Genomic DNA, 41,941 nt, shown 5'->3' on the forward strand with positions numbered 1-41,941 from the left:
GGAGTGGTAGTTCAGTTGGTTAGAATACCGGCCTGTCACGCCGGGGGTCGCGGGTTCGAGTCCCGTCCACTCCGCCATTTGATATCAGTAACAAAATTAGTAAGTGCATTACCCCATGCACATACCACTGCGGAGTGGTAGTTCAGTTGGTTAGAATACCGGCCTGTCACGCCGGGGGTCGCGGGTTCGAGTCCCGTCCACTCCGCCATTTGATATCAGTAACAAAATTAGTAAGTGCATTACCCCATGCACATACCACTGCGGAGTGGTAGTTCAGTTGGTTAGAATACCGGCCTGTCACGCCGGGGGTCGCGGGTTCGAGTCCCGTCCACTCCGCCACTTGTTATTTCCTCAATAACAAGTTGAATACAATCAAAATCATAAATTACATTTCTTAGCACATAAAAAAGCCCACAAAAATGCAGGCATAAATTAATCAGTGCAAACTTATTCAGCTTTTAAATACTGCTCTAAAAATTTCAAGTAAGCGTTTGATGCCGTGATCCGATTTTCTTTTTTGCTAAAACCATGACCTTCATCGTCAAACAATACATACTCAACTGGTACGCCATTGGCTTTAACTGCAGCTACAAGCTCATCACTTTCAACTTGTAACACGCGCGGATCGTTAGCGCCTTGAATAACCATAAGTGGCTTGATGATGTTTCTAGCGTGGAATAACGGTGAAATGGCGCGGTGACGATCACCGTCTGTTGCCGGATCGCCCATTTCGTCGTACAGCGACTTTTTAAAGCTCTCCCACCAAGGTGGAATAGAATTAAGTGTACGTACCCAGTTGGTTACTCCAAAAATATTAATCCCAACTTTAAACTCTTCGGGTTCAAAGGCAAGGGCTGCCGCGGTCATAAAGCCGCCATAGCTACCACCCATAATGCCAATTTTATCGGTATCGACCCACTCTAAGCTCTGTAAATGTTTTTTGCCGTATACAATATCTTGTAGGTCATCGGTGCCGTGCTTTTTATCATCTAAATGAAAAAAGGTTTTACCATAGCCCGAGCTGCCTCGATTATTAACTGCAAAAATGGCATAACCATGATTTACCAAATGCTGTTGCATCGCACTATAACCGGTACGGCTTTGTCCGCCTGGCCCACCGTGCACCCAAATTAACGCAGGCACTTTGTTGGTGCTACTCGCTTGCTTGGGTTTATATAAAACACCTGGTATTTCTAAACCATCAAAGCTCTTAAAGCGTACTATAGTGCTTTGCACTAAATCGTTTTGATTAATTTTTTTACTGAGGGTATTAGTTAATTGCTGCGTGTTATTACTGCCTACTTGCCATACAAATAAATTACTAGGTGCAGTGTCTGAATTTAAATAAAAGGCCATGCTTTGCTCATCAGCTGAAAAGCTCACACCCCGTAAATTACCTGCCGGTAGCTTAGGCATGGCAATTTCTTTATTCGTTTGCGTATCGATCACGGTTACTTTAGTGCTGGCATCGGCGTTCACACCACTCACCTGGTAGCGCCCCGACGTTGAAAAATAAATAAAGCTTACGTCCCAGTCATCGGCTAAAGCTGGGCTGTGCTCGCCAGAAGCTAGGTCATAACGCCACATCTGCGAAAACTCGCCTTTAGCGTCTGTAGAGTAGTATAAGTATTTGTTATCGGCAGAGAAGGTTTCAGGGCTGTATTGAGCAGGTGTATGGTATTTTGAAATTAACTGTGGCTTTAGTATTTTAGTATAAGTATCTAAAATAAAGGTATCGCTGTCTTTGTTGCTATTACTTTTAGACAGCGCAATAAAACGACCATTTGGGCTTATTGCACCTACATTTAGTCCTAAAGTATTTTGATAAACCGGCGTCACTTTATAGGTTTTACTATTAACGCGATATAAATCCATAAACTTAGCATCACGCTGATTGCTGGTAATAAAAAATTGGCTGGCATTTTTAGTGAAGCCGGCAAAACTAGCACGGGTTTCATCCCCTGGGGTTAAGTCTTTTACTGTGCCGTCAGTTTCGCGTACATAAATATGAAAGCGTTCGTTACCGCCCGTGTCTTTGGTAAACAACACTCGCTCATCATTTGGAAAATAGCGGATAGGGTAGGTACTGTCGGTAAAATCGGTTAAGCGAGTTTTGCCGCCTGTTTGGACATTAACCTCATATAGGCTGTAAATGCCACTTTCATCACTACTGACTAAAATTTTATCGCCATGGGGTGAAAAGCTACTCCCCATAATTGAGGTGGTATCAAAAAATGTTTCAGCTGAGTAGGTGCTCAGTTCTTTTACATGCGCTTTAGAGCTGGTTAGCGGGGCTGTATATGAGGATGAGTTGGTTGATTCACTGCAACCAGAGAGCGCTAGGGTAACTGCGCATGTAATTATTGTAAGTTTAATAATTTGCTTCATTGTTACGTTCCTTCACTGTTGTTTTTATAACCCGAATTTAGGTTAAAGTATTTATAGCAGTTTTACCTGAACAGTTTTTAAACGCAATAAGCAGCTGGTTTTATGTACAACAAAAGTGTATCAAAATCTTACACATAAAAAAGCCAGCACATAATGTGCTGGCTTTTATAACTTAAAAGTAGATGCTGGGCTTATTTAGCGGCATCAGTTTTTTTAGGTTTATTATTACGAGCTGCTTTACCAGCGAGTAAATCAGCAGGATCAAAGTCGTCAACGTTTATAACGTCTAAACGAGCTTGTTCTACAGCGGCTAACTTGTCAGCTTCTGCTTGGCTTAAAATACCAGCCTCAAGACCCATTTGCGCTACTTTATCAAGCTGAAAGAATGGCAGTTTAAGGCCTTTTTCTTTACATACACGGTCAAATAATGGCTCAACTTCAAGTACGTCTTTAAGCGTTTGCTCTTGACGGCCTACAAGGTTAAGCGGCTCATTTGTTAAATACACATAGCTTGCCAAACGATTACGCGTTTCGCTAGGTACTTGTAGTATTTGCGCTAATTTGTGTTCAAGTTGGTCGGTAGGTTTACGAACCGGACGGCCAAACGGGAATAACAATACTTTTAATACGCCACGCAGTGGAGCAGAAGGCATGTTATTAATTAAATCAGCAAGTGCGCGTTGACAATGATACAGGTGATCTTGACAGCTCCACTGTACTAACGGGAAGTCTTCTTTTTTACGGCCTTCGTCGTTATAACGTTTAAGCGTTGCAGACACTAAGTATAGGTAGCTTAGTAAGTCACCTAAGCGAGCAGAAATACGCTCTTTACGTTTTAGTGAGCCACCAAATACTGCCATGCTAATGTCAGACATAAGTGCAAGTGATGCACTAAAGCGCGACGCTATACGGTAAAACTCAGCGGTTTCGTCTTTGTACGGCACACTTGTAAAACGAGCACCCGTTAACGCGAGCCATTTAGTGCGCACAAGGTTAGACATGGTAAAGCCAATGTGACCCATTAATGCTTTATCAAATACGTTTAGCGCTTCTTCACGGTCTTCAATTTCGCACGCACCTAGTTCGGTAAGTACAAACGGGTGACAGCGAATTGCACCTTGACCATAAATAATCATATTACGGGTCAAAATGTTGGCACCTTCAACGGTAATCGCAATAGGTGCACCTTGATAACCACGGCCTAAATAGTTATTTGGCCCAAGCATGATGCCCTTACCGCCAAGTACGTCCATGGCGTGCAGGGTAGAGTCACGCATTTGTTCTGTAAGGTGGTATTTAATAATAGCCGAAACAACCGAAGGTTTTTCGCCTAAATCTACCGCACCGGTAGACATTCTTACTGCAGCATCAGAGCTATATGCATAACCAGCAAGTTTTGCTAACGACTCTTCAACGCCTTCCATTTTACCAATAGGTAAGCGGAACTGGCGACGAATACGGCTGTAGGCACCGGTTGCAACAGCAATCATTTTAATGCCACCGGCTGAGTTTGACGGCAATGTAATTGCACGGCCAACCGATAAACACTCAACCAGCATACGCCAGCCTTGGCCTGCCATATCTGGCCCACCAATAATGTAATCAAGCGGTACGAATATATCTTTACCCTGCGTAGGACCATTTTGAAACGGCACATTAAGCGGGAAGTGGCGACGACCAATTTCAACCCCTGGAGTATCGGTTGGAATAAGTGCACAGGTAATGCCAGGCTCTTTATTATCACCAATTAAACCATCAGGATCTTGTAATTTAAATGCAAGCCCTAGTACCGTAGCCACAGGTGCAAGCGTAATATAACGCTTGTTCCATGTAAGGCTAACACCTACAACTTCTTCACCTTTCCATTGTCCTTTACACACTACACCGTAGTCTGGAATTGAGCTTGCATCAGAACCTGCTTCTGGCGAGGTTAATGCAAAACATGGAATTTCTTGGCCACTGGCAAGGCGCGGTAAGTAATGGTCTTTTTGCTCTTTTGTTCCATAGTGCTGGAGTAATTCACCAGGGCCTAATGAGTTTGGTACGCCAACAATTGACGAAAGTAAGGTTGATTTACTGGTTAGCTTTTGTAGTACGCACGACTGTGCAAATGCTGAGAACTGTAAACCGCCATATTCTTTTTTGATGATCATGGCAAAAAATTTGTTATCTTTTAGGTATTGCCATACATCTTGAGGAAGATCGGTAAGTTCGTGTGTTGCTTCCCAGTCATCGAGCATACTACACACTACTTCAACAGGGCCATCGATAAAGGCTTGTTCTTCAATAGTTAGCTTAGGCACTGGATATTGGTGTAACTTTTTCCAATCTGGGTTACCACAAAATAAATCAGCTTCCCACCATGTCGTACCGGCATCAATGGCTGACTTTTCAGTATCAGACATGCTAGGCGTTACTTTTTTAAACATAGTAAAAAGAGGCTTAACAATATATTGCTGGCGAATACCAGTAACAGAGAGAGGCACCGCTATAATTAAAAATATTATCCAACTAATTAAACCAAAAGCACCCGCAAAGGTACCAATTAATAATGTTGCAATAGAAACACCAAGTGCGGTGTTCCAACTTGCTCTGTGGTAAACCGCTGCGCTGAGCAGTGCGATTAAACCGAGTGTAAATATGAGTGTCATTGCTAATTCCTTATTAGAGGTCAGACCACCTTAGTTAGAGTAGCGTTAGTAACGCTAAGTTTCAAGTACCTTACGTAGTTAAATTTTAATCAAAATAACCGTAAAAAAGCAGCTCATTTAATAGAGTCAGCGTTAATAAAGTAAGTTACAGCTTTAGTCTATGCATTCATAGCGACAAAAAAAATTTAATCTAATAGTAAAATGTTATTTTTTAAGTAAATATAGACGCCCGTACACATAACTAAATAGTGTACGCTTAATATAAAAATATAACGTTATTTATTAATACGTGGTTTAAAGGTTATTTATTTTATGTGTGAATTGCTTGGCATGTCGGCGAATGTGCCTACAGATATTTGTTTTAGTTTTTCGGGGCTGCTGGAGCGCGGCGGTAATACTGGGCCACATAGAGATGGGTGGGGTATTACATTTTACGAAGGCAAAGGCTGCAGAACCTTTAAAGATCCGCAGCCGAGCTACCAGTCAGAAATAGCGAAGTTAGTTAAAGCATACCCGATTAAAAGTGTGTCAGTTATTAGCCATATTCGCCAAGGTAACCGCGGTAAAGTATGCCTTGAAAACACGCACCCGTTTACGCGTGAACTGTGGGGGCGCGAAATTACTTATGCGCATAACGGCCAGTTATCTAATTACCATGATTTAAAGCCTGATCATTACCGACCTGTTGGCGATACTGACAGCGAGTTGGCTTTTTGCTGGCTGCTGGATCAAATACGCACTAAGTACCCAAATAAGCCAGAGGATATGGCATCGGTATTTCGTTATGCAGCAACGCTTTCGCATACACTGCGTGAAAAGGGCGTTTTTAATATGCTGCTGACCGATGGCGTATTTGTTTTAGCTTACTGTACCAATAACTTACATTACATAACTCGCCGTGCGCCCTTTGGAAAAGCGACCTTGATTGATGCTGACATGGTGGTTGATTTTAACGAAGAAACCACGCCCAACGATATTGTTAGTGTTATAGCAACAAAACCACTGACTAACGACGAGCGCTGGAAAAAAATGCAGCCGGGTGAGTTTGTATTATTTAAGATGGGTGAATTGATTTAAGCTTGTTTTTTGCCTTTAGCGCTTAGTTGAGAGGCAAACAACTGTCGTAGTAAAGTAGACGCGGGCTTTTATATTGAGCTGACTCAGTACATTATTTATTATCGGAATTATATTATGACTCCTAAAAAACGCCGTATTCTACAAGCTGTGTTGTATGAATTATTTGCCATTGCTTTTGTTGGCCCTATTATAAGTTTTATGTTTGATAAATCAGCAACTTCAGCGATAGGCCTCGCTTTTGTATTATCCAGCGTAGCACTTAGCTGGAACTATGTATTTAATGCGTTATTTGAGCGCTGGGAGTCCCAGCAAACAATAAAAGGTCGCTCATTCAATCGTCGCTTATTACACGGAATTGGCTTTGAAGGTGGCCTTGTTTTAATTTTAGTGCCGGTTATGGCGCTGTGGTTGAAAATTTCAGTGCTTAGTGCGTTTATAGCGAACCTTGGATTTTTTATATTCTTTTTTGTTTATGCAATTGTTTTTACATGGGCGTTCGATCGAGTTTTTGGCTTGCCAGCTTCTGCGCAGCAGCAAAGTGAAGCATAATAAAGCTTAACTTTTAGATTTAATCGCGAAAAAACGTATAAAAAAAGCGCGATTTGCATCGCGCTTTATATAAACTAATAGTAATAAAGATATAAACTAATAGTAATAAAGCCATTTGTAGCTAAAAATAATTGCTTACTCTGGGCTTGTTACTTTTTTAATATCAGCAGGTGGGGCAATGACAGGTGTTGTCACGGTAAATGAGTTTATTTGCACTTCAAATTGTTCCATTCCTTTTTCACCTTTCCACATACGCACTAACATGTAATCCATTTCTGGTGCAAACCAAGCAAGTGCTTGGCGTTTGTCATTATCGTATAAGCGTTTTACTTTAATTGCTTCTACGTTGCCGATAGGTAATGAAATCATCTCTGTTGCAACAACTTCAAAATTGTAGTCGCGGCGATTACCTTTTTTATCGATTAACGGGAATGAAAAACTGGTTTCGCCTTTTTTCAAACCTTCGCGCACTTGTACCTGATACGAAATAGCATCTTGAAAGTCATCAGTCCATTCGCACTCAAGCGGGTATTCGCTGCGGCTACTGTTAACGACTTTTTTTTGTGCGTCAAAATCAATATTGTAATCTTTATCAGGACCAGTGCCAGTACGGATCATTGAATAATGATGCGGGCTCACTTTGCCATCTTTAAAGGTAAATTTAGAGGTTTCCTGGCGTGAGTCAGAAAAAATCATCCACTCAATATTGCTGTGATAGGTTAACTCGTAGTTATCGTCACTTATCTTTTTGAGTTCACGCACGGCTTCACCATGATTTTTACCTTTGCGTAAAATATCATACTTAGCTTCGTACTGTGTCAATTCGCCGGCAATAAGGCTAGTTGGAAGTAAAGTGCCCACACATAATAGCAGGGCACTTATTTTTTTATTGTGGGTACTGCGCGCCGTGTGCAGGAAGTTTTGTTTCGTCAAGAACTGCATAATCTGCTTCCATAGTTAGTCTGTGTTCACTGAACCACTTGACCACCAAAGGATAAATTATATGCTCTTGTTCGTGCACGCGTTTTGCTAGTGTGTCTGCTGTATCATCCTTGAGTACAGGTACTTTTGCCTGAAGTATAACCGGACCTCCGTCTAGCTCTTCAGTTACAAAATGAACACTTACGCCATGAACATCATCATTTGCATCAATTGCTCTTTGGTGGGTATTCAGCCCCTGGTACTTAGGCAACAAAGATGGATGAATGTTCAACATTTTTCCAATATATTTTTGCACCAAGTTAGGAGTAAGAATACGCATAAACCCAGCTAATACAACTAGATTCGGTATAAAAGAGTCAATGATGCTCATTAACTGTGTATCGTAGGCCTCGCGCGAGTCAAAATCTTTATGACTCAGCACTTGTGTAGCAATGCCTGCTTGCTTAGCACGTTCAAGGCCATAAGCGTCTGCTTTGTTACTAATAACAGCCGCTATTTGCGCATTTATCTCGCCACTTTCACAGGCATCAATAATGGCTTGTAAATTAGAGCCACCGCCTGAGATTAAAACTACAAGACGAGTGGGTGCCATTACTTAGCACCACCTACAATTTCAACTTGCTCTTCGCCAGGCGCTGCGTCTTGAATTTCACCAAGGTGCCATGCGTTTTCGCCCAAGTCTTTTAGCATGCTTAAACTTTGCTCAAGTTTGTCGGCTGGAACAACTAATACCATGCCTACACCACAGTTAAATGTGCGGTACATTTCATGCGTAGTAATGTTACCGTTTTCTTGTAACCAGTTAAAAATAGGTGGCCACTGCCAGCTATCGCCTTTTACTACTGCTTTTGCAGAGGCAGGTAATACGCGTGGGATATTTTCCCAAAAGCCGCCACCGGTAATGTGCGAAAGCGCGTGTACGTCAACGTGCTTGAATAACTCAAGCAGTGGTTTAACGTAAATGCGAGTAGGTTCAAGCAATGTTTCGCCTAATGTTTTGCCTTCAAAATCAGCGCTTGTATCTGCGTTAGATACTTCAAGTACTTTGCGAATTAGCGAGAAACCATTTGAATGCGGACCACTTGAAGCAAGGGCAATAAGTTGATCGCCCGCGGCTACTTTAGTGCCATCAATAATTTTTGATTTTTCTACAACACCGGTACAAAAACCAGCCATATCGTAGTCTTCGCCGTCGTACATACCAGGCATTTCTGCGGTTTCGCCACCAATAAGGGCACAGCCAGAAATTTCACAGCCTTTACCAATGCCGGTTACTACGTCTGCGGCAGTGTCTACGTCTAGCTTACCTGTTGCATAGTAATCTAGGAAAAACAGCGGTTCAGCACCTTGAACAATTAAATCGTTTACACACATAGCGACCAAGTCGATACCGACAGTGTCGTGCTTTTTAAGATCGATAGCTAAACGTAACTTAGTACCCACACCATCAGTGCCGGCAACTAATACTGGTTGCTTATAACCTGCTGGAATTTCGCAAAGTGCGCCAAAACCACCAATACCGCCCATTACTTCAGGACGACGAGTTTTTTTAACCACACCTTTAATACGCTCAACAAGTGCATTACCAGCGTCGATATCTACGCCCGCGTCTTTATAGCTTAGAGACTGTTTTTGTTCGCTCACAGGTTTTCCTCAAAATAGTTGTTTTGGGTTGCTTAGAAACGCGCGTATTTTACAACAATTGCGTAACCGCGGCTAGCGTAAATATAGTATTGAAATAATTAACAGGACACTTGTCCGCTAATTGCTGGCTAAATAAACAAAAAAACGCCCGTAGGCGTTTTTTATTGTTTGCTGATGTTGCCGTTAACGCTATGCTTTAGCAGTTAAAATAGCACGTAGTGGTGCTGGGTAACCTTCAATGGTTTTACTGGTGTCGTTTGGATCTAAAAAGTCGACTAACGATTCGTTTTCCATCCAAGCTGTTTTGCGTTGCTCATCTAGCGTAGTAATTGCGCAGTCTTTAATTTGTACGTTTTTAAAGCCCACGCGCTCCATCCACAGTTTTAATGCCGCAGTGCTTGGAATAAACCATACATTACGCATTTTTGCATAGCGATCAGTGGGTACAAGCACTGTATTTTCGTCGCCTTCAATGACTAAGGTTTCTAGTACCAGCTCGCCACCGGGGCGCAGTTGTGCTTTTAATTGCGCTAAAAAGTCGATAGGCGAGCGACGGTGATAAAGTACCCCCATCGAAAATACCGTATCAAATGCTTTTAACTCGGGTAGTGCCTCAACACCCAGTGGTAATAAGTGTACGTTTTCGTCGGGATTAAAGTGTTTTATAGCTTGAAATTGACACAAAAATAAGTCTGAAGGGTCAATGCCTACTACAAACTGAGCGCCTTCACCACGCATACGCCATAAATGATAGCCCGAGCCGCAGCCAATATCTAACACTGTGCGGCCTTTGAGTGGCTCAATATGTGGAAGCAGGCGATCCCATTTCCAATCGCTGCGCCACTCTGTATCTATTTCAATACCGTGAACACTAAATGGGCCTTTGCGCCATGGCATCATGCGCTTTAACAAATGTAGGGTTTGTTTTTGCTCACCATCGGTCATTTCACCCGGAGTGCCAATTTTTACCTGAGTAGTAATATCAACATGTTGAGTTTTAACCTCAGGTAAATTTTTAAGCACTTTTTGCCACTGTGGTAAGTCGCCATGACTTGCCTCTAACTGCCAGTGTTTTAATTGCGCAGGCAGAGTTTCTAGCCAGTGACTAAGTGGGCTTTGTGCAATAGCAGCGTAAAATTGGTTAAACCATTGAGACATAAATTACTTACTCTCTTTATTTAATTGCGATCATTGAGCAAAAATTAAAACATTGGTACCACGCCTGAGTTTGGCTAAAGCCAATGTCTTTTAAGCGGGTAAAGTGCGTGCTTAGCGTATCTGGGCGCATTACGTTTTCAATAGCGGTGCGCTTTTGACTTATTTCAAGCTCCGAATACCCATTATGGCGTTTAAAGTCGTGGTGTAGGTCAATTAGTAAATTATCGCACAGCTCGTTTTCGGCTTTTATTTTTTCGCTCAGCAGCAATACACCGCCGGGTTTTAAGTTGGCGTATATTTTTTCAAGGACTGCTTGGCGCTGTGCATGCGGAATAAACTGCAGCGTAAAGTTCATTGCCACCACTGAAGCATTTTGAATTTCAAGCTCGTTAATGTCGCCTAAAGTAACGGTAACCGGTACTTCTGACTTAAAGCCTTGTAAATGTACCTTACAACGCTCAACCATAGCTTGTGAGTTATCGACTGCAATAATATGGCAGTTATCGGTGCGAATATTACGGCGCATACTTAATGTAACCGCGCCCAGCGAGCAGCCTAAATCGTAAAGGTTAGAGTTACTTTGCGCATACTCACCGGCAAGTTTACCCATAGTACTTACTATAGTGGCGTAACCCGGCACAGAGCGCTGGATCATATCAGGAAAAACTTCGACTACGTTTTGATCAAAACTAAAGTCTTTAACTTGTTGCTCAGAGGCATAAATACTGTCTTTAATGGTCACGAAGCCAGTCTCTTTGAAAATAATGGCGCTATTTTAACATTTTATGCTGGATAGTCAGTGATAAATTAAGTAGCTTGGCTAGAATAATGAAAAATAAGTATAAATGAGACTATTAAATGAGCAAAAGTAAAGTTATTAGCACCGATGATATATTGGCAACCCTTTGTCACTCGGTTACAGGGGTACTCACATCGGCCAGTGGCAATAGTGTTAGTTACTCCGCTATGGTGCAAAAAATTACTCGTACTTGTATGCGCCCAGATATTGGCTGTTTTGTGTTATTTGATGGTGGCTTTACTGGCCTAGTAATTACTAATTTCACATCGCAAGCGGCAATGGAAATTTATGGCGATTACATGCGCAACATGGGTATGCCCGAGGAAGAAATAGCACATAGTCATTTATCTGACGATGTATCAAATGTGTTAGGCGAGCTAATGAACCAAATAGTTGGTGACTTTACCTCTAAAGTACGCGAGCAATTACATACCTCTATTACCCAAAATCAGCCAAAAATGATGGCAATTAATAAACAAGTACAAATTTCTGTAGATACCACAATGGATCGCCCACAAGCGCGCCGCGTAACGTTTACCACCAGTAAGCAAAATATATTTTATTTAGAGCTGGCAATGGATAAAACTGAGTTTATTAAATTACACGACTTTGACATTGTCGAAGCAATAGATCCCGACGACATCATCGAAAACGAAGCAAAACAAAAAGCAGAAAAAGCCAAGGCTAAAGCTGAAAAAGAAGCAGAAGATAGTGATGATGACGACTTTATGGCAGGGCTAGGGCTGTAAGAATAAGTTAAAATAATTATGTGGTTAAGGTCATAAAATCAGCCACGCGCAGTGTGACCTTTATTAATAACTGTTGGGTTACATGCAAACCCAACAGTTATTTAAACACAATAGCGCTATTTAGCGAATAATCATCTGTTCGCGCTCAGGGCCAACAGACACCATAGTTATTGGTACGCCCATTAACGCTTCAATGCGCTCAACGTATTGTTGCGCTGCAATTGGTAGACTGTCGAAGGTACGACAACCGGTAATGTCTTCATCCCAAGGTTGCATATTTTCATATACAGGGCTTAATGCAGCTGTTTGTGGCCAAATTGGGTTTTCGCTATGATCGCCGTCATAGGCAACACAGATTTTTAAATCTTTCATACCCGATAAACAATCAATTTTGGTTAAAGCAATTTCGGTTGCAGCTTGTAGCTCAACACCATTGCGCGTGGCAACTGCGTCAAAGTAGCCCATGTCCCGTGGGCGGCCAGTTACTGCGCCATATTCGTTAGCGCTTTCACGAAAATTGTCTTGCTCTTCCATTGCAGTAACTAAAGTACCCGTACCTACTGATGAGCTAAACGACTTTGCTACCGCAACAACACGTTCAGGACGAAGCGCTGGTAAACCGCTGCCTATGCCTGCATAAGCGGCCGTTACGTTTGAAGAGGTAGTGTAAGGGTATTCGCCATAGACTAAATCGCGACCTGCACCTAACTGAGCTTCAAATAATAAATTAGCATTTTGTTTTTGTAGTGCTTTTAACGGCTCTGTTACATTACAAATAAATGCACGCCAAGGCGCGGTAACATCGAGTAACCACTGCGTCATTTCTTCAGCTGTTTGCGAAAAATCACAACTTGGATATAAGGCTTTTAGCTGTGGCATTTTCCAATCAAGCATAAATTGAATACGCTCTAGTAAAACGTCAGGCTGATTTAACCAACCCACTAAAATGCCTTTTTTCATTACTCGGTCGCCATACGCTGGCGAAATACCTTGGCGAGTCGAGCCGTAAGCAGCGTCGCCTAAACGTAATTCTTCAAGGGTGTCTTCAAGGGCATGTAAAGGCAGACATAAAGTGGCACGATCAGAAATACACAGCTTTACATTAACGCCAGCGGCTTTAACTTCGGTTATTTCTTCACTTAAGGCGCTAGGGCTTATTACCATGCCAGGGCCAAGTACCGCTATGCAATCAGGATTAAAAATACCGCTAGGTAATTGGTGTAGTTTAAAGGTGCCAAAATCATTCACAACGGTATGACCGGCGTTATTACCACCTTGAAAGCGAATGCTTGCTGATGCGTTCTCAGCTAAAAAATCTACGATGCGGCCTTTGCCTTCATCACCCCAGTTTGCACCTACAACAACAATTGACGGCATAATTTAATCTCCAAATTGAACAAGCTGATATGATATGCGGGCTGTTAAAATAAGAGAAATTAATTATAATTATGATATCAATAAGGATTCCATATGGCGTGTGCAATATTAAGGAAGTGAGATGTTAGATATTCATTGGTTAAAAACCTTTGTTACATTAGCAGAGCTAAAGCACTTTGGTAAAACGGCAAGTGCACTGCACATGACGCAACCTAATGTGAGCTTGCATATTAAGCAGTTAGAAAAAATGACGCGGGTAAAGTTAATCGAGCGTAACCCCTTTTGTTTAACCCAAGCGGGTTTGCGTTTATTACAGTCGGGGCAAAAAACCTTATGGGAATTGAAGGTATGTCAGTCTGATCTAAATGCAATAAATAACTTAAGCCAAGGCACACTAACCATTGCAGCCAGTGATATTATTTCTCGCTTGTTACTCATAGAGCCTTTTCAGCTGTTTAAAACCCAGTTCCCGGGGATTGATTTTACCTTGCTAAATACCACCTCGTCACAGGCATCGGCGCTGGTTAAAAGTGCAGAAGCCGATTTAGGCTTTGTTATTGCTCAAAAAGAAAGTGAGCCACTGCATTTTAGTGAACTCCAACAGATAAAGTGGTGTGCGCTGGGAAATAATTTAGCGTTCTGGCAGCAAGCAAAAAACGATGAAAGTATGGTACTCACTGAGCCGCCAACATTAATTTTATTAGGCCACGATACCCGCACCCGAGAGTTATTAGATAATGCGCTACCGTCTTTAAATTTACCGAGTTATCGGGTTATGGAAGTGGGCAGTGTTGATGCACAAATTGATTGGGCAGAAGCTGGTTTTGGCGTGGCAATTGTTCCTGAGTTTTCGCTGCGCTCTAAAGCTAATTTAACCACCACAGTAACGGCTTTACCGCAATTCCCAACCACCAGTTTAGGTTATATAGTGCGGCAAAATCAGGTGTTATCTAAAGCAATAAAACAATTATTACACTGGGTAAATGAAGAGATTTCGCGCACCCATTTAAAACAACCAAAATAGTCATCACTTAATATTACTACCGATTATTATATTGTTAATAAGCTAAGGGGTTTTATGCTATTTATGTGTTGTTCAGGTAATTTCTTTAAGATAAAGCGCTTATGTTTTTTAAGCGCTTTAGCATGCACACTTGTACGGACCCAAAATTAGATGGACTATTTTAAAAGTTTAATAACAAAATTTATAATCGCAATGCAACAGCGGCCGGGGTTATTAGCGGTAATAGCATTTTGCTCTGGTGTGGCAAGTTATGTGTTAGTTGAGCGAAAAGAATCGTTTTCGCAATTTATTGCCATATTTTTGCTAGTGAGCTGGGTATGGTTAATTATTGATAACTGGTTGCGCGATAAAGTAGAGCAAAGATTTGGTGTCGCGGTATCGCCCAACTTTATGCGCTTTGCTTTACAAATGGTGCAACAAGAAAGCCTGTTTTTTGCTTTGCCATTTTTTTTAGCGGTAACGCAGTGGGATCACCCGCAAGCTATTTTTACCGCGCTAATGATAATGTGTGCAGTCATATCGGTAATTGATCCTTTGTATTATAAAAAGTTAGCAAAAAATCGCATGTTATTTGCGGTGTTTCATAACTTTGCATTGTTTGTAGTTATATTGGTTACTTTGCCTATTTTATTTAATGTAACCACTAGCCAAAGCTTAGCAATTGCTTTGGTTACTGCTGTTATTTTTACCCTCCCCAGTTTAGGCAACTTAATGCCTAATACCCGCTGGTGGCGATTTCCTTTATTGGTAGTGATTTTGTGTATATTAAGTGCTGGCTTATGGCAACTACGTAGCTGGGTGCCGCCAGCGGCTTTGCGCTTAACCGATATTACTTTATCGCACGAGGTTGATTTAGAGCAACGCCAACCTATTGGTAATATTAAGCAATTAGACTCTTATTCACTACATCATCAGGGGTTATATACGTGGACTGCTGTTAAAGCGCCCAGAGGATTAAATGAAAAGATATTTCATGTGTGGCTATACAACAATAAAGAAGTAGATCGGATCACACTAAATATAAGTGGTGGGCGAGAGCAAGGTTATAGAGCGTGGACCCATAAAGTAAATTTCCCAACTGATTCTGTCGGTAAATGGCAGGTGCAAGTAGTAACAGAATCGGGGCAACTTATAGGTTTAACTAAATTTACAGTTTTGCCTTAGCTAATGTGCATTTACTAGCGCGTTTACGGCAATTTAATTAGCTCATTTTAAGTAAGGATTATTGCCTTGCTCTACAGCCACGCAAAAAATGCGTAAATCAAGCTCTAGCTGGTGGTAACTTGGCTCCATGTGACAACAAAGTTTATAAAAACTTTTGTTATGGTCTTTTTCTTTAAAATGAGCGAGCTCGTGTACAACTAAGGCTTTTAATAACGGCTCGGGAGCGCGCAGTAAATCACTGTTGATGGCCAAATCGTGCTTGCGAGTTTTACCTTGCATACGATAGGTGTGCGTGCCAAGTGCATTAGTGACCATGTCGCCTTGCTTTTTAAATGCGGCGCGACCAAACGGCGGGGCATTTTTTAAATACTGTTTTTTAAGCTCTGTGGCGTAGCTAAAAAGTGCTTTGTCGCTGGTAATATTATGTGCCTGCGGATACTTTTTAAGTAAGTAGTTACTTACTTTATCATTACTGATTAGATTTAATACTTGCTCAACAATGTTTGCAGGGTAGCCGGTAAAATAACGTGCGTATTCACTCATGTTGCTCTCTAAGTTCTATCATTTGATTTGTTGTAAGTGGTTATTTAAAACAGTGCTTGCTGGTGGGCTTCTGCCTCGCCGCTAAATGGATTTAGTACCTTGTGGTTATAACTTAGGTCCTTACAAAACTGCCTTGCTAATAATGGTGCTTCTCGGTTGTCTGCGGTATGAAAAAATACATAGGGCGTTTTTCCTTCATCAAGCCACTGTTTTACTTTACTAAGCCAAGGCTTATAAAAGGTTTTATATTCACTTTGTAAATTAGCAATAACAAAACGTGCCATGGGTTGCTCACTTGTAGCAATAGCATGCACGGGCAGATGCGGCTTTTTTTGTTGTGCATCAATCAGCGCTTCTGTATTCGCTTTAACTGCAAATAGGGCGCGGGTATCCATGGCTATACGGTTTATGTTATTTGCCATTAATAATTGATTAAGCGCTATTTCGGCTTCACCCTTTTGAAAAAATGCCGGATGGCGAACTTCTACCCCAAAGTTTAGCTCTTTGGGTAATAGACTAATAAATTGCGCTAACTTGGGTAAATCATTAGGGCCAAAGGCACTTGGCAGTTGCAGCATAATTTGCCCAGTTTTCTCTAAAATTGGTGCAAATAAGTTAAGCCAAGCGGTTAGCTCGTTGTGTACATTAGTCAGCTTTAGCTCATGGCTAAAGCGCCGATGAAACTTAAAGGTAAATTTAAAATCGTCGGGTACACTGTTTGCCCAGCGTAAAAGAGTACTTGGGGATGGATCGGCGTAAAAGCTGGTATTTCCCTCTACAGAGTTAAAATGTTGCGCGTATTGGCTTAGCATATCGGTATTTTTACATTGGCTCGAAAATAAATTGCCTTTCCACGCATTTCTTGACCACTGTGGGCACCCAATATATAGCATACAAACTAACGCCTAATTATAAAGTAGCTATAGTGTATCAAATAATAAAATATGCTGCTTTAAATCCGATGCAAAAAACGACACCCGCCCTAGTATCTTCATATCACTTGCGTATAATGCAGGGCTTAATTTGATTATTTTGAATTGCAAGCGGTGTTATTTTTATATTCGTATTTATAAAAAAGATTTACCCTACTTAAAACGAATGTTTTTTGACCGTTGCACGCCTTTTATCTGACAGGAAAACTATGCGCTCTATATACTGCGGACAGCTAAATAAAACTCACGTAGATCAAGAAGTTGAACTATGTGGCTGGATCAACAAACGACGTGACCTTGGTGGACTTATCTTTGTCGATTTACGCGATAGAGAAGGTTTAGTACAAGTTGTATTCGATTCTGACATTGAAGAGTTGATGAGTTCAGCTAACACGCTTCGCCAAGAATTTTGTGTGCAGTTAAAAGGTATTGTACGTGCACGCCCAGATAGCCAAGTAAATAAAGACATGCCTACAGGCGAAATCGAAATTTTAGGCACTGAGCTTAATATTATTAACCGCTCAGAGCCATTACCACTTGATTTTAACCAAGTGAACTCTGAAGAGCGTCGTTTAAAATACCGCTACCTAGACCTACGTCGATTAGAAATGAGCGACCGCATTAAGTTACGCGCTAAAGCAAGCAGCTTTGTGCGTCGTTTTTTAGATGAAAACGGCTTTTTAGACATAGAAACACCCGTACTTACCAAAGCAACGCCAGAGGGCGCGCGCGATTACTTAGTACCGAGTCGTGTTCACAAAGGTAGTTTTTACGCATTACCGCAGTCGCCGCAGTTATTTAAGCAATTGTTGATGATGTCGGGTTTTGACCGTTACTACCAAATTGTAAAATGTTTCCGTGATGAAGATTTACGTGCCGATCGCCAACCTGAGTTTACTCAAATAGATATTGAAACCTCGTTCATGAGCTCTGATCAAGTACGTGGTATGACTGAAAAAATGATCCGCGAAATGTGGCAAACATTGTTAAATGTAGATTTAGGCGATTTTCCAATTATGCCTTACAGCGAAGCAATGAGCTTATACGGTTCAGATAAGCCTGATTTACGTAATCCAATGAAGCTTGTTGATATTGCCGATTTAGTTAAAGACGTAGAGTTTAATGTTTTCTCAGGCCCTGCAAATGACGAAAAAGGCCGTGTTGCGGTATTAACTGTACCAGGTGGTGCTAAGCTTTCGCGTAAACAACTTGACGATTACACTAAGTTTATTGGTATTTACGGCGCTAAAGGCATGGCGTGGATGAAAGTAAACGATCACACTGCGGGCGCAGAAGGCGTGCAGTCACCAGTAGCTAAATTTTTAACTGCAGATGTAATTACTCAGTTACTTGAGCGTACTAATGCACAGTCGGGCGATATTATTTTATTTGGTGCCGATAAGCGCAACACAGTAAATGAAGCAATGGGCGCACTGCGCGTTAAAATTGGTATTGATTTAGAAATCACTAACCTTGATAGCTGGGCACCACTTTGGGTTGTAGACTTCCCAATGTTTGAAGAAGATGACGAAGGTACGCTGCACGCTGTACATCATCCATTTACTGCGCCAAAAGACATGAGCGCAAGTGAACTTGAAGCAAACCCTGCGGCTGCTATTTCAGATGCGTACGATATGGTATTAAACGGCTACGAAATAGGTGGCGGTTCGGTACGTATTCATAATGCTGATATGCAAGAAGCTGCGTTTAGAATTTTAGGTATTAATGAGCAAGAGCAACAAGACAAGTTTGGCTTTTTGCTTGACGCACTTAAATACGGTACGCCACCACATGCTGGTTTAGCTTTTGGCCTTGACCGTTTAGCTATGTTGCTTTGTGGTACTGATAACATCCGTGACGTTATTGCGTTCCCTAAAACTACGCAGGCGTCGTGTTTATTAACTAATGCGCCAAGTAAGCCTAATGCTGATTCGTTAGCAGAACTTGCAATTAGCGTAGTAGAAAAAGCGGTACTAAGCGCAGAGTAAATTATTTTACAGTGTTTTGTAAATATGCGTTAGATAATTAAAAATTAAACCCTTAAGTGTAGGCTTAAGGGTTTTTTTATGGTTAAATTTAGTACTGCAATAATCATACAGATGAAAAGGAATTCTTATGTCAGTTAACATCACTCTTTTTGGCGAGTTTATCGCTTTTTTTATACTTTTATTAGTGCCTATTTTTGCTTTTATTAGTTATAAATTAGGTAAACGAAAAAGTACTAATCCAGGTGTCATTGCTTTTGTTGGTGGCTGTTTATCGCTAATTTTACCTCTGGGTTTAATATTTATAGCGATACTCGCACTGAAAAAAGATCTCCCTAAAAAAGCTCAATTTGCGCGTTAAGGTAATATTCAGGCCGTGTCTATAGAAAATAATAATCACTATTTTGATCAACAATTTACAGCATTAGCACTGACAGAGCAGGTTTTTGAGAATATAGAGTTTGAAGACTGTACTTTTACAGATTGCGACTTTTCAAATGGCCAATTTAAACACTGCCGTTTTATAGAATGCAGCTTTAAAAAATGCAATTTAGCATCACTAAAATGGGGTTATAGCTCACTCGAAAATGTTGACTTTAGTCATTGTAAATTAAACAGTATACAGTGGAGTGATATAAACTGGCCGCAGCTTAGTGTTAATGCTGCTGTGAGTTTTAGTCACTGTGAGCTTAGCCACAGTTCTTTTTTTGAACTAACTCTAAAAGCACTTAAACTAACAGATTGCTTTGCAAAAAATGTAGACTTTAGGCACGCAAATTTAGCTAAGAGTAAATTTAGCGGTACTGATTTTCGTGATAGCGAGTTTTTTCAAACTAATTTAAGCCAGTGCGACTTTGTTGGTGCCACGCAATTTAATATCGATTTAAATAGCAACCAAATAACCAAGGCTAAATTTGAGCGTTTTGAAGCGTTGAATTTACTCAGCGGATTAGGTGTGGAGCTGGTGGATTAGCCGTTATTACACGGCTAATTAAGCTTTTTTAACAGCTAGGGCCATTTTTATTACGTGCACTTGCAAGCACTCTGGCTATTTCAAGCAACGCTGGCGAAATATCGGTTGCGCCATCCTTAATTAGCTTAGTTACATCACCCGACGAATATAAGCTATCGCGAGACGATTTAATGCCTAAACCACGTACATAGTCTTTGGTTTTACCCGTGCTGCCGGTTTCAATAAACTTAAAAATAATGCGTTCGTTATCACTTTTAGGTTCAGCTTTTAATACTTCAATTTCGTCTTTATAGGCTTCGATTCGGCTTTGTAAAATTTCAATTCGTTCTGCAATGGTGTTATATGATTTCATGGATGGATTCTTTTGCTAAAAATATTGGAACAATGACGGTTATTATCGCACACATTTAAAATAATTAATTATTTAGCTTAACAAGATGAAAAAATAGCGCAGCTTTAACTGCGCTATTTTATATACAGAATTAAAATTATTATACGTTACTCTACCAATTCACTTATCACCAGTGGGTTATTGTGCAGGGTTTTATGCACTGGGCATTTATTAGCTATTTCGAGTAAGCGCGCGCGTTGCTCGGGGGTTAAATCGCCCGTTAAGGTGATTTTACGCGTAATAGCTTCAACACCTTGGGTTTGCTCTGCGTCACCGTCTTGTTTTTTATAATCGCGAGTGTGCTCAAGCTCAACTTTGACATGCTCCAACGGTAATTTTTTATGGCTCGCATACATGCGCAGTGTCATAGAGGTACACGCGCCAAGCCCCGCGAGTAAATGCTCATACGGATCTGGGCCTAAGTTATGGCCACCTGCTTTTAGTGGCTCATCGGCAAGCCAGGTATGCTCTTTGGTGCTTACGTGCTGAGTAAATACATGGTCTTTTTCTTCTACTAATACGCTGCCATTATTTAATTTAGCCGTATATTTAGTTTTATCGTAATTTACATAACGATTGGCCCAGGTGGCAATAATATCTGCTGCGTAGTCGGCATCGTTTTTATTAGTAAGTAAGTGATCGGCGTTATCTAGGCTAATAAAGCTTTTAGGGTGCTTAGCTGATGCGTAAATTTTTTCGGCTTCGCTAATATTTACAGTCGCGTCAATAGGGGAGTGCATTACTAATAATGCGCGCTTAAGTTTACTTATGTGGCTTTTATCGTACTTAGCTATATCGTCTATAAATTGTTTTTTAATAGTGAACTCGCGGCCCGCTAAATTTACTTTAGCTTCGCCAGCTGCGTTAATTTCATCTAGGTGGGCTTTAAAGTTGTGTGCTACGTGTTGTGCATCTGACGGCGCACCTATGGTAGTAATTGCCGATACTTCTGGTATGTGCTCTGCAGCGGCCAGCACTGCTGCTCCACCTAAGCTGTGGCCTATAAGTAGCTGCGGCGCACCAAAATGTTCACGCAGGTGATTAGCGGCCGCTACTAAGTCTTGAATATTAGATGAGAAATTACTATTGGCAAAGTCGCCATCGCTATTACCTAAGCCGGTAAAATCAAAGCGTAATACTGCAATCCCTTGTTGTGTGAGTGCACGGCTGATACGTGTTGCCGCCGCTATATCTTTGCCACAGGTAAAACAGTGTGCGAATAGGGCGTAAAATTTAATTTCACCAGAGGGCAGTTCAAGTTGTCCTGCCAATTTTAAATCACCACTTTTAAAAGATACTTTTTGTCGCATGAGAAGCCTTAATACTTAAATTTAAGTACAAAATAATAAACATTACTATCATAGTTCAGAGATAGGTGCGAAGTGATGTTATTTCAATCTTTATTTATAATTTGATTAAGATCAACTCGATTGCTCACCTAGCCAAGGTGCGGACATATGTCCTTATGATTTTAGGGCTGTTTGTCTATCCTCACGGTGGTAATAATACAGGCTTTGCTGCTTAAATAGAGTAATCTACCTCTATAATGTAAATGATCTCTCACAACCTATTCACTGGAATGTACAATGCAATTACCTACTGTTGATTATAAAGCGGACAATGCGGCTGCTCAATTTGTTGAATCATTAAGAAATACCGGCTTTGGGGTATTAAAAAACCATCCAATTCCGCAATCTTTAGTTGAGTCTATTTATAAAAATTGGCAAGACTTTTTTAACTCAGATCAAAAGCAGGACTTTTTATTTTCTAAAGACACCCAAGATGGCTATTTTCCGCCTTCGGTATCTGAAGTGGCAAAAGGCTGTAAAGTTAAAGACATTAAAGAGTATTTCCATGTTTATCCTAAAGGCCGTGTACCTGCCCAGTTAGAAGCAGACATACGTGAGTACTATCGTTTAGCTAATGAGTTTGCAGCAACGCTTTTAAGTTGGGTACAAGCAGAAGCACCAGCAGATGTGCGTGCTAAATTTTCGATTGACTTAAAAGATATGATTGCTAATTCTGAGCAAACATTGCTGCGTATTTTACATTACCCACCAATGACCGGCGATGAAGAGCCTGGTGCTATTCGTGCAGCTGCGCATGGCGATATTAACTTGCTAACTGTATTACCTGCTTCTAATGAACCGGGTTTACAAGTTAAAAATACCGAAGGCGGTTGGTTAGATGTTCCTTCTGATTTTGGTTGCTTGATCATTAATATTGGTGACATGCTACAAGAAGCGTCGGGTGGTTATTTCCCTTCAACAATTCATCGGGTAATTAACCCAACAGGTAAAGCGTCTAGTAAGTCGCGTATTTCATTACCACTATTTTTACACCCTCGCCCAGATGTGGTGTTATCAGAGCGCTATACTGCTGATAGTTACTTGCAAGAGCGTTTACGTGAGCTTGGCGTTAAATAACTAGTAAATATCGCGATATAAAAAAACGGCTTTTTAGCCGTTTTTTGCGTTTTATAACTGCGGGTAGCGCTGCTGCATAATGTTGAGTGACCTTGTAATAATCTGCGCGAGTATCGTTAAATCCACTTTAGCTAGGTTTGTAATATATAAACAGCTTTTACCTAAACTGTGCTTTCCTAACTGGTTAAGTAGGGTTTTAATCGTCTCATCTTCAAAGCCGGGCATTATATAAATACATAGCTTGGTTTTACGCGGGGAAAAGCCAGTGAGTGGCCATTTTTCACTGCTGCCAGAGTTATGTTTATAGGTGTAGTGGCCAAAGCCAATAATATCCTTACCCCATACAACGGCTTGCTCATTAGTGACTTTTGTAAATAGGGCGAGTAATGTTTTCGCCTCATCTTCCCGCTTAGTCTCTACATTATGTAAACACTCAACTAAAGTTATTTGGTTTGCTTGGGTTTTTAAGCTCATAAGTAACTCTTTAATTTATTTTTAGCGGTAGTTAATAGTAGCAAAAAATGAGTACTAAAAGTTGGATGTGAATATTTTTATGCAATATTGCAGGTTATAGGTATAATGCGCGCAACTGGCTAGTTTAGCCTTATTTAAAAGAGAGTTTATATGAGTTTTGAAGGTTTAGGTTTATCACAGTCTTTAGTTAATGCGGTTTTAGAGAAGGGCTATGAAACGCCAACGCCAATTCAGGCTCAAGCAATTCCGGCGATTATTGAGCGTCGTGATGTGATGGCAGCAGCGCAAACAGGAACAGGTAAAACAGCGGGTTTTACACTGCCACTTATTGAGCGTTTGTCTAGCGGTCCTAAAGCTAAAAGTAACCATGTGCGTGCACTTATTTTAACGCCAACACGTGAGCTTGCTTTGCAAGTTAGTGAAAATGTTGAAGAGTACGCAAAGCATTCAAATGTAAGCTCGTTTGTAGTTTACGGTGGCGTTAAAATTAACCCACAAATGCAGCGTTTGCGCAAAGGGGTTGATATTTTAGTGGCAACTCCGGGGCGCCTAATCGATTTACATAATCAAAATGCGGTTAAGTTTGATAGTGTTGAAGTATTAGTTCTTGACGAAGCTGATCGCATGCTCGACATGGGCTTTATTCATGATATTAAACGCCTGATTGCAAAAATGCCTGCAAAACGTCAAAACTTAATGTTTTCGGCAACCTTTTCTGACGAAATTCGTGCACTGGCAAAAGGGTTGATAAACGATCCGGTTGAAATTTCTGTTGCTGCAAAAAACACCACAGCTAAAAGCGTTACTCAGTGTGTTTACGCGGTAGATAAACCACGTAAAACAGCGTTATTAAGCCACCTAATTCGTACTAACGATTGGCAGCAAGTATTAGTATTTAGCCGTACTAAGCACGGTGCAAACCGCTTAGTTAAACAACTAGAGCGCGATGATATTGTTGGCGCGGCTATTCATGGCAATAAATCGCAAGGCGCACGTGTTAAAGCCCTTGATGGTTTTAAAAGCGGTGAAGTACGTGTGTTAGTTGCAACCGATATTGTTGCCCGTGGTTTAGATATTGTGGAGCTTCCACACGTTGTTAACTACGACTTACCAAACGTATACGAAGATTACGTGCATCGAATTGGCCGTACTGGCCGCGCCGGTGCATCGGGCCATGCAATTTCGTTTGTAACCACGGAAGATGCAGTGGATTTATACGGCATTGAGCGCTTTATTGGTGAGCTTATTCCTCGTGCTACCGAAGAAGGTTTTGAGCCGGTTAACCCAGTACCAGAGCGCGACTTAGATGCGCGTCCAATCGCTCCTAAAAAAGCTAAAAAGACCAATCAGCCATTTAATAAGCCTAAATCTGACAGCAGCAAGCCAAATAATAAAAAGCCTAATAATGGCGGAAACGGTACGGGTGCGCGCAGAGGCGGTTCTAAAAAGCCAGTAGCTAAAACGGATGATAAAGCGCAAAGCCCATGGGCAAAACGCGAATCTGTTGGTGGTAATACTCAGCGCCGTCGTCGTCCAAGTAACAACGATTAATAATACTTTTAAACGCTGATACAAAAAACGCGCTTACTTGCTTTACAAGTAGCGCGTTTTTTAATGGGGATTTTTTAGTGTGTATGCTTTGCTATTATTACAGGCTAGCTGATTAAGTAATTAATTCCTAATCCTACAAATAAGGTAACACTTACGCTAAGTAGTGTGCCTAGCATTACATATTCGGTGAGCTTTTTATCTTTACTGGCACTTAAATCGCCAAATCTAAATACAGATTTAGCGGCAATTAAAAACCCTAGCCCTGCAAACTGATCTAATAAGATAAACGTCAGCATCAGTACTCTTTCAAGCATGCCAATACTTTGTCCAGCTAAGGGCAGGCTACCATCACTTGAAAAGTGGTTGGTTATACGCTCTAACATCATTCTTATAAATACGGCACTGGGATTTAAAATAATGAGGTAACCAGCTATAACCCACAGCGCTTTTGAGTTGGTTAATAGCGCCATTACACTGTTAGTAAACTGCAGATTGTCAGTTAGCCAAATACTTATCGCAATAATAATGATGATATGTGCAATTTGGTCGAATAAAAAAGGCACTACGCCTTTATTAGAGTACGATTTTGCAATATCAATAAAGTAGTGGCTAATCACGATAATACTGGTGGCAAGAAATACGCTACTCAGTTGTTGCCAGCCAAAGGTATACTCCCAAAGCGTAATAATTAGTGCGCTAGTCACGCCGTGAACTAATACATGGTAGTAAAGTTTTTTTGCTTTAAAGTGGCGGGTGTTTCTGTCGTTTACCCAGTTCATGGGTTGCCAGTAAAAATCGGCGAGTAGGTGGCCAATAATAAGGGCAACGAGTAAGAGTGAAAATGCCATTATTTACTTCCTGCGATTATTTTTTGGATACATTGCTGAGTGTATTTAATAAAACGCTCTATTAGTTGGTAATGCGCTAAATTAAGCAATTTAGTAACATTCTCCCGGCTTGTTTTTAGCTCTTTAGCTACAGCGGCATGGCTGTTGTCGGCTTTAGTTAAGTACACATACAAGGCATTGGCCTGCTTTAGCGTAATTTTAGTGAGTAACACATCTACAAAGGCTAGATTAAGGCTTAAGCTCTCATCGAGTTGTTGCTCTGCAATATTAATAATAAAGCGTTGATTGGCTATTTTATCTAGCCCTTGCCCAGAGAGAGTAAAGGCAGAGCCGGTTGCGGTTTTTATATCGCTGCGCGGATTATCTATTTTCCCTAAAGCCATACTTTGGCGTAGTTCATACCCCGATGCTTTTAAGTGTAAATACACTAAAATAGCGGTTTTAAATAATTGCTCTGGGTTGTTTAACTGTAATTGAAAGGCATCGCCTCGGTATATATTCCAATGAGTGCGCTGTGTGGTAATACTTCTTAGGCTTTGCTCTAGCTGATAAAGCATGGCATCGTACTGCTGCTGAGGAATAGTTTGTGATTTAATAATGTCGCCGCTGATCACACCAATCATATGAGCCTCGAAATAGTTACTTTTTAAAATGTAACCTAAATTGGTTACATGGAGTTAAGTAACCAATTTAGGTTACTTAAATAAAAAATGCAAGGTACACTTATTTTAATAGCACCACGCCATTACTATAAATCCTGATTAGGAAATTAAATGACTTCACAACACGAGCTGCAAAATACCAAACCCCGTGTAGGTATTTTTGTCGATGTACAAAATATTTATTACACTTGCCGTGAAAGTTACGGAAAAAACTTTGATTACAACGCATTTTGGCGAGTTATGGCGCAGCAATATAATATTGAATGTGCGTTTGCTTATGCAATTTACCGAGGGGATGAAAAACAAAGCCAGTTTCAAAATATTTTGCGTGCAATTGGTTTTGAGGTAAAACTTAAGCCATTTATTCAACGCCGCGATGGCAGTGCCAAAGGCGACTGGGATGTGGGTATAACCATTGATATGCTTGAGCATGGTAAAAACCTTGATAAAGTTATTTTACTCTCTGGTGATGGCGACTTTGCTTTATTGTTGGGGCATTTAAAAAGCCAATATAATGTTCCGTGTGATGTATATGGCGCTGATAGGTTAACCGCAGAGGCATTAAAACAAAGTGCTGAGCAATTTCATTTAATCGACAATACATTTTTGCTTTAAATCAAGGTTTACTAAATAGCCAAAAAATAACACTCACATAGGCTATTAGCCCCTGCAACATGAGACTTTTTAATACTGCAGTGTTATATAGCAATTAAGCCTATTTTAGGCTTTTTTTATCGCGCTAATAAATTGGGTTTACTAAAGGGTTATGGTAATTTTAAAACATAACGTGTACCTAAGGATTTAAATGCTTCATTACAGCAACATGCCACTAGACAGAGGCTCAAATTTTCGTAACGACCCAGAGTGGCTTAAAGCGCATATGTCGGCGCAAAGTAAGTGGGTTTTAGTTAAAAATAATCAAACCTTATTTATTAAAGATACCCCAAAAGTTAGTTATTTATCGTATCAACAGGTTGCCCATTTAGATTTAACGAATGCTATTTTTGTTGGCTTAAACAATGCAAAAGATGGGGTGTTTGCTCTTGATGTATCTAAGCTAGATACGAGCATACTTGATCCTTTAATTGACGGCGCACAGTTTGTTGACATACGCCAATACGGCCCTCAAGTAACCATTAAATACGCTTCAATAGCGGCACTTGCACGCGGCTTATGTTATTGGCATGCAACCCATAGTTTTTGTGGACGTTGCGGCAGTAAAAATCATTTAGTAGAAGCCGGGCATTCGCGAGTATGCGAAAACGAAAACTGTAAACACCCTACTTTTCCGCGCACTGATCCTGCAGTAATTATGGTGGTTACTAAAGTGTTTGCCGATGGGGTAGAGCGCTGTTTACTAGGTCGTCAAGCTGCGTGGGCGAGCGGTATGTATTCGTCGTTAGCGGGCTTTGTTGATCCCGGTGAAACACTCGAGCAAGCAGTTGCTCGTGAGGTAAAAGAAGAGGCGGGTATTGAAGTAAATAATGTACGTTATGTTGCATCACAACCTTGGCCGTTTCCTTCATCAATAATGCTGGGCTTTTTTGCCGAAGCGGTTACAGAAGATATTAATGTTGATAAAAACGAACTTGACGATGCTAAGTGGTTTAGTCGTGAAGAGTTACGCCAGTTTGGTAATTGGCATGACGAAGGGGAGCATTTAAAGCTTCCCAGAACAGATTCTATTTCTCGCTATTTAATTGAGTACTGGCTAAATAATAAGGATTAAGCATGACGAGCAAAAGCAATAAAAATACCCAACTTGTTACATCAGGACGTAAAAAAGCCTATACCCACGGTGTAGTTAATCCGGTTGTGCAACGTGCATCAACCATAGTATTTGACTCAGTAGCAGAATTAAAAAAAGCCGCTAAAACATGTGGTGACAAAACCTTATTTTATGGCCGTAGAGGCACAACTACCCACTTTGCGCTGCAAGAGGCGATAACTGAGCTTGAGGGCGGCGAAGGGTGTGTACTTTATCCGTGTGGCGCAGCTGCAATTAGCCAAACTTTGCTGTCGTTTTTAAAAACCGGCGACCATATTTTAATGGTTGATAATGTATACGAACCTACTCGTGATTTTTGCGATAAAATTCTAGCCGGCCTGGGTATTAGCACTACGTATTACCCACCTACTATAGGCGCGGGAATTAAAGACTACATTAAAGCAAACACCAAGGTATTGTTTTTGGAATCGCCGGGCTCTATTACCATGGAAATTCAAGATGTACCGGCTATGGTAAAAGTAGCAAACGAGCACCACATAATGACCATGCTTGATAATACCTATGGCAACGGTTTGCATTATCGTCCGCTTGAGCACGGTGTTGATATTAGTATTCAAGCAGCTACTAAATATATAGTAGGCCATTCTGATGTAATGATGGGCGTGGCTGTTGCTAATAAAAAGTATTGGCTAACTTTGCGCGAAAACTCCTATTTACTCGGGCAATGCACTAGCGCAGACGATGCATATTTAGCACTTAGGGGCTTACGCACTATGGCTGTGCGTTTAAATCAACACGAAAAAGCAGCAATAGAAGTGGCTACATGGCTTGAGCAACATGAGCTTGTTGATCATATTCGCCACCCAGCATTTGCTACTTGCCCGGGGCATGAATTTTTTAAACGTGACTTTGATGGCAGTAATGGTTTGTTCTCAATAGTAATGAAAGCAGGGGATCAGGCTGCCATAGATGCGTTTTTAGATAGCCTACACTATTTTAAAATGGGTTTTTCGTGGGGCGGCTTTGAAAGCTTAGTAACCGCTAATTTAACCATGAAAGGACTGCGTTCGGATACAGGTTGGGATTTAGGGCCCGTTATTCGTTTGCATATAGGCCTTGAAGATGTAGACGATTTAATCAACGACTTAAGCCAAGCACTTGAGGTTTATAAGCAGCATTTATAATTTTTAATGTAATTTATGCTGTTAGATTAAAATGTATTGTTACAAAGCTCACCATTAGTGAGCTTTTTTTTGCTGGTAATTCAAGGTATTTACACTTAGTGTGGATAAATATACTGAAAACAAAAAGTCATTAAGGATAGTCAATGGCAACACCATTACCGATAAACATAGGGCGACTAACGCAAATAGCAGGCTTTGAGCTCGTACGTATGTTTTTAACTAAACGTGGGCTCATTGCATTAGCTGCCTTTGCATTGGTGTGGCTAATAATACTGCGCTACCCGATAGGGCAAGCGGTAGGCATTGTAAGTGCGCCCGATTTTGAACAAATTGCCCGTGACATATCTGGCTCCATAGGTTTAAGTAAATTACTTGATTGGCCTGAGGCCGAATTTGCTATGTATTGGCTGATTGCTTTGTATAGCTTTCCGATATTTAGTGTGTTTATTTGCAGCGACCAAACGGTAGGCGATAGAGAGCGTGGCACACTTCGTTTTTTATCGCTGCGTTCAATACGTTTTGAAATACTCTTTGGCCGTTTTTTAGGGCAATTAGCGGTATTAGCATGCTTGGTAGGTATTACCCTGGTGGCTACGCTCGCTGTGCTGGGGTTTAGAGATCCTAGTTTACTTGCTGGTGGCTTTACCCGCGCACTTTCTATATTTTTAATATTAGTGGTTACTCTGTGCCCATTTGTAGCTCTTATGACGTTGATAAATACCTTTGCTCGCTCATCGCGTTTATCTATAGTGTTGGCAATTTTATATTTTACGGCAGGCGGTATTGTTGTTGGTATTTTGCAGTGGCAAATCCCCGCATTAGGTATGCTTGATTATTTATTTCCGGGTGTACAAATAGAGCTATTAGCTGGACAAAATTTACCATTACTAAGCGCGGTGGCTATTCCACTGATCCAAACAGCGGTATTACTAAGCGTTGCTCAGCGTGTTTTTGCAAGGAGCTCACTATGAGAGCATTAATTACAGGCAGCGGTTTGAGTAAATCGTATGGCGCAAAACTTGCGCTTAATAATGTGAACTTTGAAATAAATAAAGGTGCGCCAGTGGCGCTTGTTGGGCCAAATGGCGCGGGTAAAACCACCTTATTTAGTTTGTTATGCGGCTATATAGCGCCCAGTAAAGGCAGTCTTGAAATATTAGGGCATAAGCCTGGCAGCGCAGCTTTATTTAATAAAGTAAGTGCATTACCGCAAGACGCGCAGCTTGACCCTCGTTTTAATATAGACAAGCAACTTGCCTTTTATGCAAAACTACAGGGTATGGGCGCTAAGCAAAGCCAAACTGAGGCGCTACGTGTACTTGACTTGGTTGGTCTAAAAGAGATTGCAAAGCAGCGTGCAGGGGACTTATCCCACGGTATGCGTAAACGTGTAACCATAGCACAGGCGCTTATTGGTGAGCCGCAAATAGTGATGCTTGATGAAGCCACTGCGGGGCTTGATCCTATTCATGCCAGAGAAGTACGCGAGCTGGTTTCTGATTTAAGTGAGCAGGCTACTTTTATTTTAAGCTCGCACGATTTAACCGAGCTGGAGCGACTTTGCTCGCAAGTATTGCATTTAGATAAAGGCGTTTTAAGCGAGCATCAAACCAAAGAAAACAAGTCAGATACACATTTTTATACCCTAATGCTTAATGAAAATTATCAAAATGTAGAGCAACAGTTGCAATCGATTGCAGGTATAAGCCGTGTATATATGAGCCAACATAAAGAGTTTGTAATTGAGTACCAGCCTACAGGTGAACCGCTTGATATTGCATTGCTTAACTTTTGCCATCAGCATAACTGGCAATATAGGCAGCTTGTGAACGGACACACCCTAGAGAATCAAATTTTTAAACAGGAGAAATTATAATGGGATTATTCAGTGGGTTAATGGGTAACGCTAGCGAAGTAGATGATGCCGACTTAGAAAAAGTATTATTAAATACCTTAATAGAAGGCGAACAGGTTGAAAAGGCTTATAAAGTAATACGCGATATGTTTATTTTTACTAACAAGCGATTGATCTTGATAGATAAACAAGGTGTTACTGGTTCTAAAATGGAGATGATCAGTATAGCTTATTCAAAAATAACAAAGTTTAGTAAAGAAAGCGCAGGGCATTTTGATCTAGATGCCGAGCTGAAAATATGGGTTGGCTCAGACTCTACACCTATTAGTAAAGACTTTAAGTCTGGCGATAATATTAATGATGTTTATCGTATTATTAGCCAATATGCACTGTAATACTTAGTTTAGTTAAAGTGGTTGTTAGCATGGTGTTGCAATTACTTTAATCTTACACATACCTACACTTCATTACAATTAACTTAATGAATACAAGTGCTTAGTTAAGTTTTCATTCAGTTTCACAGCGTTAGCATGTCCCTCGATCTCAGCTACCCAGCTAAGACATAAAAAAGTCATATAAATAGGGATTTATCATAATGAAAAAGTTAGCAGTTATTATCTCAAGTATTTTATTATCTAGCGCTGCAACCACTGCAATGGCAGCAGATAGCTATCAGTCAATTAGTAACCTAGGCTTTAAGCATGAAACTAGCAGCAATAACAATACCGTTGCGGTGGATTCTATTTACTATTTATCGCCTAAAAAAACATTAGGCCCGTACGATCAGTTTGAATACATAAATAAACAAAGTAATGTATATGGCAGCTACGCTGACGACGACTCTAGTGACGTAACTTCAGTTGGTGGCGAATACTTTATTAACAACTTTGTGGTAGGTGCATCTTACAGTAACCTTGATACTGGTTCGCACAATGAGTTTTACACGCTTTCAGGTGGTTTCTTTTTTAACCCAAACTTACTGGCTAAAGTAACTTTAGTTGAAAACAAAAACGGTGAAGATTTTGCGTTATTTGATTTAGCTTACAACCACATGCTAAACAGCACTGACTACATTGGTGTAACAGTAACCGCTGATGACGACTTTGATTACCGTGCAGTAGCAGCTAAATACTTTATTGACTTGCAACAAGGTAACTTCTTAACGTTTGAAGGTAAATACGAGAGCATTGATGATGCCCAAAACCAATGGGTAGCAGAAACTAACTACTACTTCTCAAAAGCAACATCTGTATTTGCTAACTACAACAAGCAAGATGCTTACAGCTTTGGTGCTCAGCATTTCATTAATGAAAATGTAGGTATTAAAGTTGGTTACGGTAACAATGCTGATGATTCAGGCAACGATGCTTACTTTGCTAACATGCGTTTTCAGTTTTAATTAAGGCTTATAGTTAATTTACTTAAGAGTAAAAACAAACCCCGCTTAATACTAAGCGGGGTTTTTGTATTTTTAAAGTAAGTAATTGAGTTAAAAATAATAACTAAAGCTATGCAGAAAGTTAAAAGAGGTGATTTTTAAATAAACTAAGCATAACTTACGACTGAAGAATGATTGTATTTAACTTGAGAACGGTCATAATTAAACCACTATTTTCATTCAATGTATCAAGGAATATGCACATGACATTTTTTATTATATTGCTGGTCGTGGTGGTGGTTATATTTGCAGTTAAAAATATTCGCCTCAATTTAATCAGTCGACCTACCTTTAAAATGTTTAAAAAAGTATTACCGCCGTTATCACAAACCGAGCGCGAGGCAATGGAAGCTGGTGATGTTTGGTGGGATGGTGAGTTATTTAGTGGTAACCCAGACTGGCAAAAGCTGCACCGCTTTCCTAAGCCTGAGCTAAGTGATAAAGAAAACGCCTTTATGGATAATCAAGTAGAGACTTTATTGGCTATGCTTGACGATTATCAAATTGTGCAAAAAGATAAAGACTTACCAAAAGATGTTTGGGATTACTTAAAATCGGAAGGTTTTTTTGCATTAATAATTCCTGAAAAATTTGGTGGGCGTGAATTTTCTGCGATTGCAAACTCTACTATAGTGTCAAAAATTGCCACAAAAAGCTTAACAGCAGCTGTTACCGTAATGGTACCTAATAGCTTAGGCCCAGGTGAATTACTGCTACATTACGGTACTACAGAGCAACAAAACCGCTGGTTGCCTACGTTGGCGACTGGTGAAGATGTACCTTGTTTTGCACTAACAGGTCCAGAAGCCGGATCTGATGCAGGAAGCATTCCTGACTCAGGCGTGGTGTGTATGGGGGAGCATAATGGCGAAGAGGTTTTAGGCCTGCGTTTAAATTGGTCAAAACGTTATATTACGCTTGCGCCTGTGGCAACGGTTTTAGGGCTTGCCTTTAAAATGTATGACCCTGATGGTTTATTAGGTGGAGAAAAAGAGCTGGGAATTACCTGTGCGCTTATCCCTACTGATCACCCTGGAGTTGAAACTGGCGAGCGCCATTACCCACTAAATATGGCGTTTATGAATGGCACAACGTACGGTGAAGATGTGTTTATTCCACTGGATTGGATTATAGGCGGGCAGCAAGGCGCTGGACGTGGTTGGCGCATGTTGGTTGAGTGTTTAAGTGCAGGGCGTGGCATTTCATTGCCAGCATTAAGTACAGCAACAGGGCATTTAGCCGCTAAAATGACCTCAGCTTACGCCATGGTGCGCCAACAGTTTGGTGTGTCTATTGGTCAATTTGAAGGTGTACAAGAAGCACTTGCACGTATTGGTGGTTTAACCTATGCGCTTGAGTCGTGTCGTTTAATGACGGCAGGTGCAATTGATTTAAAACTCAGCCCTTCAGTTGTTACCGCTATTGCTAAATACCATATGACTGAAATGGGTCGTACAGTAATGAACGATGCGATGGATATTCATTCAGGTAAAGGCATTCAGGTTGGTCCAAATAACTATTTAGCGCATGGCTATATGGGGATCCCAGTATCGATTACGGTAGAAGGCGCTAATATTTTAACCCGTAATTTAATGATATTTGGCCAAGGTGCCACACGTTGTCATCCGTTTGTATTAAAAGAAATGGAAGCGGCAGCGATGGAAGATGATGACGCTGCATTAGAGCAATTTGATGGTTTATTAATGGACCATATTATGTTTGCCGCGTGCAACGCCAGCATGGCACTTGTGCATGGTTTAACGCGTAGTTGTTTTGCTAAAGCACCGGTAAGTGGCGAAACAGCAGTTTACTATAAGCAACTGACAAGAATGAGCCGTGGCCTTGCCATATGTACAGATGTAGCCATGCTCATGTTAGGCGGAGAACTTAAACGTAAAGAAATGATATCGGCACGTTTAGGTGATGTATTAAGCCATTTGTACTTAGCGTCAACCGTACTAAAACGTTTTGAAGACGAAGGGCGTCAACAAGCCGACTTACCCTTTGTTAAATACGCAATAGAAACGTCATTGTATGAAATTGGCCAAGCATTTGATGGTTTCTTTAAAAACTTCTCAAACCCTGTGGTTAACTTTGTGCTCAAACGTATTGTATTCCCACTCGGTAATCATTATCACAAACCAAGTGATGCCATTGCACAAAGTATTTGTAAACATATGACTCAACCAGGTGTGTTTAGAAACCGTTTAACGCATTTATGTTATGTGGATGAAAACGCGGGTACGGGTGTAATGGAAAGTGCATTTTTAGCAATGCATGATATGCAAACACAATTTAAAGATCTAAAACAATGGCAGCGTAAAGGGAAGGTGCCCGCTACGCTTGATATTGAGGGGGCGATTAATTATGCGCTTGAAAACGATTTATTAAAGCAAACCGATGCCGATGCAATGCATCATGCTAATAAATTAAGAAAGCAAGCCATAGCAGTTGATAACTTTCAACCTGGTGAGCTATAACGCAGTGCTTTAAGTAATAACTAAAACGAAAAAGGCCTTACAAATGTAAGGCCTTTTTGCGTTTAATTCATTTAAGTTAACGAGCGTAAGGATCGGTCACTATTTTATCTATATACCATAGGCCTTTTTTATGACGCATTTTAACGCTGCGCATATCATCAATTTTTTTACCATTTAGAGTGCCGGTGAATATAAGATTAATTTTAGCCGAGTCGCCATATTGCTCCCGTAAGCTCATATTAGACATATCAACTTCTATAACCACTTGATCATATTGCATGTTTAATAAGGTGCGAGAAAATTGCTTAGCAGTACCATATGATTTCATAATGCGGGCAAGGTTTGGGGTTGCTATAGTGCTGGCTTTATGCAGATTTTTTTGATTATAAAGCGCGTCAAAATAAGCCGTTGCAGCATCGCCCGGCGTGCTATTAACTTGGGCAACTTCTTCAGTGCAGCTAATAATAAATAGGCAAAAAGTTAAGCTTAAAAAAGAGGTTAGTTTTTTCATCATCAATATAATTTATTCATTCTTTACAAAGTGTGTGGCTTTATTGCACGGATGTAAAGGGGGGTGAATAAATAAGTAATAAAAAAGGATGCTAAGAGCATCCTTTTTTCAAACAAAATACTTATTGTACGAGCTCTTGTTCACTAAACTCTTCATCAAACATGGGGCTTGATAAATAACGCTCAGTGGCACTTGGTAAAATAACCACTATATTTTTATCTGCATTTTCAGGCTTTTCAGCAATACGTTTCGCCGCAACAACCGCTGCGCCAGATGAAATACCTACTAATATACCTTCTTGTCTCATTAGTAGGTGTGCCATCGCAATAGCATCTTCGTTAGATACTTGCTCTGCACCATCAATCACACTTAAATCTAAGTTACCAGGAATAAAGCCAGCACCAATACCTTGAATTTTATGTGGCCCAGGCTTAATTTCTTCACCTGCTAGCGTTTGGCTAATAACCGGTGAATTTGTTGGCTCAACAGCAATCGATTTTACATTGAGACCTTTTTCGTTTTTAAGGTAGCGACTAACACCAGTGATAGTACCGCCAGTACCAACGCCTGCAACAAAAAAGTCTACTTTACCATCAAGGGCATCATAAATTTCAGGGCCGGTGGTTTCAAAGTGAATTTTAGGGTTTGCCGGGTTTTCGAATTGTTGTAATAAAATATATTTATCGGGAGCGGTTGCTTGAATTTCTTTTGCTTTATCAATTGCACCGTTCATACCTTTTGCGCCATCGGTTAGTACTAGGTTTGCACCTAATGCTTTGAGCAGTTTTCGGCGCTCTAAACTCATAGTATTTGGCATGGTAAGGGTTAGTTTATAACCACGAGATGCTGCCACAAACGCCAGCGCAATACCGGTATTACCAGATGTAGGCTCAATTAGTTCTTTATCTTTCGTTAGCTGCCCTGATTTTTCAGCTTCCCAAATCATTGATGCACCAATACGACATTTTATACTAAAGCTTGGGTTGCGAGATTCAATTTTTGCGTATACGTTGCCACCGGTAACACGGTTAAGTTTTACCAGCGGTGTATTACCAATGCTTAGTGAGTTATCTTCAAAAATAGTAGACATAATGTTCCTTTGGATACAATCCGCTTAACATGTTAGTAGTTTTGCTATTAACTATATAAGCATACTTTACTGTGAGTTTAAAAAATTTAAAGTAAAGTTTGGCTATAACATATATTTATTGGGCTTATAACGAGGATGTGTTTATTTCTCAAGCTTGAATTTACCGCAGCGTGGTTGATTTTTGAGCTGTGTAGGGCCTTCTTAATGTGGTTACTGCTCATTAATTGACGCTAACGACGCTTAAAAGATAAATAAACCCTAATTAAATAAAAACTTGGCCTCGTGATCATTACAAGTGTTACTTAAGGAACCTGAGCTCCGGATAATAAATCTATCTCAAGCAGCTATTTTCAGCGCTAACTGCGTTGAATTAACTTGCAATAGGCCAGCTATTGACGCGTAAATTCGCCTTGTTTTCATTGAAAACTTCTGGCTAGAGAAAATAAAATTAAATATAACTATGATTCAATACGTTAGTAAATCTCTTAATCAGAGTTCAGATTAAGTAGAAAAATAAACTTTTGAAAGGCGTGTTATATTTATTTATATTCTAACAATTAATCTATTAAAGACTTAATACTCACCGTATTGTTGCTTATTTGTGCAAATGAACTGCAGTTGAACAGTTTTATGATACAAGCTATGCAAAACATGATAAAAACACAGTATCTAAATTCAAGAAAGCAATCACAATGAAGTTAATCTTAAAATTAATTGCCGGTATTGTGGCCGGTATCTTAGCTGGACTCTATTTACCACTAATAGGCGTTGAACTTTTATATACTGTTAAAGAACTGATTGGACAATTGATCTCCTTTACTATACCGCTGATCATTTTATTTTTTATTGCATCGGGTATTGCTGGACTACCAAAAGGGTCAGGGCACTTATTAGGTAAAACAGTTGGTTTTGCTTATGGCTCTACTGTTATTGCTGGCACACTGGCTTTTTTACTGGTTAGCACAGTAATTCCATTTTTAAGTGGCGGTATTACATTTGAAGCTGAATCAGCGACACAAGTTGGTAGTTTTATTGATTTAGAAATTCCGCCACTAATGGGCGTGATGACTGCATTAATGAGCGCATTTATATTTGGTATTGGCATGAGCCAGCTTGAATTGACTACGCTTAAAACAGTGTCTGATCAGGGGCGTGATATTGTTGATAGCTTATTATCTAAGGTGATAATACCGGCATTACCATTTTATATTGCAGGTGTATTTGCCGAAATGACGGTAGCAGGAACAGTTGTTGATACCCTACAAGCATTTGGCGTAGTACTTATTGCAGCGTTGGTTATGCACTGGTTATGGCTTACTGTTTTATATGTATCTACAGGCTTGTTACTAAAACGCAACCCAATCGAATTAATTAAAAATATGCTACCAGCGTACTTTACCGCTTTGGGCACAATGTCTAGCGCTGCAACAATTCCAGTATCATTACAATCAAGTAAGTCGAATGGCGTAAAAGAAGACGTAGCCAATTTTACGGTTCCGCTTTGTGCGACAATTCATTTATCGGGCTCTACAATTACAATTGTAACCTGTGCAATGGCGGTCATGTTTTTATCACCAAGCATGCAAGCACCTTCATTAATGGGCATGTTGCCATTTATTATGATGTTAGGTGTAGTAATGATTGCCGCACCAGGTGCACCTGGTGGTGCAGTAATGTCGGCACTGGGTTTATTAACAACTATGCTAGGCTTTAATGAAGGCGCAGTAGCTTTAATGATTGCACTATATTTAGCCCAAGACAGTTTTGGTACTGCGTGTAACGTAACCGGTGATGGCGTTATTGCTTTGTGGGTAGATCGCTTTAGCGAAAAAGCATAATAAACAGGGTGTGTTAATCTGTTAATATACATGTATTAACACACCTTAAACGATGAAATAATATCGGTTATTGTTTTATTTTAACTGTGTTACTGTGGCAAATTAATATTATTAAATTGCATTTTATTAGGCTAGTGAGGATGTTCCATTGATTAATGTACTTTTAGTTGATGACCATGAGTTGGTACGAACAGGGATCAGGCGGATTCTTGACGATGTACGAGGCTTTAAAGTTGTTGGAGAAGCTAAAACAGGTGAAGAGGCTGTGCAATTTTGTCGTCAACACTCACCCAATATAGTACTTATGGACATGAATATGCCCGGTATTGGTGGCCTTGAGGCGACGAAAAAGATTTGTCGTTATTGCCCTGATGTAAAAATTATAGTGCTTACTGTTAATTGTGAAGATCCGTATCCTAGCACCGTAATGCAACTTGGCGCGCATGGCTTTTTAACTAAAGGTGCTGGGTCTGATGAAATGGTACGTGCTATACGCTGTGTGCATGCAGGACAGCGCTATATTGCACCTGAAATTGCACAGCAAATTGCATTAGCACAGGTAAGTGGGCGCACAGATGAAAGTCCATTTCAGAGTTTGTCAGAGCGTGAACTGCAAATAATGCTAATGATCACCAAAGGTGAAAAAGCACAAAGTATAGCTGAGCGTTTAAATTTAAGCTCTAAAACAGTTAATAGCTACCGCTATCGTATGTTTGAAAAACTAAATGTGAGTGGCGATGTAGAGCTGACTCATTTAGCTATTCGCTATAAAATGATTGATATAGACGTATCGTACTAATCATAATTTATGTCTGAATTTGATCACGTCCAGTTTTTAAAAACACTATCGAGTGAGCCCGGGGTTTACCGTATGCTCGATAGTGACAATCAAGTAATTTATGTTGGTAAAGCAAAGCATTTAAAAAAACGGGTGAGTAGTTACTTTAGAAGTAACATCACCGACAGCAAAACCCGTGTTTTAGTCAGTAATATTTGTAATGTTGAAGTAACGCTTACTAATACCGAAACCGAAGCGCTATTACTTGAAAACAATCTGATAAAAAAGTATCAGCCTCGTTACAATATTTTATTACGCGACGATAAATCCTATCCTTATATATTACTTACTAATCATAAACATCCTCGATTAGCGTTTCATCGTGGCAGTCGTAAAGTAAAAGGTGAGTATTTTGGCCCATTTCCAAGTGCGGGGGCGGTATCAGAAAGCTTACGACTGATGCAAAAAATATTTCCCATTCGTCAATGCGAAGATGTTTATTACCGTGCGCGCAGCCGACCATGCTTACAATATCAACTCAAACGATGCTCAGCCCCGTGTGTAAATAAAGTTTCAGATGAAGATTATACTGAGCAAGTTGATTATGTGCGTAAGTTTTTAACGGGTAAATCACATGAGGTAATCGCCGATCTCATTAAAAAAATGGAAGCAGCTAGCCAGCAGTTAAATTTTGAGTTGGCTGCAAAAGTGCGTGACCAAATAATGTTGCTGCGTAAAATGCAGGAACAACAGTCTATTTCGGGTAATTTTGCAGAAATGGATGTTGTAGGCTTTGCACACCTAAATGGTTTAAATGGCATTCACTTATTGATGATCCGCGACCATAAAGTATTGGGCAGTAAAACCTACTTTCCAAAAGTGCCAAAAGACTCAAGTGAACAAGAAATATTGACTTCGTTTTTAGGCCAGTACTATTTAGCGCCGGGGGCAACTGGGCGTATCGCAAAAGAAATCATTTTGCCGTTCGAAATACAAGAAAGCGACGTATTAGGCCAAGCACTTACGCAAATAAGTGAGCGTAAAGTAACTCTTAAAGTAGTTACTCGGGGTGAGCGTGCCCAGTATTTGCAGTTAGCCAATAAAAATGCATTAAATAGTATTACCGTTAAGCAAAGCACCCAAGACTCTATTAATAAACGCTATGCGCAATTAAAAGCTACCCTACGCCTTGATGATATAACCAGAATGGAATGTTTTGATATAAGCCATACTATGGGGGAGAACACGGTAGCTAGCTGTGTGGTATTTGATTCACAAGGACCCAATACTAAAGAGTATAGGCGTTACAACGTGACTGGAATAACCGGTGGAGATGATTATGCTGCCATGGAGTTTGCGCTTAATAAGCGCTACAACAAATTAGTTGATGAAGATAAAATACCCGATGTGATTTTTATAGACGGTGGTAAAGGGCAATTAGGGCGTGCAGAGCAGTATTTTGCTACTTGGCCACATGCAAAAATGCCCTTGTTAGTTGGTGTAGCTAAAGGTACAAGCCGTAAACCCGGCCTCGAAACACTGTTAATAGACGGTGGTCGAAAAACTATTCCAATGGATTCAGATGCACCTGCACTGCATTTAATTCAGCATATACGCGACGAATCACATCGTTTTGCTATTGCGGGGCACCGTAATAAGCGCCAAAAACAACTAACGCAATCATTATTAGAAGAAATAAATGGCGTAGGTGCTAAGCGCCGACAAACATTATTAAAATATTTAGGGGGCATGCAAGGGGTAAAAGCTGCTAATATAGAACAGTTAAAGAAAGTACCGGGGATCAGCCCTGACATGGCTGACAAGATATTTAACCATTTGCATGACAAGGGTTAGCCCTTCATGCGAATATAGCAAAAAAGACATACCCAAGCAGTTATGTGGAATATTCCAAACACACTCACAACCTTTAGACTTTTTCTTATCCCCATTTTTTTGGTGGTATTTTATTTGCCTTATTCATGGGCGCTTTTTGCTGCCGCCTTTATTTTTTGGTTTGCATCAATAACCGACATTCTCGACGGTTATTTAGCACGTAAACTTGAGCAATCAACTCCCTTTGGTGCGTTTTTAGATCCCGTTGCCGATAAAGTTATGGTGTGCGCTGCCTTAGTCGCGTTATCAGAGCATTATCAGTCTATGTATATGACTATCCCGGCACTTATTATAATAAGCCGCGAAATTGTTATCTCTGCACTGCGTGAATGGATGGCAGAACAAGGTAAGCGTGATAACGTAGCTGTATCTAATATGGGTAAAATAAAAACAGCAGCACAAATGTTAGCCATTATCGGTCTAATTTGGCAATACGATGCTTGGATGAATTATTTAAGTTTTGGTTTATTGTATATTGCGACCTTCCTAACATTGAGTTCTATGGTGCAATATTTGGTATCGGCATGGAGTGAATTGACCAAAAATTGATTCTAAACGTCTAATAACGCACCATATTAGATAAAAAATAATCAAACAGTTCGAAAGTGGCATTTTTTGTATTGACGCGTTTAATAATCTCTGTAGAATGCGTCCGTGTTGAGAGGGCATAGCCCCCAAGATAAACTAAATGGTAATTAATCAGTTACTGAATATTTACTGCAATACGTTGCAAGTTGATAGAAAGCTTACTGAATAATATTAAATGCGGCACTAGCTCAGTTGGTAGAGCGCGACCTTGCCAAGGTCGAGGTCACGAGTTCGAGCCTCGTGTGCCGCT

Annotated in this window: 39 protein-coding genes and 4 tRNA genes; 26 read left to right on the forward strand and 17 right to left on the reverse strand. The window is 40.4% G+C overall.

Going from position 1 to position 41,941, the window contains the following annotated elements; translation table 11 throughout:
- The 3 genes from AAEZ18_RS14560 to AAEZ18_RS14570 all read left to right on the forward strand — a co-directional run bounded on the left by AAEZ18_RS14560 (position 1) and on the right by AAEZ18_RS14570 (position 339).
- Positions 1–77: transfer RNA gene (locus AAEZ18_RS14560), tRNA-Asp, on the forward strand.
- Between the two features lie 54 nt (positions 78–131).
- Positions 132–208: transfer RNA gene (locus AAEZ18_RS14565), tRNA-Asp, on the forward strand.
- Positions 209–262: 54 nt separating this feature from the next.
- Positions 263–339 (forward strand) — tRNA-Asp (locus AAEZ18_RS14570).
- Positions 340–447: 108 nt separating this feature from the next.
- Here AAEZ18_RS14570 and AAEZ18_RS14575 read toward each other — a convergent pair.
- Both AAEZ18_RS14575 and fadE read right to left on the reverse strand, forming a co-directional pair.
- Positions 448–2,388 (reverse strand): S9 family peptidase, encoded by a 1,941-nt coding sequence (locus tag AAEZ18_RS14575; RefSeq protein ID WP_350595071.1) that lies wholly within the window; start codon positions 2,386–2,388, stop codon positions 448–450.
- Positions 2,389–2,579: 191 nt separating this feature from the next.
- The gene (fadE, locus tag AAEZ18_RS14580; protein ID WP_350595069.1) at positions 2,580–5,039 is read right to left on the reverse strand and encodes an acyl-CoA dehydrogenase FadE; all 2,460 of its coding nucleotides are present in this window, start codon (positions 5,037–5,039) and stop codon (positions 2,580–2,582) included.
- A gap of 312 nt (positions 5,040–5,351) precedes the next feature.
- Between fadE and AAEZ18_RS14585 the strand changes: the two genes are divergently transcribed.
- Together AAEZ18_RS14585 and AAEZ18_RS14590 are read left to right on the forward strand one after the other, a co-directional pair.
- The gene (locus AAEZ18_RS14585; protein WP_011328617.1) at positions 5,352–6,116 is read left to right on the forward strand and encodes a class II glutamine amidotransferase; all 765 of its coding nucleotides are present in this window, start codon (positions 5,352–5,354) and stop codon (positions 6,114–6,116) included.
- A 114-nt stretch (positions 6,117–6,230) separates the two neighbouring features.
- Positions 6,231–6,665 (forward strand): PACE efflux transporter, encoded by a 435-nt coding sequence (locus AAEZ18_RS14590; protein WP_011328616.1) that lies wholly within the window; start codon positions 6,231–6,233, stop codon positions 6,663–6,665.
- Between the two features lie 135 nt (positions 6,666–6,800).
- On the opposite strand, the gene AAEZ18_RS14595 is transcribed toward AAEZ18_RS14590, so the two are convergent.
- The 5 genes from AAEZ18_RS14595 to cmoA all read right to left on the reverse strand — a co-directional run bounded on the left by AAEZ18_RS14595 (position 6,801) and on the right by cmoA (position 11,151).
- A complete protein-coding gene (locus AAEZ18_RS14595; RefSeq protein ID WP_080516814.1) occupies positions 6,801–7,607 on the reverse strand; it encodes a DUF3108 domain-containing protein in 807 nt (268 codons plus the stop codon).
- The gene (gene purN, locus AAEZ18_RS14600; RefSeq protein ID WP_011328614.1) at positions 7,552–8,199 is read right to left on the reverse strand and encodes a phosphoribosylglycinamide formyltransferase; all 648 of its coding nucleotides are present in this window, start codon (positions 8,197–8,199) and stop codon (positions 7,552–7,554) included. The genes AAEZ18_RS14595 and purN overlap by 56 nt, the downstream gene beginning before the upstream one ends.
- Positions 8,199–9,251: a phosphoribosylformylglycinamidine cyclo-ligase gene (gene purM / locus AAEZ18_RS14605; protein ID WP_011328613.1), complete on the reverse strand. Its 1,053-nt coding sequence runs from the start codon at positions 9,249–9,251 to the stop codon at positions 8,199–8,201. The genes purN and purM overlap by 1 nt, the downstream gene beginning before the upstream one ends.
- A gap of 189 nt (positions 9,252–9,440) precedes the next feature.
- Entirely contained in the window at positions 9,441–10,409 is a 969-nt protein-coding gene (gene cmoB / locus AAEZ18_RS14610) for a tRNA 5-methoxyuridine(34)/uridine 5-oxyacetic acid(34) synthase CmoB (protein ID WP_182678564.1), read from the reverse strand.
- Between the two features lie 16 nt (positions 10,410–10,425).
- The gene (gene cmoA, locus AAEZ18_RS14615; protein ID WP_011328611.1) at positions 10,426–11,151 is read right to left on the reverse strand and encodes a carboxy-S-adenosyl-L-methionine synthase CmoA; all 726 of its coding nucleotides are present in this window, start codon (positions 11,149–11,151) and stop codon (positions 10,426–10,428) included.
- Between the two features lie 116 nt (positions 11,152–11,267).
- On the opposite strand from cmoA, the gene AAEZ18_RS14620 reads away from it, so the two are divergent.
- Positions 11,268–11,957, forward strand: coding sequence for a DUF3334 family protein (locus tag AAEZ18_RS14620; protein ID WP_011328610.1), 690 nt, complete (start codon positions 11,268–11,270; stop codon positions 11,955–11,957).
- A gap of 120 nt (positions 11,958–12,077) precedes the next feature.
- Here the strand turns inward: AAEZ18_RS14620 and AAEZ18_RS14625 are convergent, their stop codons facing one another.
- Positions 12,078–13,334 (reverse strand): adenylosuccinate synthase, encoded by a 1,257-nt coding sequence (locus tag AAEZ18_RS14625; RefSeq protein WP_350595068.1) that lies wholly within the window; start codon positions 13,332–13,334, stop codon positions 12,078–12,080.
- Positions 13,335–13,455: 121 nt separating this feature from the next.
- Here AAEZ18_RS14625 and AAEZ18_RS14630 point away from each other — a divergent pair, with 121 nt between their 5' ends.
- Both AAEZ18_RS14630 and AAEZ18_RS14635 read left to right on the forward strand, forming a co-directional pair.
- Positions 13,456–14,358 carry a LysR family transcriptional regulator gene (locus AAEZ18_RS14630; RefSeq protein ID WP_350595067.1) on the forward strand — a complete coding sequence of 301 codons (903 nt, stop codon included), beginning with the start codon at positions 13,456–13,458 and terminating at the stop codon, positions 14,356–14,358.
- A gap of 150 nt (positions 14,359–14,508) precedes the next feature.
- Positions 14,509–15,522, forward strand: a complete 1,014-nt coding sequence (locus AAEZ18_RS14635) for a DUF5924 family protein (RefSeq protein WP_089368522.1) — start codon at positions 14,509–14,511, stop codon at positions 15,520–15,522.
- Positions 15,523–15,564: 42 nt separating this feature from the next.
- Here the strand turns inward: AAEZ18_RS14635 and AAEZ18_RS14640 are convergent, their stop codons facing one another.
- Both AAEZ18_RS14640 and AAEZ18_RS14645 read right to left on the reverse strand, forming a co-directional pair.
- A complete protein-coding gene (locus AAEZ18_RS14640) occupies positions 15,565–16,065 on the reverse strand; it encodes a M48 metallopeptidase family protein (protein ID WP_011328606.1) in 501 nt (166 codons plus the stop codon).
- 44 nt (positions 16,066–16,109) lie between these two features.
- Positions 16,110–16,958 carry a DUF72 domain-containing protein gene (locus tag AAEZ18_RS14645; RefSeq protein WP_350595065.1) on the reverse strand — a complete coding sequence of 283 codons (849 nt, stop codon included), beginning with the start codon at positions 16,956–16,958 and terminating at the stop codon, positions 16,110–16,112.
- Between the two features lie 248 nt (positions 16,959–17,206).
- On the opposite strand from AAEZ18_RS14645, the gene aspS reads away from it, so the two are divergent.
- From aspS to AAEZ18_RS14660, 3 genes are all read left to right on the forward strand, one after another.
- A complete protein-coding gene (gene aspS, locus AAEZ18_RS14650) occupies positions 17,207–18,985 on the forward strand; it encodes an aspartate--tRNA ligase (RefSeq protein ID WP_350595063.1) in 1,779 nt (592 codons plus the stop codon).
- 127 nt (positions 18,986–19,112) lie between these two features.
- Entirely contained in the window at positions 19,113–19,343 is a 231-nt protein-coding gene (locus AAEZ18_RS14655) for a hypothetical protein (RefSeq protein WP_011328602.1), read from the forward strand.
- 15 nt (positions 19,344–19,358) lie between these two features.
- The gene (locus tag AAEZ18_RS14660) at positions 19,359–19,955 is read left to right on the forward strand and encodes a pentapeptide repeat-containing protein (RefSeq protein WP_011328601.1); all 597 of its coding nucleotides are present in this window, start codon (positions 19,359–19,361) and stop codon (positions 19,953–19,955) included.
- Between the two features lie 28 nt (positions 19,956–19,983).
- On the opposite strand, the gene AAEZ18_RS14665 is transcribed toward AAEZ18_RS14660, so the two are convergent.
- Complete coding sequence (locus tag AAEZ18_RS14665; RefSeq protein ID WP_011328600.1) at positions 19,984–20,307, reverse strand: hypothetical protein; 324 nt, start codon at positions 20,305–20,307, stop codon at positions 19,984–19,986.
- Between the two features lie 146 nt (positions 20,308–20,453).
- Positions 20,454–21,656 carry a bifunctional alpha/beta hydrolase/OsmC family protein gene (locus tag AAEZ18_RS14670; RefSeq protein ID WP_086999221.1) on the reverse strand — a complete coding sequence of 401 codons (1,203 nt, stop codon included), beginning with the start codon at positions 21,654–21,656 and terminating at the stop codon, positions 20,454–20,456.
- 276 nt (positions 21,657–21,932) lie between these two features.
- On the opposite strand from AAEZ18_RS14670, the gene AAEZ18_RS14675 reads away from it, so the two are divergent.
- A complete protein-coding gene (locus AAEZ18_RS14675) occupies positions 21,933–22,772 on the forward strand; it encodes an isopenicillin N synthase family dioxygenase (protein ID WP_058373708.1) in 840 nt (279 codons plus the stop codon).
- A gap of 51 nt (positions 22,773–22,823) precedes the next feature.
- Here the strand turns inward: AAEZ18_RS14675 and AAEZ18_RS14680 are convergent, their stop codons facing one another.
- On the reverse strand, positions 22,824–23,246 hold the full coding sequence (locus AAEZ18_RS14680) for a DUF1801 domain-containing protein (RefSeq protein WP_011328597.1): 423 nt from the start codon (positions 23,244–23,246) through the stop codon (positions 22,824–22,826).
- Positions 23,247–23,396: 150 nt separating this feature from the next.
- Here AAEZ18_RS14680 and AAEZ18_RS14685 point away from each other — a divergent pair, with 150 nt between their 5' ends.
- Positions 23,397–24,797 carry a DEAD/DEAH box helicase gene (locus tag AAEZ18_RS14685; RefSeq protein WP_011328596.1) on the forward strand — a complete coding sequence of 467 codons (1,401 nt, stop codon included), beginning with the start codon at positions 23,397–23,399 and terminating at the stop codon, positions 24,795–24,797.
- A gap of 104 nt (positions 24,798–24,901) precedes the next feature.
- Here the strand turns inward: AAEZ18_RS14685 and AAEZ18_RS14690 are convergent, their stop codons facing one another.
- Complete coding sequence (locus AAEZ18_RS14690) at positions 24,902–25,645, reverse strand: DUF3307 domain-containing protein (RefSeq protein ID WP_350551885.1); 744 nt, start codon at positions 25,643–25,645, stop codon at positions 24,902–24,904.
- Complete coding sequence (locus AAEZ18_RS14695) at positions 25,645–26,268, reverse strand: hypothetical protein (RefSeq protein ID WP_041454486.1); 624 nt, start codon at positions 26,266–26,268, stop codon at positions 25,645–25,647. The genes AAEZ18_RS14690 and AAEZ18_RS14695 overlap by 1 nt, the downstream gene beginning before the upstream one ends.
- A 150-nt stretch (positions 26,269–26,418) precedes the next feature.
- On the opposite strand from AAEZ18_RS14695, the gene AAEZ18_RS14700 reads away from it, so the two are divergent.
- The 8 genes from AAEZ18_RS14700 (at position 26,419) to AAEZ18_RS14735 (ending at position 34,993) form a co-directional block, all read left to right on the forward strand.
- Positions 26,419–26,922: a LabA-like NYN domain-containing protein gene (locus AAEZ18_RS14700; protein ID WP_086999215.1), complete on the forward strand. Its 504-nt coding sequence runs from the start codon at positions 26,419–26,421 to the stop codon at positions 26,920–26,922.
- A gap of 190 nt (positions 26,923–27,112) precedes the next feature.
- Positions 27,113–28,036 carry an NAD(+) diphosphatase gene (gene nudC / locus AAEZ18_RS14705; protein ID WP_179808245.1) on the forward strand — a complete coding sequence of 308 codons (924 nt, stop codon included), beginning with the start codon at positions 27,113–27,115 and terminating at the stop codon, positions 28,034–28,036.
- A 2-nt stretch (positions 28,037–28,038) separates the two neighbouring features.
- The gene (locus tag AAEZ18_RS14710) at positions 28,039–29,220 is read left to right on the forward strand and encodes a cystathionine beta-lyase (RefSeq protein ID WP_179808246.1); all 1,182 of its coding nucleotides are present in this window, start codon (positions 28,039–28,041) and stop codon (positions 29,218–29,220) included.
- A 143-nt stretch (positions 29,221–29,363) separates the two neighbouring features.
- Entirely contained in the window at positions 29,364–30,191 is an 828-nt protein-coding gene (locus tag AAEZ18_RS14715; protein WP_179808247.1) for an ABC transporter permease, read from the forward strand.
- Positions 30,188–31,096 carry an ABC transporter ATP-binding protein gene (locus tag AAEZ18_RS14720; protein WP_011328589.1) on the forward strand — a complete coding sequence of 303 codons (909 nt, stop codon included), beginning with the start codon at positions 30,188–30,190 and terminating at the stop codon, positions 31,094–31,096. The genes AAEZ18_RS14715 and AAEZ18_RS14720 overlap by 4 nt, the downstream gene beginning before the upstream one ends.
- Positions 31,096–31,470 (forward strand): PH domain-containing protein, encoded by a 375-nt coding sequence (locus AAEZ18_RS14725; protein WP_011328588.1) that lies wholly within the window; start codon positions 31,096–31,098, stop codon positions 31,468–31,470. Before AAEZ18_RS14720 ends, AAEZ18_RS14725 begins: the two co-directional genes overlap by 1 nt.
- A 200-nt stretch (positions 31,471–31,670) precedes the next feature.
- Positions 31,671–32,474 (forward strand): putative porin, encoded by an 804-nt coding sequence (locus tag AAEZ18_RS14730; protein ID WP_179808248.1) that lies wholly within the window; start codon positions 31,671–31,673, stop codon positions 32,472–32,474.
- 242 nt (positions 32,475–32,716) lie between these two features.
- A complete protein-coding gene (locus tag AAEZ18_RS14735) occupies positions 32,717–34,993 on the forward strand; it encodes an acyl-CoA dehydrogenase (RefSeq protein WP_011328586.1) in 2,277 nt (758 codons plus the stop codon).
- Between the two features lie 76 nt (positions 34,994–35,069).
- On the opposite strand, the gene AAEZ18_RS14740 is transcribed toward AAEZ18_RS14735, so the two are convergent.
- Positions 35,070–35,504 (reverse strand): hypothetical protein, encoded by a 435-nt coding sequence (locus tag AAEZ18_RS14740; RefSeq protein ID WP_179808249.1) that lies wholly within the window; start codon positions 35,502–35,504, stop codon positions 35,070–35,072.
- A 121-nt stretch (positions 35,505–35,625) separates the two neighbouring features.
- Positions 35,626–36,594 carry a cysteine synthase A gene (cysK, locus tag AAEZ18_RS14745; RefSeq protein WP_011328584.1) on the reverse strand — a complete coding sequence of 323 codons (969 nt, stop codon included), beginning with the start codon at positions 36,592–36,594 and terminating at the stop codon, positions 35,626–35,628.
- A gap of 692 nt (positions 36,595–37,286) precedes the next feature.
- Here cysK and AAEZ18_RS14750 point away from each other — a divergent pair.
- From AAEZ18_RS14750 to AAEZ18_RS14770, 5 genes are all read left to right on the forward strand, one after another.
- Positions 37,287–38,432, forward strand: coding sequence for a dicarboxylate/amino acid:cation symporter (locus AAEZ18_RS14750; RefSeq protein ID WP_011328583.1), 1,146 nt, complete (start codon positions 37,287–37,289; stop codon positions 38,430–38,432).
- Between the two features lie 148 nt (positions 38,433–38,580).
- A complete protein-coding gene (gene uvrY, locus AAEZ18_RS14755) occupies positions 38,581–39,231 on the forward strand; it encodes a UvrY/SirA/GacA family response regulator transcription factor (protein ID WP_011328582.1) in 651 nt (216 codons plus the stop codon).
- 9 nt (positions 39,232–39,240) lie between these two features.
- The gene (gene uvrC / locus AAEZ18_RS14760) at positions 39,241–41,064 is read left to right on the forward strand and encodes an excinuclease ABC subunit UvrC (protein WP_350595061.1); all 1,824 of its coding nucleotides are present in this window, start codon (positions 39,241–39,243) and stop codon (positions 41,062–41,064) included.
- A 42-nt stretch (positions 41,065–41,106) separates the two neighbouring features.
- Positions 41,107–41,652 carry a CDP-diacylglycerol--glycerol-3-phosphate 3-phosphatidyltransferase gene (gene pgsA / locus AAEZ18_RS14765; protein WP_011328580.1) on the forward strand — a complete coding sequence of 182 codons (546 nt, stop codon included), beginning with the start codon at positions 41,107–41,109 and terminating at the stop codon, positions 41,650–41,652.
- A 216-nt stretch (positions 41,653–41,868) separates the two neighbouring features.
- Positions 41,869–41,941: transfer RNA gene (locus AAEZ18_RS14770), tRNA-Gly, on the forward strand.

Origin of the sequence: Pseudoalteromonas sp. 19-MNA-CIBAN-0066, from assembly GCF_040308705.1 — a bacterium.
Lineage (GTDB): Bacteria > Pseudomonadota > Gammaproteobacteria > Enterobacterales > Alteromonadaceae > Pseudoalteromonas > Pseudoalteromonas nigrifaciens.

Coding starts and splice junctions, on each gene's coding strand:
- AAEZ18_RS14575 (WP_350595071.1), bottom strand. CDS start 2,388: ATGAAGCAAATTATTAAACTTACAATAATTACATGCGCAGTTACCCTA.
- fadE (WP_350595069.1), bottom strand. CDS start 5,039: ATGACACTCATATTTACACTCGGTTTAATCGCACTGCTCAGCGCAGCG.
- AAEZ18_RS14585 (WP_011328617.1), top strand. CDS start 5,352: ATGTGTGAATTGCTTGGCATGTCGGCGAATGTGCCTACAGATATTTGT.
- AAEZ18_RS14590 (WP_011328616.1), top strand. CDS start 6,231: ATGACTCCTAAAAAACGCCGTATTCTACAAGCTGTGTTGTATGAATTA.
- AAEZ18_RS14595 (WP_080516814.1), bottom strand. CDS start 7,607: ATGCAGTTCTTGACGAAACAAAACTTCCTGCACACGGCGCGCAGTACC.
- purN (WP_011328614.1), bottom strand. CDS start 8,199: ATGGCACCCACTCGTCTTGTAGTTTTAATCTCAGGCGGTGGCTCTAAT.
- cmoB (WP_182678564.1), bottom strand. CDS start 10,409: ATGTCTCAATGGTTTAACCAATTTTACGCTGCTATTGCACAAAGCCCA.
- AAEZ18_RS14620 (WP_011328610.1), top strand. CDS start 11,268: ATGAGCAAAAGTAAAGTTATTAGCACCGATGATATATTGGCAACCCTT.
- AAEZ18_RS14625 (WP_350595068.1), bottom strand. CDS start 13,334: ATGCCGTCAATTGTTGTTGTAGGTGCAAACTGGGGTGATGAAGGCAAA.
- AAEZ18_RS14630 (WP_350595067.1), top strand. CDS start 13,456: ATGTTAGATATTCATTGGTTAAAAACCTTTGTTACATTAGCAGAGCTA.
- AAEZ18_RS14635 (WP_089368522.1), top strand. CDS start 14,509: ATGGACTATTTTAAAAGTTTAATAACAAAATTTATAATCGCAATGCAA.
- AAEZ18_RS14640 (WP_011328606.1), bottom strand. CDS start 16,065: ATGAGTGAATACGCACGTTATTTTACCGGCTACCCTGCAAACATTGTT.
- AAEZ18_RS14645 (WP_350595065.1), bottom strand. CDS start 16,958: ATGCTATATATTGGGTGCCCACAGTGGTCAAGAAATGCGTGGAAAGGC.
- aspS (WP_350595063.1), top strand. CDS start 17,207: ATGCGCTCTATATACTGCGGACAGCTAAATAAAACTCACGTAGATCAA.
- AAEZ18_RS14655 (WP_011328602.1), top strand. CDS start 19,113: ATGTCAGTTAACATCACTCTTTTTGGCGAGTTTATCGCTTTTTTTATA.
- AAEZ18_RS14665 (WP_011328600.1), bottom strand. CDS start 20,307: ATGAAATCATATAACACCATTGCAGAACGAATTGAAATTTTACAAAGC.
- AAEZ18_RS14670 (WP_086999221.1), bottom strand. CDS start 21,656: ATGCGACAAAAAGTATCTTTTAAAAGTGGTGATTTAAAATTGGCAGGA.
- AAEZ18_RS14675 (WP_058373708.1), top strand. CDS start 21,933: ATGCAATTACCTACTGTTGATTATAAAGCGGACAATGCGGCTGCTCAA.
- AAEZ18_RS14680 (WP_011328597.1), bottom strand. CDS start 23,246: ATGAGCTTAAAAACCCAAGCAAACCAAATAACTTTAGTTGAGTGTTTA.
- AAEZ18_RS14685 (WP_011328596.1), top strand. CDS start 23,397: ATGAGTTTTGAAGGTTTAGGTTTATCACAGTCTTTAGTTAATGCGGTT.
- AAEZ18_RS14690 (WP_350551885.1), bottom strand. CDS start 25,645: ATGGCATTTTCACTCTTACTCGTTGCCCTTATTATTGGCCACCTACTC.
- AAEZ18_RS14695 (WP_041454486.1), bottom strand. CDS start 26,268: ATGATTGGTGTGATCAGCGGCGACATTATTAAATCACAAACTATTCCT.
- AAEZ18_RS14700 (WP_086999215.1), top strand. CDS start 26,419: ATGACTTCACAACACGAGCTGCAAAATACCAAACCCCGTGTAGGTATT.
- nudC (WP_179808245.1), top strand. CDS start 27,113: ATGCTTCATTACAGCAACATGCCACTAGACAGAGGCTCAAATTTTCGT.
- AAEZ18_RS14710 (WP_179808246.1), top strand. CDS start 28,039: ATGACGAGCAAAAGCAATAAAAATACCCAACTTGTTACATCAGGACGT.
- AAEZ18_RS14715 (WP_179808247.1), top strand. CDS start 29,364: ATGGCAACACCATTACCGATAAACATAGGGCGACTAACGCAAATAGCA.
- AAEZ18_RS14720 (WP_011328589.1), top strand. CDS start 30,188: ATGAGAGCATTAATTACAGGCAGCGGTTTGAGTAAATCGTATGGCGCA.
- AAEZ18_RS14725 (WP_011328588.1), top strand. CDS start 31,096: ATGGGATTATTCAGTGGGTTAATGGGTAACGCTAGCGAAGTAGATGAT.
- AAEZ18_RS14730 (WP_179808248.1), top strand. CDS start 31,671: ATGAAAAAGTTAGCAGTTATTATCTCAAGTATTTTATTATCTAGCGCT.
- AAEZ18_RS14735 (WP_011328586.1), top strand. CDS start 32,717: ATGACATTTTTTATTATATTGCTGGTCGTGGTGGTGGTTATATTTGCA.
- AAEZ18_RS14740 (WP_179808249.1), bottom strand. CDS start 35,504: ATGAAAAAACTAACCTCTTTTTTAAGCTTAACTTTTTGCCTATTTATT.
- cysK (WP_011328584.1), bottom strand. CDS start 36,594: ATGTCTACTATTTTTGAAGATAACTCACTAAGCATTGGTAATACACCG.
- AAEZ18_RS14750 (WP_011328583.1), top strand. CDS start 37,287: ATGAAGTTAATCTTAAAATTAATTGCCGGTATTGTGGCCGGTATCTTA.
- uvrC (WP_350595061.1), top strand. CDS start 39,241: ATGTCTGAATTTGATCACGTCCAGTTTTTAAAAACACTATCGAGTGAG.
- pgsA (WP_011328580.1), top strand. CDS start 41,107: ATGTGGAATATTCCAAACACACTCACAACCTTTAGACTTTTTCTTATC.